50 protein-coding genes and 5 pseudogenes (1 of these 55 cut by a window edge) are annotated in these 56,050 nt (G+C 73.3%); 19 read left to right on the forward strand and 36 right to left on the reverse strand.

Features of this window, described 5'->3' with window-relative positions:
• Positions 1-157: 157 nt before the first annotated feature.
• A pseudogene (locus tag ACZ53K_RS31030) lies at positions 158-1,719 on the reverse strand (3-keto-alpha-glucoside-1,2-lyase-like domain-containing protein).
• Positions 1,716-3,936, reverse strand: a pseudogene (locus ACZ53K_RS31035) (ThuA domain-containing protein). The pseudogenes ACZ53K_RS31030 and ACZ53K_RS31035 overlap by 4 nt, the downstream one beginning before the upstream one ends.
• Positions 3,937-4,301: 365 nt before the next feature.
• On the opposite strand from ACZ53K_RS31035, the pseudogene ACZ53K_RS31040 reads away from it, so the two are divergent.
• The 4 genes and pseudogenes from ACZ53K_RS31040 (at position 4,302) to ACZ53K_RS31055 (ending at position 7,445) form a co-directional block, all read left to right on the forward strand.
• A pseudogene (locus tag ACZ53K_RS31040) lies at positions 4,302-5,308 on the forward strand (multicopper oxidase domain-containing protein).
• Positions 5,309-5,313: 5 nt separating this feature from the next.
• Entirely contained in the window at positions 5,314-6,117 is an 804-nt protein-coding gene (locus tag ACZ53K_RS31045; RefSeq protein WP_468843046.1) for an SDR family NAD(P)-dependent oxidoreductase, read from the forward strand.
• An 11-nt stretch (positions 6,118-6,128) separates the two neighbouring features.
• A complete protein-coding gene (locus ACZ53K_RS31050) occupies positions 6,129-7,019 on the forward strand; it encodes a LysR family transcriptional regulator (protein WP_468843049.1) in 891 nt (296 codons plus the stop codon).
• A gap of 51 nt (positions 7,020-7,070) precedes the next feature.
• Complete coding sequence (locus ACZ53K_RS31055) at positions 7,071-7,445, forward strand: VOC family protein (RefSeq protein WP_468843052.1); 375 nt, start codon at positions 7,071-7,073, stop codon at positions 7,443-7,445.
• Between the two features lie 10 nt (positions 7,446-7,455).
• Here the strand turns inward: ACZ53K_RS31055 and meaB are convergent, their stop codons facing one another.
• Genes meaB through ACZ53K_RS31070 form a run of 3 tightly spaced genes read right to left on the reverse strand, consistent with a single transcriptional unit; the run spans position 7,456 to position 12,617 of the window.
• Positions 7,456-8,487, reverse strand: coding sequence for a methylmalonyl Co-A mutase-associated GTPase MeaB (gene meaB, locus ACZ53K_RS31060; RefSeq protein ID WP_468843054.1), 1,032 nt, complete (start codon positions 8,485-8,487; stop codon positions 7,456-7,458).
• 12 nt (positions 8,488-8,499) lie between these two features.
• Complete coding sequence (gene scpA / locus ACZ53K_RS31065; RefSeq protein ID WP_468843057.1) at positions 8,500-10,725, reverse strand: methylmalonyl-CoA mutase; 2,226 nt, start codon at positions 10,723-10,725, stop codon at positions 8,500-8,502.
• Positions 10,725-12,617 (reverse strand): methylmalonyl-CoA mutase family protein, encoded by a 1,893-nt coding sequence (locus ACZ53K_RS31070; protein ID WP_468843059.1) that lies wholly within the window; start codon positions 12,615-12,617, stop codon positions 10,725-10,727. The genes scpA and ACZ53K_RS31070 overlap by 1 nt, the downstream gene beginning before the upstream one ends.
• Positions 12,618-12,859: 242 nt before the next feature.
• Between ACZ53K_RS31070 and ACZ53K_RS31075 the strand changes: the two genes are divergently transcribed.
• A complete protein-coding gene (locus tag ACZ53K_RS31075; RefSeq protein WP_468843062.1) occupies positions 12,860-14,119 on the forward strand; it encodes a DUF4185 domain-containing protein in 1,260 nt (419 codons plus the stop codon).
• Positions 14,120-14,162: 43 nt separating this feature from the next.
• On the opposite strand, the gene ACZ53K_RS31080 is transcribed toward ACZ53K_RS31075, so the two are convergent.
• From ACZ53K_RS31080 to ACZ53K_RS31100, 5 genes are all read right to left on the reverse strand, one after another.
• On the reverse strand, positions 14,163-14,561 hold the full coding sequence (locus tag ACZ53K_RS31080) for a VOC family protein (protein WP_468843065.1): 399 nt from the start codon (positions 14,559-14,561) through the stop codon (positions 14,163-14,165).
• An 89-nt stretch (positions 14,562-14,650) separates the two neighbouring features.
• Complete coding sequence (locus ACZ53K_RS31085; protein ID WP_468843068.1) at positions 14,651-16,351, reverse strand: CocE/NonD family hydrolase; 1,701 nt, start codon at positions 16,349-16,351, stop codon at positions 14,651-14,653.
• A gap of 212 nt (positions 16,352-16,563) precedes the next feature.
• Entirely contained in the window at positions 16,564-17,151 is a 588-nt protein-coding gene (locus tag ACZ53K_RS31090) for a hypothetical protein (protein ID WP_468843070.1), read from the reverse strand.
• The gene (locus ACZ53K_RS31095) at positions 17,148-18,845 is read right to left on the reverse strand and encodes an ATP-binding protein (RefSeq protein ID WP_468843073.1); all 1,698 of its coding nucleotides are present in this window, start codon (positions 18,843-18,845) and stop codon (positions 17,148-17,150) included. The genes ACZ53K_RS31090 and ACZ53K_RS31095 overlap by 4 nt, the downstream gene beginning before the upstream one ends.
• A complete protein-coding gene (locus ACZ53K_RS31100) occupies positions 18,842-19,552 on the reverse strand; it encodes a response regulator (protein WP_468843076.1) in 711 nt (236 codons plus the stop codon). Before ACZ53K_RS31100 ends, ACZ53K_RS31095 begins: the two co-directional genes overlap by 4 nt.
• 190 nt (positions 19,553-19,742) lie before the next feature.
• On the opposite strand from ACZ53K_RS31100, the gene ACZ53K_RS31105 reads away from it, so the two are divergent.
• The gene (locus ACZ53K_RS31105) at positions 19,743-20,495 is read left to right on the forward strand and encodes a polysaccharide deacetylase family protein (RefSeq protein WP_468843079.1); all 753 of its coding nucleotides are present in this window, start codon (positions 19,743-19,745) and stop codon (positions 20,493-20,495) included.
• Between the two features lie 60 nt (positions 20,496-20,555).
• On the opposite strand, the gene ssgD (ACZ53K_RS31110) is transcribed toward ACZ53K_RS31105, so the two are convergent.
• The 3 genes from ssgD (ACZ53K_RS31110) to ACZ53K_RS31120 all read right to left on the reverse strand — a co-directional run bounded on the left by ssgD (ACZ53K_RS31110) (position 20,556) and on the right by ACZ53K_RS31120 (position 23,173).
• Complete coding sequence (gene ssgD / locus ACZ53K_RS31110) at positions 20,556-20,963, reverse strand: spore wall synthesis regulator SsgD (RefSeq protein ID WP_468843299.1); 408 nt, start codon at positions 20,961-20,963, stop codon at positions 20,556-20,558.
• A gap of 156 nt (positions 20,964-21,119) precedes the next feature.
• A complete protein-coding gene (locus tag ACZ53K_RS31115; protein WP_468843082.1) occupies positions 21,120-22,658 on the reverse strand; it encodes a PH domain-containing protein in 1,539 nt (512 codons plus the stop codon).
• Positions 22,655-23,173, reverse strand: coding sequence for a PH domain-containing protein (locus ACZ53K_RS31120; protein WP_468843085.1), 519 nt, complete (start codon positions 23,171-23,173; stop codon positions 22,655-22,657). Before ACZ53K_RS31120 ends, ACZ53K_RS31115 begins: the two co-directional genes overlap by 4 nt.
• Before the next feature lie 95 nt (positions 23,174-23,268).
• On the opposite strand from ACZ53K_RS31120, the gene ACZ53K_RS31125 reads away from it, so the two are divergent.
• Positions 23,269-23,880 (forward strand): TetR/AcrR family transcriptional regulator, encoded by a 612-nt coding sequence (locus ACZ53K_RS31125; RefSeq protein ID WP_468843087.1) that lies wholly within the window; start codon positions 23,269-23,271, stop codon positions 23,878-23,880.
• A gap of 27 nt (positions 23,881-23,907) precedes the next feature.
• On the opposite strand, the gene ACZ53K_RS31130 is transcribed toward ACZ53K_RS31125, so the two are convergent.
• Both ACZ53K_RS31130 and ssgD (ACZ53K_RS31135) read right to left on the reverse strand, forming a co-directional pair.
• Positions 23,908-24,876 (reverse strand): aldo/keto reductase, encoded by a 969-nt coding sequence (locus tag ACZ53K_RS31130; protein ID WP_468843090.1) that lies wholly within the window; start codon positions 24,874-24,876, stop codon positions 23,908-23,910.
• 116 nt (positions 24,877-24,992) lie between these two features.
• Positions 24,993-25,406: a spore wall synthesis regulator SsgD gene (ssgD, locus tag ACZ53K_RS31135; RefSeq protein WP_468843092.1), complete on the reverse strand. Its 414-nt coding sequence runs from the start codon at positions 25,404-25,406 to the stop codon at positions 24,993-24,995.
• 278 nt (positions 25,407-25,684) lie between these two features.
• On the opposite strand from ssgD (ACZ53K_RS31135), the gene ACZ53K_RS31140 reads away from it, so the two are divergent.
• Positions 25,685-27,178, forward strand: a complete 1,494-nt coding sequence (locus tag ACZ53K_RS31140; RefSeq protein ID WP_468843094.1) for a sigma factor — start codon at positions 25,685-25,687, stop codon at positions 27,176-27,178.
• Here ACZ53K_RS31140 and ACZ53K_RS31145 read toward each other — a convergent pair.
• Positions 27,168-27,482, reverse strand: a complete 315-nt coding sequence (locus ACZ53K_RS31145) for a GNAT family N-acetyltransferase (protein WP_468843096.1) — start codon at positions 27,480-27,482, stop codon at positions 27,168-27,170. The two genes, ACZ53K_RS31140 and ACZ53K_RS31145, sit on opposite strands and share 11 nt — an antisense overlap.
• 183 nt (positions 27,483-27,665) lie before the next feature.
• Between ACZ53K_RS31145 and ACZ53K_RS31150 the strand changes: the two genes are divergently transcribed.
• Positions 27,666-28,808: a WD40/YVTN/BNR-like repeat-containing protein gene (locus tag ACZ53K_RS31150; RefSeq protein WP_468843099.1), complete on the forward strand. Its 1,143-nt coding sequence runs from the start codon at positions 27,666-27,668 to the stop codon at positions 28,806-28,808.
• Positions 28,809-28,863: 55 nt separating this feature from the next.
• On the opposite strand, the gene ACZ53K_RS31155 is transcribed toward ACZ53K_RS31150, so the two are convergent.
• From ACZ53K_RS31155 to ACZ53K_RS31175, 5 genes are all read right to left on the reverse strand, one after another.
• Positions 28,864-29,598 (reverse strand): class I SAM-dependent methyltransferase, encoded by a 735-nt coding sequence (locus tag ACZ53K_RS31155; protein ID WP_468843101.1) that lies wholly within the window; start codon positions 29,596-29,598, stop codon positions 28,864-28,866.
• A gap of 357 nt (positions 29,599-29,955) precedes the next feature.
• Positions 29,956-30,462 (reverse strand): MarR family winged helix-turn-helix transcriptional regulator, encoded by a 507-nt coding sequence (locus tag ACZ53K_RS31160; protein ID WP_468843104.1) that lies wholly within the window; start codon positions 30,460-30,462, stop codon positions 29,956-29,958.
• A 183-nt stretch (positions 30,463-30,645) separates the two neighbouring features.
• Positions 30,646-32,418: an FUSC family protein gene (locus ACZ53K_RS31165; protein WP_468843107.1), complete on the reverse strand. Its 1,773-nt coding sequence runs from the start codon at positions 32,416-32,418 to the stop codon at positions 30,646-30,648.
• Between the two features lie 51 nt (positions 32,419-32,469).
• Positions 32,470-33,504, reverse strand: coding sequence for an acyl-CoA dehydrogenase family protein (locus ACZ53K_RS31170; protein ID WP_468843109.1), 1,035 nt, complete (start codon positions 33,502-33,504; stop codon positions 32,470-32,472).
• 29 nt (positions 33,505-33,533) lie between these two features.
• A complete protein-coding gene (locus ACZ53K_RS31175; RefSeq protein WP_468843112.1) occupies positions 33,534-34,703 on the reverse strand; it encodes an acyl-CoA dehydrogenase family protein in 1,170 nt (389 codons plus the stop codon).
• Positions 34,704-34,781: 78 nt separating this feature from the next.
• Between ACZ53K_RS31175 and ACZ53K_RS31180 the strand changes: the two genes are divergently transcribed.
• From ACZ53K_RS31180 to ACZ53K_RS31190, 3 genes are all read left to right on the forward strand, one after another.
• Positions 34,782-35,591, forward strand: coding sequence for an SDR family oxidoreductase (locus ACZ53K_RS31180; RefSeq protein ID WP_468843115.1), 810 nt, complete (start codon positions 34,782-34,784; stop codon positions 35,589-35,591).
• A gap of 21 nt (positions 35,592-35,612) precedes the next feature.
• Positions 35,613-36,239 (forward strand): TetR/AcrR family transcriptional regulator, encoded by a 627-nt coding sequence (locus ACZ53K_RS31185; protein ID WP_468843118.1) that lies wholly within the window; start codon positions 35,613-35,615, stop codon positions 36,237-36,239.
• Between the two features lie 77 nt (positions 36,240-36,316).
• The gene (locus ACZ53K_RS31190) at positions 36,317-37,474 is read left to right on the forward strand and encodes an acetyl-CoA C-acetyltransferase (protein WP_468843120.1); all 1,158 of its coding nucleotides are present in this window, start codon (positions 36,317-36,319) and stop codon (positions 37,472-37,474) included.
• A 16-nt stretch (positions 37,475-37,490) separates the two neighbouring features.
• Here ACZ53K_RS31190 and ACZ53K_RS31195 read toward each other — a convergent pair whose 3' ends face one another.
• From ACZ53K_RS31195 to ACZ53K_RS31215, 5 genes are all read right to left on the reverse strand, one after another.
• Positions 37,491-37,802: a hypothetical protein gene (locus tag ACZ53K_RS31195; protein WP_468843122.1), complete on the reverse strand. Its 312-nt coding sequence runs from the start codon at positions 37,800-37,802 to the stop codon at positions 37,491-37,493.
• 161 nt (positions 37,803-37,963) lie between these two features.
• Complete coding sequence (locus ACZ53K_RS31200) at positions 37,964-39,019, reverse strand: NAD(P)H-dependent flavin oxidoreductase (RefSeq protein WP_468843301.1); 1,056 nt, start codon at positions 39,017-39,019, stop codon at positions 37,964-37,966.
• Positions 39,016-39,819 carry a CoA-transferase subunit beta gene (locus ACZ53K_RS31205; RefSeq protein ID WP_468843125.1) on the reverse strand — a complete coding sequence of 268 codons (804 nt, stop codon included), beginning with the start codon at positions 39,817-39,819 and terminating at the stop codon, positions 39,016-39,018. The genes ACZ53K_RS31200 and ACZ53K_RS31205 overlap by 4 nt, the downstream gene beginning before the upstream one ends.
• Positions 39,816-40,691: a CoA transferase subunit A gene (locus ACZ53K_RS31210; RefSeq protein WP_468843128.1), complete on the reverse strand. Its 876-nt coding sequence runs from the start codon at positions 40,689-40,691 to the stop codon at positions 39,816-39,818. The genes ACZ53K_RS31205 and ACZ53K_RS31210 overlap by 4 nt, the downstream gene beginning before the upstream one ends.
• Positions 40,688-41,506, reverse strand: coding sequence for an enoyl-CoA hydratase family protein (locus ACZ53K_RS31215; RefSeq protein ID WP_468843130.1), 819 nt, complete (start codon positions 41,504-41,506; stop codon positions 40,688-40,690). The genes ACZ53K_RS31210 and ACZ53K_RS31215 overlap by 4 nt, the downstream gene beginning before the upstream one ends.
• 98 nt (positions 41,507-41,604) lie before the next feature.
• Here ACZ53K_RS31215 and ACZ53K_RS31220 point away from each other — a divergent pair, with 98 nt between their 5' ends.
• From ACZ53K_RS31220 to ACZ53K_RS31230, 3 genes are read left to right on the forward strand one after another with little or no spacing between them, the layout of a single operon-like run.
• Positions 41,605-42,549, forward strand: coding sequence for an SDR family oxidoreductase (locus tag ACZ53K_RS31220; RefSeq protein ID WP_468843133.1), 945 nt, complete (start codon positions 41,605-41,607; stop codon positions 42,547-42,549).
• The gene (locus ACZ53K_RS31225; protein WP_468843135.1) at positions 42,542-43,528 is read left to right on the forward strand and encodes an SDR family oxidoreductase; all 987 of its coding nucleotides are present in this window, start codon (positions 42,542-42,544) and stop codon (positions 43,526-43,528) included. The genes ACZ53K_RS31220 and ACZ53K_RS31225 overlap by 8 nt, the downstream gene beginning before the upstream one ends.
• 51 nt (positions 43,529-43,579) lie before the next feature.
• Positions 43,580-44,359: an SDR family oxidoreductase gene (locus tag ACZ53K_RS31230; protein ID WP_468843138.1), complete on the forward strand. Its 780-nt coding sequence runs from the start codon at positions 43,580-43,582 to the stop codon at positions 44,357-44,359.
• A gap of 250 nt (positions 44,360-44,609) precedes the next feature.
• Here the strand turns inward: ACZ53K_RS31230 and ACZ53K_RS31235 are convergent.
• From ACZ53K_RS31235 to ACZ53K_RS31255, 5 genes and pseudogenes are all read right to left on the reverse strand, one after another.
• Positions 44,610-44,870: pseudogene (locus ACZ53K_RS31235) on the reverse strand (N-acyl homoserine lactonase family protein); the annotation flags it as partial.
• 195 nt (positions 44,871-45,065) lie between these two features.
• Positions 45,066-45,413, reverse strand: a pseudogene (locus tag ACZ53K_RS31240) (MBL fold metallo-hydrolase); the annotation flags it as partial.
• 179 nt (positions 45,414-45,592) lie between these two features.
• The gene (locus tag ACZ53K_RS31245; RefSeq protein WP_468843141.1) at positions 45,593-46,396 is read right to left on the reverse strand and encodes a DeoR/GlpR family DNA-binding transcription regulator; all 804 of its coding nucleotides are present in this window, start codon (positions 46,394-46,396) and stop codon (positions 45,593-45,595) included.
• 96 nt (positions 46,397-46,492) lie between these two features.
• Positions 46,493-47,377, reverse strand: a complete 885-nt coding sequence (locus ACZ53K_RS31250; protein ID WP_468843144.1) for a class II fructose-bisphosphate aldolase — start codon at positions 47,375-47,377, stop codon at positions 46,493-46,495.
• A 138-nt stretch (positions 47,378-47,515) separates the two neighbouring features.
• Entirely contained in the window at positions 47,516-48,433 is a 918-nt protein-coding gene (locus tag ACZ53K_RS31255) for an SIS domain-containing protein (RefSeq protein ID WP_468843147.1), read from the reverse strand.
• Between the two features lie 377 nt (positions 48,434-48,810).
• Between ACZ53K_RS31255 and ACZ53K_RS31260 the strand changes: the two genes are divergently transcribed.
• Both ACZ53K_RS31260 and ACZ53K_RS31265 read left to right on the forward strand, forming a co-directional pair.
• The gene (locus tag ACZ53K_RS31260; protein WP_468843150.1) at positions 48,811-50,229 is read left to right on the forward strand and encodes a sugar porter family MFS transporter; all 1,419 of its coding nucleotides are present in this window, start codon (positions 48,811-48,813) and stop codon (positions 50,227-50,229) included.
• Between the two features lie 195 nt (positions 50,230-50,424).
• Positions 50,425-51,276, forward strand: coding sequence for a nucleotidyltransferase domain-containing protein (locus ACZ53K_RS31265; RefSeq protein ID WP_468843153.1), 852 nt, complete (start codon positions 50,425-50,427; stop codon positions 51,274-51,276).
• Here the strand turns inward: ACZ53K_RS31265 and ACZ53K_RS31270 are convergent.
• From ACZ53K_RS31270 to ACZ53K_RS31285, 4 genes are all read right to left on the reverse strand, one after another.
• Positions 51,249-51,551, reverse strand: a complete 303-nt coding sequence (locus ACZ53K_RS31270; protein WP_468843156.1) for a YciI family protein — start codon at positions 51,549-51,551, stop codon at positions 51,249-51,251. The genes ACZ53K_RS31265 and ACZ53K_RS31270 overlap by 28 nt on opposite strands.
• Positions 51,552-51,713: 162 nt before the next feature.
• Positions 51,714-52,235, reverse strand: coding sequence for a hypothetical protein (locus ACZ53K_RS31275; protein ID WP_468843159.1), 522 nt, complete (start codon positions 52,233-52,235; stop codon positions 51,714-51,716).
• A 420-nt stretch (positions 52,236-52,655) separates the two neighbouring features.
• Positions 52,656-52,871: a ferredoxin gene (locus ACZ53K_RS31280; protein ID WP_468843162.1), complete on the reverse strand. Its 216-nt coding sequence runs from the start codon at positions 52,869-52,871 to the stop codon at positions 52,656-52,658.
• Positions 52,872-52,876: 5 nt separating this feature from the next.
• On the reverse strand, positions 52,877-54,067 hold the full coding sequence (locus ACZ53K_RS31285) for a cytochrome P450 (protein ID WP_468843164.1): 1,191 nt from the start codon (positions 54,065-54,067) through the stop codon (positions 52,877-52,879).
• A gap of 135 nt (positions 54,068-54,202) precedes the next feature.
• Between ACZ53K_RS31285 and ACZ53K_RS31290 the strand changes: the two genes are divergently transcribed.
• The gene (locus ACZ53K_RS31290; protein WP_468843167.1) at positions 54,203-54,868 is read left to right on the forward strand and encodes a TetR/AcrR family transcriptional regulator; all 666 of its coding nucleotides are present in this window, start codon (positions 54,203-54,205) and stop codon (positions 54,866-54,868) included.
• A gap of 39 nt (positions 54,869-54,907) precedes the next feature.
• Here the strand turns inward: ACZ53K_RS31290 and ACZ53K_RS31295 are convergent, their stop codons facing one another.
• Complete coding sequence (locus tag ACZ53K_RS31295) at positions 54,908-55,471, reverse strand: GNAT family N-acetyltransferase (protein WP_468843170.1); 564 nt, start codon at positions 55,469-55,471, stop codon at positions 54,908-54,910.
• Positions 55,472-55,630: 159 nt separating this feature from the next.
• Between ACZ53K_RS31295 and ACZ53K_RS31300 the strand changes: the two genes are divergently transcribed.
• Positions 55,631-56,050, forward strand: the 5' portion of a protein-coding gene (locus ACZ53K_RS31300) for an endonuclease V (RefSeq protein WP_468843173.1). It continues 309 nt past the right edge of the window; only the first 420 of its 729 coding nucleotides appear in the window; it begins with the start codon at positions 55,631-55,633; the stop codon falls past the right edge of the window.

Here is a 56,050-nt window from a genome sequence, read left to right on the forward strand (position 1 = left end):
GGGGGGGGGGGGGGGGGGGGGGGGGTGGGGGGGGGGGGGGGGGGGGGGGGGGTTGGGGGGGGGGGGGAGGGGGGGGGGGGGAGGGGGGGGGGGGGGGGGGGGGGGGGGCCCCCCCCCCCCCCCCCCCCCCCCCGCCCCGCAGGCCGCCCCCGCGGCCCTACAGCTCCTTGATCCGCACGTCGCGGTACGAGATGACGTCGGCCGTCCCGTGCACCTGGAGACCGATATAGCCCGCGGCGAACCGGCGGCCGTCGGTCCCCGGATCAACCGCCCGCGGCGGGAAGAACTCCCGCCGGTGTTGTCGAACTCGTTGATCAGCACACCGTTGCGGAAGACCGAGTAGTGCTGGCCCACCACCCGGATCTCGTAATCGTTCCAGGTGCCCTTCGGTGTGACACCGGCGCCGCCGAGCCCGACCCGGTCGAAGCCGTAGACCGACCCCGTCTTGTAGAGGTCGCCGTCCGGCCGGTCCAGGATCTGGATCTCGTGGCCGTACTTGACGGCCACCCACTCCGGCCGGGGCTCCTCGGGATGGTCGTACACGTACGGGAAGCGGACGAAGACGCCGCCGTTGGCGTTGCCGGTGCCCGGCGCGTCGTCGCGGAACCGCAGCCGCAGCGAGAAGTCGTCGTACGTACGCCGTGGGAACCACAGCATCCCCATGCCCGACACCGTGGAACTGCTGGTCATCGCGCCGTCGGCGGTCGGCCCGAAGGCGCCGCCGCCGACCTGCCGCCAGCGGTCGAAGGACGCCTGCGTACCGTCGAACAGAGCGCGGTATCCGGCGTGGTGGCCGGGCGCGCCGATCCCGGAGGTGTCGGCGGCCGCGTTGACGGCCCGGCTCTCGCGCTCGTCGAGCACCCCGTCCGCGAGCAGCTTGGCGGTGACCGTCCTGACGTGCTTGAGGAACAGGGCGCGCGAGGACCAGTCCTTCTCGTCCTCGATCAGTTCATTGACGGTGCAGCGGTTGCGGGTGACGCGATTGGGCACGCCCGTGTCGACCGTGCCGACGACGATGGTGCGCCGCTCGTCCCACTCTGGGCAGTTCGGTGCGGGCAGCCCGCCGCCCGGGGCGATGGTGAAGGACACCCGTACCGCTTCGGACGTGTTGCCCGCCCGGTCGGTGGCGCGGTAGCGGACCTGGTACGTGCCGGGCTCGCGGACCAGCACCGGCGCGGTGTACGGCTGGAACGCCGCGCTGCCCACCGCGTATTCGATGGTGCCCACCCCCGACCCGGTGTCGGAGGCGGTGACCGTCACCGTCGCCCCGCCGCCGTCCGTGACGACCAGGAGGCCCTGCATCTGCTCGTGCCCCGGGATCGTGCAGTGGTAGCGGTACGTACCGGGGGTCAGGGTGACCTCGGTGGTGTACTTGCCGCCCTGTGCGTCGCCCGGGTTGGCCATGATGTTGAGCTGTACGTCGTGGTTGTACCGCGGGTCGGAGACGTCGAAGGTCAGGGTGTGCGGCATCCCCATGGTGTTGCCGGTGGCCGTGCTGTTCTCGAAGACGATGGTGGTCCGCCCGGCCACTGCGGTGGCGGGCGCGGTCGTGTACTTGGTGATGTCGTCGCCCGCGGTCCAGGTCAGGGTCTGCTGCGCGGCCGGGGGCTCGGGTGCCGTCGGCTGTCCGGGCGGCCGTCCGTGTGCTGTCGTGGCGGTCAGGCCGACGAGCATCAGCAGGGCGGTCAGCAGCACCGCCCACCTGCGCCGTTTGATCATCGCCCGGCCTCCCGTCCCGTACGGGCCAGCTTCGCTGGGCGCGGGGTGGGCCCGCCGCCCGTGTACGTCACCCGCCACAGCGCGGACTTGGCGTCCGAGGTGAAGAAGCCGCGCCCGTAGTCGAGGACGTACAGCGCGCCGTCCGGGCCGAACGTCCAGCCCATGAGGTTGCGGATGCCGTCCGCGCCGACCGGCACGATCTTGTCCAGGCTCTCCGCGTGCGCCGGCAGGCCGCCCGAGCCCGCCGTCCGCGGGTCCGTCACCAGCGCGTGGCATGGCTGGTCACCGTCGTAAAAGTCACCGACGAACCACTTGCCGCCCCAGTAGGCGGGCCAGGCGCCCTTGCCGGTGGCGGCCGCGTCGTGGCGGTGGACCGGGCCGTCCATCGCGGCCTGGCCGCCGCCCTTGAGCCAGGGCAGCAGCAGCTTCTGCTCGGACAGCTTGTAGCTGGGGACGCCCTGGGCGTCGCGCGGGAAGTCGGGGCCGCCGCCCTGCGGTGCGTACCAGACGTTGTTCGGCTCGGCGGGCGGGATGGCGACCAGGCCGTCGTTGTGTGGGGACTCGTTCTTGAGGTGCTTGCAGTCGTACCAGCCCAGCGGCTTCGACGGGTCGGGCAGATTGCGGTCGCGGTACGGCTGGTTGTTGCCCATGCAGTACGGCCAGCCGCGGTTGCCCGCGTGGGTGATCGCGGCGAAGGTGTCGTACTTGGCCGGGCCCCAGGTGGTGCTGGGCTCGGTCGCGTCCGGTCCGACCCAGCCCGCGTACAGCGTGTCGGTCTTCTGGTCGACGGAGATGCGCGAAGGGTTGCGCACGCCCATCACATAGATCTCGCCGCGGGTCTTGCCGCCGCCCTCGTCCGGCTCCTTGCCCGCGAAGAGATTGCCTTCCGGCAGTGTGTACGTGCCGTCCGGCTCGGGGTGGATGCGCAGGATCTTGCCGTTGAGGTTGTTGGTGTTGCCCGCGGTGCGCCGCGCGTCGGCGAAGGCGACGCCCTTGTACGTCGGCTGCGGGTTGTTGCCCGAGTAACCGCCGCTGAACCGCGAGGAGTTGTTGTCCCCGGTGGCGATGTACAGGTTGTTCTCGGAATCCCAGGCCAGGCCGCCGCCCGCGTGGCAGCAGCTGTGCACCTGCACCGGCCACTTCAGCAGCACCTTCTCGGAGGCCGGGTCCAGTCCGATGCCCAGCAGCCTTCCTCGTTCTTGACGAGTTCGTCGCCGCCGCCCTTGTTGCCGAAGACGCTTACCGTGCCCACGAGCGAGACCTTGCCGGTCTTCGGGTCCCAGACGTGGACGGTGCCCTCGCCCCTGCCGACGGCCGGATCGTTCCAGTCGGTGACGACCGGGGTGCTCGCGTCACCACCGCCGCGGCCGATGAAGAAGACCCGGCCGTCCTTGGCGGTCACCAGTCCGTGCGGTTCGCTGATCTGGTCCTACCTGCCCGGCTGATTGGGAGCGGTCAGCCGCTCGGCCTTTTAGTGCGAGGCGATGGCGGCCTGGCAGTCGGCGCGGGCCAGCCGGGTGGTCCACAGCAGCGCGCGCCGCGCAGATGCGTACGGAAGTCGGCCTCGCGGAAGCTGTCGGGCGTGCCGCCCATACCGGTGTAGAACGACCGGCCGCCGTCGTAGTCGCGGCACCAGGAGACGGGGTGGTCCCAGCCGTTGGCGCCGGGTCCCGGCCGGTAGGTGTTCTCCCGTACCCGCGCCACCGTGTGCACCGAACCACTGGGAGTGGTGGCCCAGTTGAGCCACTTGTCCGGGCGTTTCCACTGGACGGGCAGATCCTTCGTGGCCGGGTGGCCGCGGTCGCCGATCTCCACGACGGCCCGCTGCGCCGCGCCCGGTACGGTGGCCGTGGGGCGGGCGCCGAACAGGCCGGTGAACCAGTCCGAGTACGGCTCGGCGCGCGCCGCGTCGTGGATGCCGACGAATCCGCCCCCGGCCTCCAGGTAGCTCTCCAGACCCGCTTCCTGCTCGGGGTCGAGCAGGTCGCCGCCGCCGGTCAGGAAGACGACCGCGTTGTACGTGCCCAGGCGCGCGTCGGTGAAGACCGACGCGTCATCGGTCGCCTCCACCGCGAAGTGCTCGGCGGGCGGTCCCTGGCGGCCGATCCGCTCGACGGCCTCGATCCCCGCGTCGACCGTGGGCGGCTCCGCGCCCGCCGACGCGTGGAAGACCAGGACGCGTACGTTCGCACCGCCCGGCGGGCTCGGCAGCCGCAGTCCGGCGTCCGGTCCGGAGGCGTTCGCCGGCGCGCCGCCGAGCAGGGCGGCCGACACGGCCAGCACCAGCGCGGGAAGGCCGACAGCGCGTCCGGCCGGCGGGCGTTTCGGCGGTCTGCGTCTGCCGGTGCGCGCCAACGCGCGCAGCGGCCGTGGTAATTGGTGCCGGTTTCGTCGCACGGGTGCACCCGCCCCTTTGTGGCCACGGACGGCAGCAGCCGTTGAAGCTAGACCCCTTTCGGTGACTCGCCAAGAGCTATGGCCGTAACACACCCGACTTTGTCCTGAGTGCGGATAAACGCAGCTGGTGCGGCTACCGTCCCAGACGCCCCCTCCGACCCGTCCCCTCCTCCCGTGGGAGCACGATGACCGAGGAACGCGACGTCCCCAGACGCAGTTTCAACCGCCGCCTCCTCGCCGGAGGCGCCGCCGTCGCGGCACTCGGCACGGCGGCGGCCCCGGCCGTGGCAGCCGGGCACCAGGCGGGGGCGGGCCGCTCCGCCGTCGCCGCGGGCACGGTCAAGCACCTCAAGCTGTACATCGAGGAGCTGCCGGGCGGGCAGCTCGGATACGGCCTGGAGAAGGGCAAGGCGACCATCCCGGGCCCGCCGATCGAGCTGGTCGAGGGCGACACACTGCACATCGAGTGCGAGAACACCCTGAATATCGCGGCGAGTCTGCACGTCCACGGCCTGGACTACGACGTGGCCGGCGACGGCACCCGGATGAACCGCAGTCACCTGGAACCAGGCGCCACCCGTACGTACACCTGGCGCACCCACGCCCCCGGCCGGCGCGCGGACGGCACCTGGCGGTCGGGCAGCGCGGGCTACTGGCACTACCACGACCACGTCGTGGGCAGCGAGCACGGCACCGGGGGCATCCGCCGGGGTCTGTACGGGCCGGTGACCCGCTGCCCGACCGGCAGTTCACCATCGTCTTCAACGACATGACGATCAACAACCTGCCGAAGGGGTTGGACTTCACCGCCACGGTGGGGGAGCGCGTGGAGATCATCTCGATCACGCACGGCGAGTACTACCACACCTTCCATGTGCACGGTCACCGCTGGGCCGACAACCGCACCGGGCTCCTGACCGGCCCGGACGACCCGAGCCGCGTCATCGACAACAAGATCACCGGGCCCGCCGACTCCTTCGGCTTCCAGTTCCTCGCGGGCGAGGGCGTGGGCGCCGGCGCGTGGATGTACCACTGCCACGTCCAGAGCCACTCCGACATGGGCATGGCCGGACTGCTCCTGATCGCCAAGCCGGACGGCACGATCCCGGGCCACGACGGGCACGGTGGCCACGGCGGGCACGGAGGTCATGGAGGTCATGGAGAGGTGCCGCCGTGGTCTCCTGCACAATGATCGACATGACGGAGACGACAGGCATGGATGCGGGACGCGGCGCGGCCGCCGGCGGGCTGCTGGACGGCAAGGTCCTGCTGATCACCGGCGCGGGACGCGGCATCGGCGCCGCCGCGGCGCGGCTGTTCGCGCGGGAGGGGGCCGCCGTCGTGCTGACCGCGCGGACCGGCCCGGAACTGGCTGCGGTGACCGAGGAGGTACGGGCCGCGGGCGGCACCGCCGATCACGTCGTCGCCGACCTGGCGGACCCGGCCGCCGTACAGCGCGCGGTGGACACGGCCGTGGAGCGGCACGGCCGTCTGGACGGCGCTTTCAACAACGCGGGCATGGGCATCGGGCACGCCCCGCTCGCCGAGATCCCCGTCGAGGAGTTCGACCGGATCACCGCCGTCAACCACCGGGGCGTCTGGCTGGCGATGGCCGCCGAGATACGCGCGATGCTCGCCACCGCGGGCACCGGCGCCATCGTCAACAACAGCAGCGTCGGCAGCCTGAAGCCGTCCGCCGGAATGAGCCTGTACGGCGCTTCCAAGCGGGCCGTGAACAGCCTCACCCAGACCGCCGCCGTCGAGTACGGTCCCCAGGGCATCCGGGTGAACGCCGTCGCCCCGGGCACGACCATGACCGCCATGATCGAGGACTGGGCCGCCCGCGAACCGGACGTCGTCGACCGGCTCATGGCCCGTACCCCGCTGCGCCGTGCGGCCGCCCCCGAAGAGGTGGCCCAGGCCGCCGCGTGGCTGCTCAGTGACCGGGCCTCGTTCGTGACGGGCGCGATCCTGCCCGTCGACGGCGGCCTGACCGTCTGAGCGGGAACGTCGTGGACCTGACGTCCCTGCAGACGTTCCGGGTGGTGGCCCGGCACGAGCACATCAGCAGGGCCGCCGCCGAACTGCGGATCGCGCAGCCCGCGGTGAGCCGGACGATCGCCCGGCTGGAGGCCGGCCTCGGGGTGCTGCTCTTCGACCGGCAGGGGCGCTCGATCCGCCTCAACCGGTACGGCGTGACCTTCCTGCGCCGCGTCGAGCGGGCGCTCGGCGAACTGGACGACGCGCGGCGCGAGCTGGCGGACGCTGCCGGACCGGACCGGGGGCGGGTCGTGGTCGCCGCCGAGACGCTGCTGACGCTCTCCTCGCTGCTCTCGGCCTTCCGGACCGCGCACCCCGGTGTCGAGATCCGGCTCCATCAGTCGACCGCGGCCTTGATGCGGCGGCAGCTGGCGGCACGTGAGGTGGACGTCTGCGTCGCCTCACAGCCGCTGGGCGGCGCCGGGCTGCGGTCGGTGGTGCTGATGGAGGAGGATGTGCTGCTCGCCGTACCGGTCGGGCATCCGCTGGCCGACCGGGAGCGGGCCGGTCTGGAGGACGTCGTGGACGAGCCGTTCGTGACCACCCGCCCCGGCCACTGGCAGCGCGAGCTGCTCGACCGGCTGTTCGCCGCGGCAGGCCGTGCCCCGGTCATCACTTGCGAGGGTGACGAGCCGGCCGCGACCCAGTTCCTGATCGGCGCCGGGCTCGGCATCGGACTCATCCCGGCCATCGCCCGCAACGAGACGCCGGAGGCGCCGGTGCGCTGGCTGCGCCTGGACGTGCCGGACTGCCGCCGCACTCTGTGCCTGGTGCGACGCGCGGACCGGTATGTCTCCCTGGCGGAACGGCACTTCGAGGAGGCGGCCGTCGCGCACTTCGCGGCCGGGGCTCCAGCGGAGTGAGTTCGCGCCTCGTATACGGTGGTGCGTCTCACCGACCTCTGGGGAGGGTTCGTGCCCGTCACGCTCAACCACACCATCGTGCCCGCCGCCGATCACCGCGCGGCGGCCCGGTTCTTCGCCTCCGTCATGGGCCTGGAAGAGCTGCCGCCGGCCGGGCGCCACGGGCATTTCGCCCCCGTACGCGTCAACGACCAGCTGACCCTCGACTTCATGACGGTGCCGGAACCCGAGGGGCACCATCTCGCCTTCGACGTGGACCCGGACACCTTCGACGCGATCCTCGCGCGCATCCGGGCGGCCGGGGTGGCGTTCGGCAGCGAACCCGCCCACCCGGACAACGGCCGCACCGACCACCCGCTGTGCCCACGCGGCCTGTTCTTCCAGGACGACGCCGGGAACCTGTTCGAGGTGATGTCCCCGGCGTGAGGCCCGGCCGCTACAGCTCGCCGTCCGGCATCCCGAACGCCTTGAGGATCCGCTCCGCCGCGAGTGTCGCGGTCAGCGTGCCGGACCGTACCTCCCGCTCCACCTCCGGCGCCACGTCCCGGACGCCGGGATGGTCCTGAAGCCGGTTCAGCAACTGCTCGCGGACCATCGACCAGGTCCAGTCGACCTGCTGGTCGCGCCGCTTCTCCGCCAGGGCCCCGGTGGACTCCAGCAGCTTGCGGTGCTGTTCGACGCGGTCCCACACCGTGTCCAGGCCGGTGCCCTCGCGGGCACTGCACGTCAGCACCGGCGGGGTCCAGGCGGCGTCCGGGGGCTGGAGCAGGCGCAGCGCGCCGGACAGTTCCCGGGCCGCCGACTTCGCGTCGCGCTCGTGCGGGCCGTCCGCCTTGTTGACCGAGACCAGGTCGGCCAGCTCCAGGACGCCCTTCTTGATGCCCTGGAGCTGGTCGCCGGTACGGGCGAGGGTGAGCAGCAGGAACGTGTCGACCATGTTGGCGACGGCGGTCTCGGACTGGCCGACGCCGACCGTCTCGACGAGCACCACGTCGTAGCCCGCCGCCTCCATGACGACGATGGACTCCCGCGTCGCCCGCGCCACCCCGCCGAGGGTGCCCGAGGTGGGGGAGGGCCGTACGAACGCCGCCGGGTCGGCGGCCAGCCGCTCCATCCGTGTCTTGTCGCCCAGGATGGAGCCGCCGGTCCGGCTGGACGACGGGTCGACGGCCAGCACGGCGACCCGGTGCCCGGCCCCCGTCAGCTGGGTGCCCAGGGCGTCGATGAAGGTCGACTTGCCGACTCCGGGCACTCCGCTGATGCCCACCCGCCGGGCCGTGCCGGAGTGTGGCAGCAGCTCGACCAGCAGCCGCTGCGCCAGCGCCCGGTGGTCGGCGCGGGTGGACTCCACCAGCGTGATGGCGCGCGCGATCCAGGCCCGGGAGCCGTCGCGCACGCCCGCCGCGTACTGGTCGATGTCGATCGTCGGTCGCTTGCGGGCCGCTCGGGGCCGGGGTGTCTCAGGCATCGACGTCGTGGCTCACAGGTCGTGGCCGAGGGCCTCGGCGAGGTCCTTGACCAGGTCGTACGCGGCATCGGGGATGACCGTGCCGGGTGGGAAGACGGCCGCGGCACCCGCCTCGTGCAGCGCCGGGATGTCGCCGGGCGGGATCACCCCGCCCACCACGATCATGATGTCCTCCCGGTCCTGCGCCGCCAGTTCCTCGCGCAGCGCGGGCACCAGCGTCAGGTGTCCGGCGGCCAGCGAGGAGACGCCCACGACGTGCACGTCCGCCTCCACCGCCTGCCGGGCGACCTCCGCCGGCGTCTGGAACAGCGGGCCGACGTCCACGTCGAAGCCCAGGTCGGCGAAGGCCGTGGCGATCACCTTCTGGCCGCGGTCGTGGCCGTCCTGGCCCATCTTGGCGACCAGGATGCGCGGCCGGCGCCCCTCGGCCCGCTCGAACTCCGCCACCAGGTCCCGGGTCCGGTCCACGCCGGAGGACGGTCCCGCTTCGTCTCGGTACACACCGGAGATCGTACGGATCTGGCCGGAGTGGCGCCCGTAGACCTTCTCCAGTGCGTCGGAGATCTCACCCACGGTCGCCATCGCACGGGCCGCGTTCACCGCCAGCGCCAGCAGGTTGCCCTCCAGGCCCTGGCCGGGACCGGCCTCGGCGGCGGCGGTCAGCGCCCGCAGCGCGTCCTGGCAGGCCGCCTCGTCGCGCTCCTCGCGCAGCCGCCGCAGCTTGTCGATCTGCTGCGTGCGCACCGCGGAGTTGTCGACCTTCAGCACGTCGATCTGCTCGTCGGTGTCCACCCGGTACTTGTTGACGCCGATCAGCGCCTGCCGCCCCGAGTCGATCCGCGCCTGCGTACGGGCCGCGGCTTCCTCCACGCGCAGCTTCGGGATGCCCGCGTCGATGGCCTTGGCCATGCCGCCGGCCGCCTCGACCTCCTCGATGTGCTGCCAGGCCCGGCGCGCCAGGTCGTGGGTGAGCTTCTCGACGTACGCGCTGCCGCCCCACGGGTCGATGACCCGGCAGGTGCCCGACTCCTGCTGGAGGAAGAGCTGGGTGTTGCGGGCGATGCGGGCGGAGAAGTCGGTGGGCAGCGCGAGGGCCTCGTCCAGCGCGTTGGTGTGCAGCGACTGGGTGTGGCCCTGCGTCGCGGCCATCGCCTCCACGCACGTACGCGTGACGTTGTTGAACACGTCCTGCGCGGTCAGCGACCAGCCGGAGGTCTGCGAATGGGTGCGCAGCGACAGCGACTTGGGGTTCTTCGGCTCGAACCGCTGGACCAGCTTGGCCCACAGCAGCCGGGCGGCCCGCAGCTTGGCGATCTCCATGAAGAAGTTCATGCCGATCGCCCAGAAGAAGGACAGCCGCGGCGCGAAGGCGTCCACGTCCATCCCCGCCTCGATGCCCGCCTTCAGGTACTCCACGCCGTCCGCGAGGGTGTACGCCAGCTCCAGGTCGGCCGTCGCGCCCGCTTCCTGGATGTGGTAGCCGGAGATGGAGATGGAGTTGTAGCGCGGCATCTTCTGCGAGGTGTACGCGAAGATGTCGGAGATGATCCGCATCGAGGGGCGCGGCGGATAGATGTAGGTGTTGCGGACCATGAACTCCTTGAGGATGTCGTTCTGGATGGTCCCGGCCAGCTTCTCGGGCGGTACGCCCTGCTCCTCGGCGGCCACGATGTAGAGGGCGAGGACGGGCAGCACCGCGCCGTTCATCGTCATCGACACGGTCATCTTGTCCAGCGGGATGCCGGCGAAGAGCTGCCGCATATCGTAGATCGAGTCGATGGCCACGCCCGCCATGCCGACGTCACCGGTCACCCGCGGGTGGTCGCTGTCGTAGCCGCGGTGGGTCGGCAGGTCGAAGGCGACGGACAGGCCCTTCTGACCGGCCGCCAGGTTGCGCCGGTAGAACGCGTTGGACTCCTCGGCGGTGGAGAAGCCCGCGTACTGCCGGATCGTCCAGGGCTGGTTGACGTACATGGTCGGGTACGGGCCGCGCAGGTACGGCGTGATGCCCGGGTACGTGCGCAGGAAGTCCAGCCCGGCCAGGTCCTCGCCGGTGTACAGCGGCTTGACCTCGATGCCCTCGGGCGTCTCCCACACCAGGTCGTCGACGCCCTTGCCGGTGGCCTCCTGCACGGCGGCCGTCCACTGTGCCGCGTCGCCCTCGGGAGCCTCCGGATCGCCCAGGTCGACCGTGCTGAAGTCCGGGATGGCGCCCGCCCGTCCTGTCGCGCGCTCCATCACGCCACCTCCATGACATCCAGGGCCGAGGACAGCACCCCGACCGCGTCGCAGCCCGCGAAGACGAAGGCGTCCACTCCGGCTCGTTCATATGCTTCCCGCTGTCCGCCCGGTTTCCCGGCCAGCAGCACCTGCCGCGCGCCCGCCGCCTTGAGCGCCGCCGCGACCTCGGCGGCCTGCTCGGCGTACAGCGCGTCACTCGAACACAGACAGGCGATACCCGCGCCGCTCGCCGCGAACGCCTCGGCCGCCGACTCCGCGTCCACCGAGGCGGGCTCGTGCACCGGCTCGATACCGCCCGCCTGGAAGAGGTTGGCGGCGAAGCCGGCGCGCGCGGTGTGCACCGCGGCCGGGCCGAGCGCCGCGAGGAACGCCTTCGGGCGGTCGCCGGTCGTTGCCAGGTGCGCGTCCGAGCGGGCGCGCAGCGTCTCGTACGCCTCGTCCCGGCGCACCCGGGGGAGGCCGCCGCCGGCCGGTACGGGCGCGGGCTCGCGCTCCACCGCCGGCTCCGCCAGGAACGGGAACTCGCTGACACCGGTGACCGGTTCGCGGCGGTGTGCCAGGGCCTCGGACCGCTTGCGCCAGGTCGACGCCAGCCGCTCGCGGACCATCCCGGAGCCGAGCGCCGCGGCCTGCCCGCCCGCGGCCTCGATCTCCTGGAACCAGCCCCAGGCAGCGCGGGCCAGCTCGTCGGTGAGCCGCTCCACGTACCAGGAACCGCCCGCCGGGTCGATCACCTTCGACAGGTGCGACTCCTCCAGCAGGATCGACTGGGTGTTGCGCGCGATACGGCGGGCGAACGCGTCCGGCAGCCCGAGCGCCGCGTCGAAGGGCAGGACGGTGACGGCGTCCGCGCCGCCCACCCCAGCGGACAGGCCCGCCACGGTGGTGCGCAGCATGTTCACCCACGGGTCCCGACGGGTCATCATGACCGTGGAGGTCACCGCGTGCTGGCGCTGCGCCCGCGCGGCGGGGGAGGCGCCGCACACCTCGGCGACCCGCGACCACAGCCGACGGGCGGCCCGCAGCTTGGCGATCGTCAGGAACTGGTCGGCGGTGGCCGCGTAGCGGAACTCCAGCTGCGCACAGGCGGCGTCCACATCGAGGCCCGCCGCGGTCAGCTCCCGCAGGTAGGCCACGCCGGTGGCCAGCGAGCAGCCCAGCTCCTCGGCGGTCGAGCCGCCCGCCTCGTGGTACGGCAGCGCGTCCACGGCCAGCGCCCGCATCCGCGGCGCCTCGTCGGCGCAGCGGCGGGCCAGTCCGGCCGCCGCCTCCAGCTGCCCGGCCAGGCCGTCCGCGCGGCCGGTGCGGGCCACCACGCCCAGCGGGTCGGCGCCCAGCGTGCCCGCCGTCTCGGACGGCGCCACGCCCTTCGCGTCGCAGAGCCGGAACCACGCGTCGCCCGCCGCGGCGAAGTCCGCGCCCGGGTCCAGGGCGACGGCCGCGAGGTCGAGGTAGACCCCGTCGAGCGCGGTGGCCAGGTCCGCCGCCGGCACCCCGCCGCCCCCGACGGTCAGCCACAGCGAGGTGACGCCGTTCTCCAGGTCGGCGAGGACCGCCTCGTTGGCGCGCCGCGGATCGGTGTCCGCGTGCCGCTGCCGTACGTCCCAGCCCGCGACGGTGCTGCCGGTGGCGCGGCCGGCCCGTACGAACGGCGGGAACCCGGGGCGGCCGGTGGCGTCGGCGGCGGCGGGCGCGTCCTCGGCGGTATAGAGGGGGCGGACCTGGATGCCGTCTTCGAGCGCGGTGGCGAGCGCGTCCTCGGCAGCGGTGCCGGTCGCCTCCACGGCGCCCGACTTGCGCAGGACGCCTTCGACCAGGCGCTGCCACTGCTCGCGGTCCGCGTCCGCGAACGCGGCGGCCAGAGGGAGTTCGGGGGGCTGGGCGGTCATGGCAGCAGGCTAGGCGAACGGTCGTTAGCCGCAGCAGGGCCACGGGCTGTGACCTTGCACTCGTTGACCTGGGATTGCTCCATTGGGAAGCTCGACGATCGCCCTTCCGGCGCCCTGTCTACCTGTGAGTAGCCGCCCAGGGGCGGACAGACCGCTACATTTTCGGCAGGTCGGGGTGTTCCACGGCCGTCGTACGTCCGGTTCTGTACGGTGGGCGGCCCGCCACCGTGCCGAGGAGGGACATGCGCGTGCCGCCGGTCAGGCGAACCGCCGCCGTGGCGGCGGTGCTCGCCCTGATCGCCGGCCTGGCCGTACTGCTCACGCTTCCCGGCGATGAAGGCCCGGCGTGCACCGGACGGAAGATCGGCTCCTGGGCCGCCGAGTCCCGCTTCACCGGCGAGTTCACCCGGTACGGCAACGACAACGCCCGCGTCGACGACTGGACCGGCGGTGACGGCACCCACTCCGTCCGGCTGCCCGACGGCCGGACCCTGTGGCTCTTCTCCGACACTTTCCTCGACCGGGTGCAGCCCCCGCCCAACCCGGCCGGACAGCCGTACGCCTGGCGCTCCTCCGACACCGGCCGCGCCCCCGCCCTGACCCACAACTCCCTCGTCGTCATGGACCGGTCCGGCCGCCTGGAACGCACCCTGACCGGCGCCGCCGGCCCGGGCCCGTTCTTCCCCGACACGCCGGACGGCTGGCGCTGGCCGGTGCAGGCGCACGTGGAACCCCGTACACCCGGTTCACCCGAACAGGTCGTCCGCGTCCTGCTGTGGAACCGCGCGCCGGGACAGGCACCGTGGATCTTCGGCATCCCCCGCGCCACCGAGGTCGCCACCCTCTCCCTGCCTGACCTGCGGCTGGAAGGCATCACCCCGGTCGTCGACCAGACCTCCGTACCCGACCCCGCGCGACGCGTGCTGTACGGCACCGCTTCCGTACAGGACGGCGCGTGGACATACGTCTACGGCGGCGACGACGGGCCGGCCCGCCCCACCTCCAACGCCTACCTGGCACGGGTGCCCACCGGCCTGCTCGGCCAGGCCGGAGCCTGGCAGTACTGGGACGGCCGGGACTGGCAGCCACACGCCGACCGGGCGGCCCCGGTGATCCGCGCGGGCCGGGGACGCGGCGTCGGCAGCTCCTTCACCGTCGTACGGGACGGCACCACCTGGGTGCTGCTGTCGATGGACACGCCCGGGGAGCCCGGCAACGCCCTGTCGGCCATCACCACCTACTGGTCGTGCTCGGCCCAGGGCCCGTGGCACGGCCCGACCGCACGCATCACCCCGCCCCGCCCGGCCGACCCCACCGGACAGCACCGCGTCGCCGCGTACAACCCGCAGGCACACCCCGAACTCGGCACCCCCGGGCAGCTTCTGCTCAGCTACGACATCAACTGGCTCGGCCCGCCGGGCGTTCCCTCCGACGACCGGATCAACGGGGATGTCGAGCTGTACCGGCCGCGCTTTCTGCGGCTGCGGCTGGGAGCCGGGTGAACCGGCTGTGTTGTCAGTGCCGGATGCGGCGATCGCCGCGCGCTCAGTCGGTCTTCGGCCCCGACTGCAGTGAGCAGCGCAGCGAGAACGGGTGCCCGGCCGGGTCGGAGTAGACCCGTACCTCGCGGGGGCCGGTGTCGTCCTTGGTGTCGAGCGGGCGGGCGCCGAGGCCGACCGCCTTGCGCTCGGCCTCGTCCATGTCCTCTTCGGCGACCAGCAGATCCAGATGGGCCTGGAGTGAGCTGTCGGGGCGCGGCCAGGTCGGCGGCGTCATGTTCAGGTCGCGCCGGAAGGACAGCAGGGTGCCCTCCGCGACGACCTCCACCCGGTCGGGCAGGTGCTCCCTGCGGACCTCGCCCTCCAGGAACCCGGCGTAGAAGTCCGCGAGTTTCTCCGGGTCGGCGCAGTCGAGCACGAGCACGGCGGCTTTGACCAGTCCCATGGCATCTCCTCGGCCCCGTGGGCCCTCGGCAGGGCACCGTCACCGGTGCCGGCCGCGCGGCGCGCGGGCCGGGACGACGAGTACCGCGGTCAGGCCGGTTCACTCCCGCTGTCCGGGGCCGGTGCGGTCATCAGCGGCAGCACCACGGCGGAGGGGCGGCCCGGTTCGTGGAAGATCTCGAACCGGATGGGCCGGCAGGCGACGGCCGAAGCGACCGGCTCGCCGGTCCCGTGGTGGCGCGCGAACCGGGGGAACGCGCCGCCCGCCACCTGGATCCGCAGGCTGTGCCCGCGCAGGAACCGGTAGCCGGTCGGATGCAGTTCCACCCGGGCCGCCACCACGCCGTCCGCGTCCGCCTCCGGCGAGCCGGGGCGCAGCCGCAGGATGCCGTCGGTGACGTTGCGCGAGACACCCGCCCGGTCCACGTCGCACAGCCGTACGAAGACATCGCCGTGCCCGGAATCCGTACGGACGTGCACCACGGCCGACACCGGGCCGATCAGGTCGAGGTCGCGGGGCAGCGGCCGGCCGGTGAAGAGCAGGATGTCGGGCCGCCGTTCGACCGTCGTGTTGTCCTGTTGCCGTATCTCGCCCGGCAGCAGCAGCGGGCCGCCGGTCGACGGGGTCGGGTCGGCGCCGTGGTAGGTGAATTGGTCGGGCGTGCTGTCCGGCGGTTCCGGCCAGTCGAGCCCGCCGGACGGCTGGAGGTGCAGCGGCGTCGGGGCGGACTGCGGCGGCGGCCACCGGTCGAAGTCCAGCCAGCGGCCCGCCCGCTGGAGGTAGAGCCGGACCGGCGACTGGTGCAGCTGGGTGGTGTCCCCGGCCAGCTGGGCGCTCAGCCAGGACACATGGTCGGTGAGGGTGGCCTTCAGCGCGTTCCGGTCGTGGGCCCACGGTCCGATCGTGATCCGTGAGCGGTGCCCGGCGGCGGTCAGCCCGGTGAAGTCCCGCAACTGGTACGGCAGGAACAGGTCCCACCAGCCCGTCACCATGCTGGTCGGCGTGGTCATCCGCAGTGCCGCCGTACGGTGGTCGATCGGCGCCCAGAAGTCGTCTCCGGGCCCGGCGTGCGCGCTGACCTCGCGCAGGAAGCGTTCGGGCCGCCCGATGGCCGCGAGGTCGGACTCGCCGACGGGCAGCGTCCGCATCGCGCGCTGCACCCTGCGGGTCTGGAGCGGGTTGGGCAGCAGGCCGCCGAGCGGTGCCTCCTCCTGGGTGCCCGTGGCGGAGGACCACACCAGCATGTTGTGCAGCGCCAGCACACCGCCCGGGTAGAAGGCGGCGGGGAAGTCGGAGGTGGTGATGCCCAGGCACATCGCCTCCAGCGGCGGGTCGAGGTAGGGGCCGACCGCCCACTCCGTGTGCCCGAGGTAGCTGGCGCCGGCGGTGGCCAGCCGGCCGTCGCACCAGGCGCGTTCGCGCAGCCATGCCACGGTCGCCAGTCCGTCGTCCTTCTCGTGGACGAAGGCGCGGAACTCGCCGCCGGAGCCGAAGACGCCGCGGACGTTCTGCGCCACCACCTGGAAGCCCCGCCGCGCCAGTACGCCCGCGAACAGTTTGATGTCGGGCTTGTGCTTGCCGTACGGCGTACGCAGCAGCACTACCGGCAGTGGCCCGGCGCCGCGCGGCCGGTAGCGGTCGGCGAGCAGCACGGTGCCGTCCCGCATGGGAATCCGCAGGTCACGTACGCATTCGACGTCGGGGGTGACCGGTTCGGGCATATCCAGATACCGGTCCACCAGGCGGCCGAATGCCCGCCCGGTCCTGTCCCGCAGCAGGGATTCCGCCATCGGACCCTCCCATCGTCCGTTCCGGCCTGTCGCCTCCGTGTGCTGTGTCACGCAGGGTTCACGGGCGTCACTCCTGGTGTGGCTTCGGGAGGCGCCCCGGGTGATCCAGTGTCCGGCTTTTCCCGGGATCGTGCACGTACGCGCTCGCCGTCGCCGGGCGGCACGGCCCCGGCACACCGCACACTCCGCGGGGCGCGGCGGCCGGAACGGTGTCAGCCGGACGGGGCGGCCGAGGGGCTGGGCTGGATGAACGGGAAGGCGTTGGTGCCGCCGCACACCATCGGGCCGACCCGCACGTTGTCGCCCACCAGCGTCACCAGGACGTCCGAGGGGCTGCGACCGCCGGGTACGGAGGCGTTCGCGGCGGTGCACACCAGCTGGCTCATGGACGGGGTGTCGAGCCGCTTGGCGTTCAGGGGCACGTGGACGGTGACCCTGCCGTTCTCCGCCTCCGCGGTGACCCGGCCCGGGAGCACCGGCAGCACGTTGGTGAGGCCGCGCTGCCGCTCGGCGTCGTTGGGGCCCTTCAGCAGCAGGTTGATCGCCTCCTCGGGGCCGACCGGCGCGTTCGCCGGGCGGCTGGCGGGGCGCAGGCCGGTCGGGCCGAGGAAGTAGAGCTGGACGTCGGGCACGGGCTTGCCCGGCGCCTTGAGGCCGTGGGCGGGCTCGCCCGCGTCGATCACCCCGGTCGGCGCGATGCCGCAGCCGGTGACGGTGCTCACCGACAGGGCGCCCAGTACGCCGGCCAGCAGGGCGCCCAGGGCGATCCGCCGGGCCCGTACGGAGTTCGGCACGCTCACGTCTGGTCCGCCTTCCCGGCCGGCCCGGCCGCCGGGCGCTGCGCCGGGCGGTCACCGCCGCCCGCCGTGTCCTGGCCGCCGTCCGTGCCGGCAGGGTCGTGCTCCGCGTCGGCAGGGTCGTGCTCCGCGTCGGCGGGGCCGCTGTCCGTACGGTCCGCGGACGCCGGCGCCGGTGTGTCGCCCGCCGCCGGGGCGTCGGCGGCGGTGCCCGTCTGCTGCCCGGGCAGTGGCAGTTCCACGGTGAATACCGCGCCGCCGTCGGGACAGTTGGCGGCCTGCATGGTCCCGCCGTGCAGCCGTACGTTCTCCATGGCGATCGCCAGGCCCAGCCCGCTGCCCTCGGAACGGGCACGCGCCGAGTCCGCCTTGTAGAAGCGGTCGAAGACGTGCGGGAGCACCTCGGGGTCGATGCCGGGACCGCTGTCCACGATCCGGATCACCAGCCGCTCGTCGCCCGGTTCCGGCGCGCGCAGCAGTACCCGTACCGGCTCTCCGCCGTGGTGCAGCGCGTTGCCGACCAGGTTGGCCACCACGACGTCCAGCCGCCGCGGGTCCAGGCGCGCCCGTACGCCGTCCGGCAGTTCGGTGCCCACCCGGCCCTGCCAGGCCCTGGCCTGCAGCGTCTTATGGATCGTCTCGGCGACGTCCACCTCGTCCAGGTGCAGCGCGGCGGCTCCGGCGTCGAAGCGCGAGACCTCCATGAGGTCTTCGACCATCCGGGCCAGCTTGCCGGTCTCCTGGCTGATCAGCCGGACCGCGGAGGCGGTGTCGGGGTCGAGCGCGTCGGCGTCCTCGTCGAGTACGTCGGTGACGGCGGTCATCGCGGCGAGCGGTGTGCGCAGCTCGTGCGAGACGTCGGCCGCGAACCGCCGTGCGTTGGCCTCCATGCGGCGCAGGTCGGCGACGCTCTCCTCCAGCTTGGCGGCCATGTCGTTGAACGTCCTGGACAGGTCGGCCAGCTCGTCGGCGCCCTTGACCTCCAGCCGGGTCTCCAGCTTGCCCTCGGCGATCCGCCCGGCGGCCTGCCGCAGCCCGCGCACCGGCCGCAGCACCCCGCGCGCCGCGAGCAGCGCCGGGACCACGGCCAGCGCGAGCACCGGCAGGGCGCCCCGCTGCGCCGCGCTCACCAGCGCCTCGACGTTGTCCTCCTCGGCGTACAGCGGGAGCTGCGCGTACACGGACAGCGGTGACGCCTTGCGGGCCTCGGTCTGCGACTGCATCACCGGCATGCCGATCAGCAGCCAGGGGTCGCCGTCCCGGTCCACCCGCTGGAACGCCGTCACATGCCGTTTCTCGACGGATTCCCGCAGCTCCCCGGGGACGATGACGCGGCGGCGCAGCCGGCTGCGGTCGTCCTCCGCGACGCCCTTGTACTGGACGTAGACGTCCCAGTCCCGGGCCTTGCCGGAGCGGTCGAGCTGCCGGGTGAACTCGTCGACGTCCTCCCGGGTCGGCGGCACGGCGAGATCGGGCGCCAGCGAGTTGACCTGCCCCCGCAGATCTTTGATGGCGGTGTCCTGCGAGCGCTGGAGGATGGCGTTACGGGCCTCGCGGTAGGTCAGCGCCGCGGTGGTGAGCGCGCTGACCGCGGCGACCAGCAGGAACGCGACGACGAGCCGGGCCCGCAGGCCGCGCGGCAGGGAGCGGGTCAGGGCGAAGCGGCGCGGGCGGCCGGCGGGCCGGGGTCGCTTCACAGGGGGCCGAAGCGGTAACCGAAGCCGCGTACGGTCTGTACGTACCGGGGGCTGCGCGGGGTGTCCTCGATCTTCGTACGGAGCCGCATCACACACGCGTCCACCAGCCGCGCGTCACCGTGGTAGCTGTGCTCCCAGACGTGCTCCAGCAGCTGCTGGCGGCTGAAGACCTGCCCGGGGGTCGCGGACAGGAACAGCAGCAGTTTCATCTCGGAGGGGGCCAGCGGGAGGTCGGCGCCGCTCTTGGAGACGACCAGTCCGGCACGGTCCACGGTGAGTTCGCCGTAGGTCTCCACGGGCGCGGGCCCCGGCTCGGCGGGTCCGGCGGCGTCCCCGTCGGCGGGCAGCGCGGTGCGGCGCAGCACCGCGCGGATACGGGCCTCCAGAACTTCGCCGCGTGCGGGTTTGACGATGTAATCGTCGGCGCCCGCCTCCAGGCCGAGCACCACGTCGAGGTCGTCGCCGCGGGCGGTGAGCATGATGATCGGCAGCTGGCGGTCGGCGCGGATGTGGCGGCAGACCTCGAAGCCGTCCTTGCCCGGGAGCATCAGGTCCAGCAGCACGATGTCGGGGCGGAAGGCGGGGAGGAGGTCCAGGCCGTCCTCGCCGCTGGCCGCGGCCGCCACTTCGTGGCCGCGCCGGCGGAGCGCGAGGCTGACTCCGTCGCGTACGGCGGCGTCGTCCTCGATCAGAAGTACTCGGGGCATGGCACCAGTATCAATAATTTTCATGATGGATCGGTAACAGGTGGATCCTGCCCTCAATTCTTCGCATCTGTCGTGATGCAAGGCAGTAAACGCGCGAGCACATCGCAGGGGGAATCGTACGGCGTCGACGGAGGCGCCCGTACAGAGGTCCGCGGTGGCCCGCGCACGGCAATGAGGGACGGGATACGCAATGGCACGGCACGTCAGGCGGAGCGGCATCATCGGGGTGGCCGCGGTGGCGGCGGCGTCGCTCGGGGTGGCCGGATATCTGACCTTCGGGCAGTCCGGAGCCACCTCCGAGGCGCGCGCGGACACCACCGAACAGGCGCGGCCCGCCCCGGTCGACCCGAGCATCGTGCACGCCTCCGACCGGCCCGGCAAGAGCCTGAACATCACCATCGACGACGGCCCGGACCCGGTCTGGACCCCGAAGGTGCTGGCCACGCTCAAGAAGTACGACGTCAAGGCCACCTTCTGCATGATCGGCCCGTCGGCGAAGGCGCACCCGGACCTGGTCAAGAAGGTGGCGGCGGCCGGCCACAAGCTCTGCGACCACACCATCAGCCACAACACCGGCATGGACCACCAGGCCGAGAGCTACCAGTCGAAGCAGATACTCGACGCGCAGCAGATGATCGAGAAGGCGGCGGACGGGCAGCGGGTCGACTATTACCGGGCGCCGGGCGGCGCGTTCACCCCGTACAGCAGGAAGCTGGCCGCAGAGCGGGGGATGCGCCCGCTGGGCTGGAACGTGGACAGCAAGGACTTCGAGCGGCCGGGCACCGACGCGATCGTGCGCACGGTGCGCCGGGAGCTGCACAACGGACCGACCGTCCTCTTCCACGACGGCGGCGGCGACCGCAGCCAGACGGTCGCGGCGCTGGACCGGCTGCTGCCGTGGATGAAGCAGCAGGGGTACGGATTCGGGTTCCCGCAGCGCTGACGCGGGCGGGGGAAGCGGCGTCCGGCCCCCGGGATGCGCCCGGGGCCCGGACGCCGCTTCTCACGCGTCGCCGAGCAGCTCCGCGAGGCCGCGGTCCAGGTCGAGGAGTTCGCCGCCCGCGGGCACCGCCTCGTACGTACGGTCCAGGAAGCGCCGCAGGTCCGCGGTGTCGACCTGGACCATCGCGACGCCGTCCTCGACGTGGAACTCCAGCACCGTCCGGCCCCGGCCCACCGGGCGCACCCGGACGTCGCCGCTGCCCGACGGGGACCCCAGTCCGTCGGCGAGCAGTTCGCGGGCGAACGCCCAGTCGACCGCGGCGCCGTCCAGCGAGATCTCCGGGGGGAAGGAGATCCGCACCGCGAGCGGGTCGGCCGGGTGGTAGTGCAGGACCGCGGGCACGCTGTGCGAGCCGGGCGCGGTCGCGATGAGACGTACCTGGACGGCTTGGTCGATGACACTGGGCACCGCGGCTGCTCCCTTACGGCTGTCGGGTCGGGACATGGCTTACACCATGTAGGACGGTGTGCCCGCCCTCGCCGTGCACGTGACAGGGGTGTGATCTATGTCATGTCCAGGTCGTCATGGTTGGTGGACAACGCGTGGGTTGACAAGGGTTTCGGGTCATGCCCGGTGCCGGGCCGCCGGTGTCTTCGCCGGGCCGTACTCCAGGAACTCCTCCAGGATTCCGGGCGCCGCGGCCGCCGCCAGGGCCGGAGCGCCGTCCGCCGCGATGTCGCGTACGTGGTACCCGTCCTCGCCGGCGGCGACCGCGGCGGTGAGGGTGACCAGGCCGGCCCGCCGGGTGAACGGCGTACTGGAGAACGTCCAGGCCGCGACCGCCTCGCGTTGGAGCGCCACGGTGTCCCGGCTGAACGTGCCGGAGCGCGTGACCAGGTACCGCTCGTCGAGCCCGTGCCCCAGATTGCGGTACGCGTCCCGGGCCAGCCACAGCACCACCGGCACCGACACCAGCGCGAAGGCCCAGGCGCAGTGCAGCAGCACGGGAGTCAGCAGGACGCCCAGGGCCGCGAGAGCCAGGGTGCCCGGGAGCGTGACGAAGAGCAGTCCGCGTGTGCGGCGGCGGCGCAGGGCGGCCTTCGGGTGCCCGCGCAGTCCGGCATCGGGGAAGGCGGCGCGAAGCGTCCCCGACGCCGTGCGCGTCGCCTCGGTGCGCGGCGCGGGCGGCAGGATCACGCTGCGCTTGCGGTTCTCCTCCTTGCTGCCCAGGCCGCCCGCGACCGCGCGCACGGTGGCGCCGCCGCCCGCCCGCAGCAGCAGCGGCTCCCGCAGCACCACACCGCGCAGCCGGGCCCGCTCGATGGTCACCGAACGGGTGGTGAGCAGGCCGCGGTGCACCCGCAGCGTGTGCGCGTCGGTCCATTCGAGCCGGAACTTCCACCAGCCCTCGACGTAGAGCGCGAGCGCGCCGATCGTGCCCAGGATGACGATGGCCAGCAGCGCGAGCGGGATCGTCACCCATAGCGCGCCGGCGCCGAACTCGTCGAACGCGTTGCGGACGATGCCCAGCTTCCACGGCTCGATACCGGCGCCGTCCAGGATGCGGTACGCGCCGCCGGCCGCGGCGAAGACACCGCCGATCACCCAGAACGTGAGCGGCGCGTAGCGCAGCCAGCGCCAGTTGATGCGGGAGACGACCGGGTCCTCGTCCGCCGCCCGGACGTCGGCGCGGGCGAGCAGCGCGCTCCGCAGCCGCTCCGCGTCGGCCGTCGTCAGCGCCTCCAGCGAAAGCTCGCCGCCGCCGTCCGACGAGCCCGCGGTGCCGGCCCGCAGGACGGTGACACCGAGCAGCCGGTGCAGCGGAGAGGCCGTCAGGTCGACCGTACGGATGCGGTGCAGCGGTACGGACCGCAGCCGCCTGGTCAGCACCCCGCTGCGCACCTCGAAGGAATCGTGCGTGATGCGGTAGTCCGTACGGGCCCAGCGGACCGACCCGATCACGGTGAGGACCGCGAAGCTGACCGCGATGGACGCCAGCGTGATCCATGCGCCGGTCCCGATGCGGCCGCCGGTGGCCAGCGCGGTCAGGGCGAGCGAGCCGAGGGGGGCGGCCATCCAGCCGCAGTGCACGAGGAGGGTGCGCCGGTCCAGCCGGTGCCACCGGGGCGGGGCGCCGGTGACGGAGGGGGTGGCGGTGGTCATGCGGCATCACCCGGTACGGCCTGCGCGGCCTCGCCGATCCGCCGCGACAGCTCCTCGGCGTCCGCGTCGGACAGCCCGGCTATCTTCACGTCGCCGGCGGTGGAGGCGGTGGTGACGGTGACCGTGGCGAGCCCGAACCGCTGCTGTACGGGGCCGCGTACGGTGTCGACGGTCTGCACCCGTGACAGCGGCGCGATCCGCCGCTTCTGCCAGAACCAGCCGCCCGCCGCGTACACCGCGCGGTCGCCCAGCTCCCAGGCGTGCACCGCGTACCGCCACCGCGGCATGACCAGCAGGTAGCCGAGTGCCGGCAGGACCAGCGCGACCAGCAGGAGCGGGCCGAGCCAGGGCAGGGCGCCGGGGAAGAACAGCACCGAGCAGACCGCCAGGGCGAGTGCGGTGAGCAGCATCGGCCCGCTGACCGCGAGCAGCGCCTGGACGGTCCACCAGCGGCGGGCGCGCGGATCGACCCGGTTGCGGGGTGGTCGCAGCAGGGGAGTGGCGGGTGCGGGCATGAGGGTCCCCGTTCTTTGGCAAGTCGCTTGTATTGAGTAGCGGTACGTTATAACGGTACGAGCGACTTGTAAAAAGAAGGCGAGGCCACGGTTACGTGCCGAAGAAGGTGGACCACGAGGCGCGGCGCCGGGAGATCTCCCAGGCGCTGTGGCGGATCGCGAGCACCCGGGGCCTGGAAGGCGCGAGCCTGCGGGACATCGCCGCCGAGGCGGGCATCTCCCTGGGCCGGCTCCAGCACTACTTCCGCACCAAGGACGAGCTGCTCGTCTTCGCGCTGCGCCACATCGAGACCCTCGCCCAGCAGCGCATCCGCGCCCGTATCGAGGCATTGGAAGGAGAACCCACACCCCGCGACATCCTGCGCGCCTGCCTGACGGGAATGCTGCCCCTGGACGAACAGAGCCGCATCGGCTTCCTGGTGGGCGTGGCCCACTTCCACCGGGCCGTCCATGACGCCGCCCTGCGCACCGACATCCGCGACGGCATCCCCAAACTGCGGGGCCTCTTCGCCGACCAGCTGCGGCAGGCGATGGAACGCGGCGAGGTACACCCGGACCGGAACGCCGACGACGAGGCGATGCTGCTGATCAGCCTCGTCGACGGGCTCTCGACCTACATCCTGCTGGAGGTCCACACCCCGGAGAAGGCCGTCCAGCTCCTCGACATGCGGCTGGCGCAGCTGTTCGACGGGGCGGGGGCGGGCTGACGCCGGGGTGCGGACGAAGGGGTGTCCTCAGTAGCGGGTGCCCTCGGCCGCCGGCAGCGCGTCCAGTTCGGCCAGGGCGGCGGGCGGCAGGGTGACGTCCGCCGCGTCCGTGTTGTCCACCAGGTACTTCGGGGTCTTGGTGCCGGGGATCGGGATGACGTACTGCCCCTGGGCGACCACCCACGCGAGGGCGACCTGCGCGGCGGAGACGCCCAGCTGCCCGGCGATGGCGCGGACCTTGCCCACCAGCTCCAGGTTGGCCTTCAGCGCGTCCTGCTGGAAGCGCGGCAGCCGGCGGCGGAAGTCGTCCTGCGGCAACTCGTCGAAGGAGGCGATACTGCCGGTCAGGAAGCCGCGGCCGAGCGGCGAGAACGGCAGGAAGGCGATGCCCTGCTCCTCGCAGTACGGCACGACCTCATCGAGCGCCTCGCGGGTCCACAGCGACAGTTCGGACTGTACGGAGGCGACCGGGTGCACCGCCTGCGCGCGCCGGATCTCCTCGACGGTCGGCTCCGACAGGCCGATCTGCCGGGCCTTGCCCGCCTGCACGGCCTCGGCCAGCGCGCCCCAGCTCTCCTCGACCGGCACCTCGGGGTCCACCCGGTGCAGCTGGTAGAGGTCCACGTAATCGGTGCCCAGGCGGCGCAGGCTCTCGTCTATGGAGCGGCGGATGTGCTCGGGACGGCCGTTGCGCACCAGCGCTGTGTGGTCACCGGGCTTGTCCGCGGCGGACTCCAGCCCGACCTTGGTGGCCAGGACCGCCCGCTCCCGGTGGCCGCCCGCCAGCGCCCGGCCCACCAGCTCCTCGTTGGTGTACGGGCCGTAGACGTCGGCCGTGTCGATCAGCGTCACACCGAGGTCGATCGCCTGCCGGAGCACGGCGATCGAGGTGGCCTCGTCCCGGCCTGCCGGGTCGTAGGCGTGGGTCATGCCCATGCAGCCGAGACCGATGACGCCGACCTCGGGGCCGTTGCTGCCGAGCGTGGTGGTACGCATGATGATGCTCCTCGAAGAGAGTGCCGGACCGATTCGCTGGTCACTCTCGCTGCTGGAGCGCACTCGAAGTCAAACCCTCTGGGCGCGGCCGAGGCAGAACCACCGCACCCGGGAGCTCACGCCTCGCGCAGCAGGGCCGCGAGGTCGCCCTCGACGTCCAGGTAACGGCCCTCGCTGCCCAGGGCCACCACGCCGTACGCCCGCATCAGGAACCTGCGCAGGTCACGAGCCTGGAACTGCACCATCGCCAGACCGTCGGCGGTGTGGAACTCCAGCATCGTGTGGTCCGGGCCGCACGGCCAGATGTGCACGTCACCCTTGCCGGACGGCTCCCGCAGGCCCTCCGCCAGCAGGTCGCGGGCGAACGTCCAGACGACCTCCTCCCCGTCCAGCGACGCGACCGGCGGGAAGACGACCTGCACCGCGAGCGGGTCGCCGCTGTCGTAGCGCAGCCGGGCGGGGACCTTCCGCGACCGGGGTACGGTCGCGATCAGTCGGGCGTGGACGGCTTGGTCGATGACGTGGCTCATCGCCGGCTCCCTGGGTGCTCGTGTGGACGGGTCTCTGCCTCTACGACCCGTAAGACGCGCCGTGTATTACGCCAGTGCACCGAACGGCTGCGTGAGGTGCGTCACGAACTTTTGATTGCGGGGATATGTGCTCCCTACGCTTGCGAAATCCATGCAAGACCGTCAGAACCGGATTGGGCCTGTCCGCAAGTGAGAGCCTGTGACCGGACCCCGGCTGCCCGGCCGGGACGGGGCACGGCTCCGGATGCCGGCGGTGACACGTCAGGGGTTGTCCGTTCATGACCGAAGCATCCGCAGGGTCCCCGGCGTCGGCGGCGGACGATTACGCCCGGCTCTTCGAACGCGAGCACCCGCGCCTGGTCGCCTACGCGCGGTCGCTGACGACCAGCGCCTGGCTCGCGGAAGACCTCGTCGCCGAGGCGCACTTCCGGGTCTGGCGCCGCATCCGGTCCGGTCACCACATCGACAACGTCCCGGCCTACCTCCGCACCACCATCCGCCACTTCGCCTCGGCCGTCGGCGCGACCGCCGCCCGCGAGATACCGCGGGACCCCGAGGACGGCCAGGCGTGGCCCGGCACCGGCCCGGCGGCCGAGCACGCCGACCCGGCACAGCGCGTCTCCCATGTCGATCTGCTCGCCCGGGTTCTGGAGCGGCTCCCGCAGCGCTGGGTGACGGCGCTGTGGCTGGCGGAGGCCGAGGACCAGCCGCTGGAAGCGGTGGGCAGGGTGATCGGGGCGGGCAAGGGCGCGACGGCCGTGCTGCTGCACCGGGCCAGGGAGGGGATGCGGCAGGCGTTCCTCGGCTCGGTGCCCGGCACGCCGGACGACCCGGCGTGCGAAGTGCACTGGCAGCGGATGCCCGCGTTCGTACGGGGCGAGGCCACCGCGAAACAGGCCGACGGAGTGACCGGCCACCTCGCGGACTGCCCCGACTGCCGGGCCCGAATGGTGCTGCTGACCCGCGCCAACGACCGGCTCCCCGCGCTCACCGGACCCGCGCTGCTGGTGCTCCTGGCGGGCGGTTCGGCGAAGTTCCTGCTGCCGCTCGCGGGGGCCGGGGCCGCCGCGGCCGGTGGCGGTCACGCGGCCGGAGGCGGTGCGGCCACGTCCGTACAGAAAGCGCTCATTTCCACACAGAAAGCTCTACGGCAGCTGCTGCGCGGTCAGATAGGGCAGGCCGGACCGGTGGCCGCCACCGTCGCGGGCGTCGGTGTCGCGGTGGTCGCGGGCGTGGCGGTCGCCGCGGGTGTCGCGCTGACCGGTGCGGACACGGCGCCCAGGGCTGAGCGGACGGCGGCGGCACCGGGGGAGTCCGGCAGCGGCGCGGGCCGGGCGGTGCCCGACGCCACGGCGGAGCGTTCGGCGACCTCCGTGCCCACCGGTGCTCCGGCCGCTCCGTCGGCACCACCGGCCCCCGGCGGCGCGGCGAGTACGCCGTCGCCTTCGCGGGCGCCCGCGCCGTCCGCGACCGGACGGCCGGGCCCCACCCCGGAACCGACCGGACCAGCGACGGATCCCGGTTCCGGCCCGACGGCGTCCGCACCCACCGGCGGGCCCACCCGGCCCACCGCCACCCCCACACCCGCACCGACCGGCAGCCCGACGACACGGCCCACCCCCACCCCCACCCCCACCCCGACGATCACGCCCACGCCCACGCCCACTCCCACACCCTTGCCCACCATGTCCCCACCCCCGACCCCGCGCTGCCACTGGCTCTGGTGGCGCTGGGCCCGCGACTGGATCTGCCGGACCGGCGTCAGTCCGTGACCGTGCTGCGGTTCTCGTAGGCGAGATCCCGGTATTCGGGGTGCCGCTCCATCCAGCCCGCCACGAACGGGCACACGGCCAGCACGCGCAGCCCGTCCGCCCGCGCCGCGTCCAGCGCGTGCCGCGTCAGCGCCGAACCGACACCGTTGCCCTCGTACACCGGATCGACCTCGGTGTGCACGAGGGCGATGAGCCCCTCGGCACGCAGATAGGCCGCCACGCCCGCCACTTCACCGCCGAGCCGGGCCTCGTAGCGGTTCGCGTCGCGGTCGTCGGTCACCGTCACCGGGGCCGGCGCGTTCATGAGCAGATCTCCTGCCGGACCATCGCCGTCTCCTCCTGCGTCGCCCCCGGCTGCTTCCAGCCCCCGTTCAGCACAGTAGGAGCGGCACCGGGCCGGCGCGAGGCGAGACGCCGTACGGAGGGCGGTACGGGAACGTCTGGACGGGGCGTCCCGGCTGGGCTAGCTTCCAGCGTCATGAGGGTCATGGGGAAGCCGGGACAGCCAGGACAGCCGGGACGCGCGAGACGCGGACGCGGGGCGTGGGCGGTGGCCTGTGCCGCGGCGCTCAGTGTCGCGGGCGCGGCCCCCGCGTCGGCGCAGCCGTCCGCTGCCGCACGGTCCGCCGCCGCGCAGCCGTCCGCCGCCGGGCTGCTGGACGGCGGCTGGGACCTGAAGGACAGCGACACCGACGCGCGTTTCCGCGGTCTGGCCGCCGTCAGCCGCAGCACCGCCTGGGTCGCCGGCACCGGCGGGACCGTGCTGCGCACCCGTGACGGCGGCGACCACTGGCGCGATGTCTCGCCGCCGGGCGCCGGGGCCCTGGAGTTCCGCGACATCGAGGCGTTCGACGCACGGCACGCCGTGGTCCTGGCGGCAGGCGAGGGCGAGGCGTCCCGTGTCTTTCGTACGGACGACGGCGGCGCCACCTGGAGCGAGAGCTTCCGCAACACCGATCCGCGCGCCTTCTACGACTGCATGACGTTCTTCGACAGCAGCCACGGCATCGCGCTCGCCGACCCCGTCGACGGGACGTACCGCATCCTGTCTACCGTCGACGGCGGCCGTAACTGGCGGGTGCTGCCCACCCGCGGGATGCCGCCGGCCCAGCCCGGCGAGGCGTCCTTCGCGGCCAGTGGCCAGTGCCTGGTCAGCTCCGGCGCGTACGACGCGTGGTTCGCCACCGGCGGCGCGGCGAAGAGCCGCGTCCTGTACTCCCCGGACCGCGGCCGGAGCTGGACCGTGGCCGAGACGCCGGTTCCGGCGGGCGACCCGGCGCGCGGCGTCTTCGGGCTGGCCTTCCGGGACCGTACGCACGGACTCGTGGTCGGCGGTGACCACCGGACCGGCAAGCCTTCGCCGAAGGCCGCCGCGGTGAGCGCGGACGGCGGCGCTTCCTGGCAGGCGTCCGCCCGGCCGCCGAAGCGCTACCGGTCCGGTGTGGCGTGGTTCCCCCGCACCACGCGGGTCGCCCTGGCCGTCGGCCCGACGGGCAGCGATGTGACGCTCGACGGCGGCCGCACCTGGCACACCTTCGACGACGGCTCGTACGACACCGTGGACTGTGCCGCGGACTTCGGCTGCTGGGCGGCGGGGGAGGACGGGCGCGTCGCCCGCCTGGAGCCGTGACGGGCCGGCCCCTCGGGCCGGTCCTGGGGCCGGTCCGAGGGTGCCGCCACCGGTCTCATCGGACGCGCGCCGACACCGCCAAGACGTGCGGCGCCGCCAGGTAGCGCGCGAACAGGGACGCGCTGCCGTCGGCGGCGGTGCGCGGCGGCTGCCAGGCGATGCCGGTGAATCCGGCCTCCGTCAGGGCCCGTTCGTGCGCCTCGCGGGACCAGTAGTAGGCCGTCACCTGGAACGTTTCCTCGCCGGCCCGGCCGTGCAGGCCGACGGGGTCGCCGTCCCGCAGATGGGGGTCGGCGACGGTGAGGTCGAAGCCGTAGGGCCGGTAGTAGTGGGGAACGGTGGCGAGGTCGGGGTTGAGCGTGGCGACCACGAAACGGCCGCCCGGGGCGAGCGTGTCGCGGGCGGCGGCGCACAGCCGGGTGAGCGCCGCGGGCGTGGCGGCGTACGACAGGGCGTAGACGGCCACGGCCACGTCGAAGGCGCCTTTGAGCGCTCCGGTGGCCGCCTCGTCGAGGACGCGGTAGGACACGCCGAGGGGTTCCACCTCCTCCCGGTGCCGGGCATGCGCGATCAGCCCGGGGGACCGGTCGACGCCGAGCACGACGGCCGCCCCGTTGCGGGCGAAGAAGCGGACGTAGTGGCCCGACCCGCAGCCGAGGTCCAGGACGCGCCGCCCCTCGACGCCGTCCGCCGCGGCGAGCACGGAGGGCATCTCGATGTGCCGTCTGAAGGGCAGCTCGTCGATGCTGCGCTCGTGCAGCGCGGCCATACCGTCGAATTGCGAAGTCATGACGCTGCCTCAGGGATGCGGGTCGCCGGGCGACGGGGCGGGCGGGGCGGACGGGCGGAGCGGGGTACGCGCCCGGGGGGCCGCGGCCGTCGGGGGCGGGGAGGCGTTCCCGGGCCCGGCGGTTTCCGGTGGGGCGAAGCGTGCGGCCAGGCAATCCGGCGTTCCTCCCTCCGCCCGCGCGTCACCGGCGCCGCCGCTGTGTCCGCCGGCCGGGCACCTGGGAAGCAGCCGTCTACGGAACGCATCATTCCGCAGCCCGCGCGCGTTGCCGGGGAGGCGCCGGGCGGCGCGCCGCCCGGCCCCTTGCCTCCTGCCGGGCCCCTCGCCCCTGCCTGTCCCCCGTCCCTCCGCGGCCCGTCAGTCCAGCAGGCTCCCGAGCCGCCCCTCCAGCACCACCAGCAACTCGCTCAGGCCCTTGGACAGTTCGTCCCGCCGCTTGCCGTCGATGCCCTCCAGCAGACCGGCCTCGTAGCGCAGTTGCTCGGGCAGCAGCCGGTCGATGACCGCCCGGCCCTCGTCGGTGAGCGAGAGGTGCGAGACCCGCCGGTCCCGCTCGTCGGGGCGCCGCGCCACCAGTCCCCGCGTCTCCAACTGCCGTACCCGCTTGGTGACCGCGGCCCCGGACGCGAACGTCTCACGCGCGATGCGGCCGGGCGTCAGCTCACGGTCCATCCGCCGCAGCGTGCCGAGGATGTCGAACTCCGGGCGGGTCAGACCCTCCCGCCGCAGCGGCGCGTCGGCGGCCTGCTGCAGCAGCGCGGAACAGCGGTTCAGCCGCCCGATCACCGCCATCGGACCGGTGTCCAGCCCCGGATGGACCTGCTGCCACTGCCGCAGCACCCCCGCGACGATGTCCTCGGTCACGCGCACCCCTTCTTCCCGGGCTCTCCCGGCCCCCGTCGGCATCCTGATCCGCGCACGGCGTGCCACGGGCCGCCGTAGGGCCCCCGCGCCGCGCTGCGCCCGGCCAATTCTGCCTGCTGCCGCTTCCGGGAGCAGGGCGGGGCGGTACGGGTACGGGCCGGGCGGCGGCGGGCCGGCCCGCGGTTACGCGGCCAGCGCCGGTGCGGACAGCCGGCGCACGAGCCGGGCCAGGGTGCGGTGTCCCTGCCGCTCGGCCAGGGCGACACGTTCCTCGGGGACGGCGCGCTGCCACCACTCGCCCGCCGACACCTCCACCGCCTCCCGGAGTTCCACCAGGCTCCCGGCGAGCCGGTCGCGCGCCCAGCCCGTCTCGCGCGCGTCGTCGCCGTCCAGCAGCCGCAGGGCCGCGGCCTCTGCCGCGGCCACCCGGTCCAGGGCCCCTTCGATGCGGTCGGCGGCGCGGCGGTTGGTGACCAGGACGCAGCAGGCCAGGCCCACGGCCGCGCCCACGACCGTGTCGGTCCAGCGGTCGGTGACCAGTGTGCGCGCGGGCAGATGGCTGCCGAACTCGGTCAGCAGCAGGGCCATCGGGGTGACCCAGACCGACCCGAGCCAGTAGTTGCGGGTGATGCTCGCCTCCGCGCAGAACTGGAAGGTGAGCGCCAGCAGGATCATCGCGAGATGGCCGGTGTGGATGACCGGCAGCAGGGCGGTGAAGAGCAGCAGCCCGAGGAGGTTGCCGATGGTGCGCTGCAGGGCCCGTTGCCACGAGAGGGTGGTGTTGGCCTGGTAGATGGAGGCCGCGGTGACCACGGCCCAGTACGGGTGGCCGACGCCGGCCGCCATTGAGCCCCAGCCCGCCAGCGCGCAGCCCGTGGCCACCCGCGCGCCGATGGGCAGCAGCGGTGAGCCGGGTGCGAGGCGGTGGAGCACGGCCCGGATGCCGTACGGACGGCCGGGCGCGGGGTGGCGCGGCTCCGGGCCCGCGGTGCCGGCACGGTCCGTGCCCGCCTTGCGGTCCGCGTGTTCCGCGGTGATCCCGGCCAGCTCTCCGGCCTGTGCGCCGGTGAGTGCGATGTCCGGCAGCGCCCGGCCCCGGCGCAGGTCACGGGCCCATGCCGTGCAGCGCTCGGCCTCTTCAGGGTCGGCTTCCCGGACCGCGAGGGCCGACTCGGCCCGGACGAGCAGCCGCTCCAGCCCCGAGCGTGCCGCCGCCGCGGCGGGCGTCCGGGCCGGGACCTGGAACAGGGTGTGCCAGGCGGCGTTCACCGCGGCAGCGGTGGCGTGCCGGGCGCCGGCGGCCTCGTCCACCGGGTCGCTGCGCAGCAGTGCCGCGGCCGCCTCCAGCGCCCGGGCCGTCGCGATCCGCTCCGGTCCGCGTGGCCGGACGAGCGCGGGTGCCATGCACACCAGCCAGGCGAGCGCACCGGCGCCCAGGGCCAGCGAGAGATGGAAGGGCACCTGCCCGATCCGCTGCGGTACGAAGAAGGCCGACGCCGAGATGAAGGTGAAGATCAGGTTGCCCGGCGGCCCGACCCGCGTCGCGTCGCAGACCGTCTTGTGCACGGCCGCGACCAGCGAGGCGAGGAGGACGAGGAGCGGGACCGAAGCGGTCAGGGAGGCCGCGGTCAGGGCGGTGCCGAGGCTCGCGACCATGCCGAGGACGACCCATGCCAGGGTGCGGGCGCGGGCGGCGTACGGCAGGCCGTGCGCGTACAGGGCGCACATCGCTCCGGCCGAGGTGTAGAGGACCAGGTCCAGGCGGCCCAGCGCGAGCAGCAGGAATTCGGGGATGCCGAGGGCGACGACGGCGCTCAGCGCGGGCTTGTGCCAGATGTCGACGGGACGGCGCAGCAGGACCGTGCTCCGGACGGGCAGGGGGCGGGCGCGCACCGCGCTGGTGCTTCCGGTCGCGGCCGTCGCTCTCTTTCCCGTGGGTCTGGCGTGTTTCCCCATACCCAAAAGCTTAACAGGTGTTTTACTTGTAAAAGATTTGCGCCCGTGCGATCACCTGTCCGGCGCGGGGGAGGGGAGCACCCGGGCCCGGCACTCCGCCGGCGTGCCCCAGGCGCCGCGCAGTGCTCGCGCCTTACGGATCCACAAGGAAAGGTCCAGCTCATCGGTGTACCCCAGGGCGCCGTGCAACTGGAGCGCGGCCCGCGCCGCCGCGTAGGCGGCCTCGCTCGCGGCCACCTTAGCCATCGCGATGCCGACGCCCGCCTCCCCGTCGCCCGCCTCCCCGCCACTCGTCTCCGTCGGCCCCGCGAGTTCCACCGCGGCGCCGTACACCAGCGGCTCGGCGAACTCCAGCTCCAGCAGCACATCCGCCAGCCGGTGCTTCACCGCCTGGAACGAGCCGACGGCGACACCGAACTGGGTGCGCTGTTTCACATACGCCACCGTGTCGTCGAGCAGCCTGCGCCCGACGCCGAGCGCCTGCGCTGCGGTCAGCAGCCGCGCGACGTCCGCGGCGTACGCGGCGGCGGCCCGCACGGCCGGGCCGCTCGCCAGGACGGTTCCGCCGCCTTCTTCACACCGGACCAGCCGCCGGGCCGGATCGACCGAGGGCTGGACCGGCCCGTACCCGCCGGCCTGCCGCAGTGTGTCACCGTCGGCGACGAAGGTGACATCGGTGGCCGTCGCGTCGAGCGCGTACGGCCCGCACGCCAGGTCCGCGTACGACACCACCGCGTCCCCGGCCGCGATCGAGGCCAGCCGGCGCTCGGCCAGGTCCGCGTCGCCGAGCCGGTCCAGCAGTACGGCCGCGGCGGCGGTCTCCACCACGGGGCCCGGCACGGCGTGCCGCCCCGCCTCCGCCAGGCCCACGACCAGCTCCACCGGCAGGAACCCGGCACCGCCGTACTTCTCCGGCACGGCCAGCCCGAACACCCCGGCTTCGGCGAGCCGCCGCCACATCGCGCGCCCGGGGCCGTGGTCCCCGGCACCCCACGCCCGTACGGCGGCCGGGGTGTCCGCCGCTGCCAGCATCCGGCCGAGCGTCCGCCCGAACTCCGCCTGCTCCGTGTCCAGCAGGAATCGCATCCCTCAACTCCCTCACCGGGCCGGACGCCTCAGCGCCGGCCCTTCGGCAGGCCCAGCAGCCGCTCGGCGATGATGTCGCGCTGGATCTCGTTGGTGCCCGCGTAGACCGGGCCGGCCAGCGCGAAGACCCAGCCGTCGGCCCAGCTGCCGTGTGCCGGTGCCTCACCGGCGCGGTCGGCGAGTTCGCCGCGCGGACCGAGGAGGTCGAGTGCGGTCTCGTGCAGGGCGAGGTCGAGTTCGGACCAGAAGACCTTGTTCAGGCTGGCCTCGGCGCCCGGGGTGCCGCCCGCCGCGAGCCGTGCGGCGCCGGCGTAGGCGGACAGCCGGTAGGCGCGGGCGCCGATGAGCGCGTCGGCGACCCGGTCGCGCAGCGCGGTGTCCGCCGGGTCGGCGGTGTCCCGCCACAGGGCGGCGAGCCGGTCGGCGGCGGCCGTGAAGCGCCCGGGGCTGCGCAGTGTCAGTCCGCGCTCGTTGCCCGCCGTGCTCATGGCGACCCGCCAGCCCTGCCCCGGCTCGCCGATCACGTCCTCGTCCGGTACGAAGACGTCGTCGAGGACGAGTTCGGCGAAGGCCGGCTTGCCGTCGAGGCGGCCGATCGGCCGTACCGTCACCCCCGGCGCGGTCAGGTCGAACATCAGGTACGTGAGACCGCGGTGCGGACGGTCCGCGCCGGGATGGCTGCGGAACAGCCCGAAGGCACGGTCCGCGAAGGCCGCCCTGGAGGACCAGGTCTTGTGCCCGCGCAGCAGCCAGCCGCCCTCGGTTCGTACGGCGGACGACCGCAGCGCGGCGAGGTCGGAACCGGCGCCGGGCTCGGACCACGCCTGCGCCCAGATGACCGCGCCGCTCGCCATCGCGGGCAGGACGCGCGCCAGCTGCTCGCCCGTACCGTGCTCGAAGAGGGTGGGGGCGAGCAGGCTGATGCCGTTCTGGGAGACCCGGCCGGGGGCCTGTGCCGCGTGGTACTCCTCCTCGAAGAGCAGCCGGCGGACCGGCGACGCGCCCCGCCCGCCGTACGCCTCCGGCCAGGACACCACCGACCAGCGTCCTGCGTGGAGTTCGCGCTCCCACTCCCGGTGGGCGGCGAAACCGTCCGCCGTCTCCAGGGAGGGCAGCGGTACGGCGGGCACATGGGCGGCCAGCCAGTCCCGCGCTTCCCGCCGGAACTCCGCGTCGTCCGCGGTGAGTCGGAGATCCATCGAGCGGCCTCCCTGCGGTGGCGGCGGGCTCCTGCGGGACCGTTCCCTAACAAGTGTTTGGTAGGTTAGCGTACGGCCATGACGCCCGAGAAGCCTCCGGCGACGCACCCGGCGCCCCCGTACGTCCCCGGACACGGTCTGCTCGCCGGCCGCACGGCCGTCGTCACCGCCGCCGCGGGCACCGGCATCGGCGGCGCCACCGCGCGCAGACTCCTGGAGGAGGGCGCGGACGTGTTCCTCTCCGACGCGCACGCCCGGCGCCTGAAGGAGTCCGAGACGGCGCTCGCCGCCGAGTTCGGCGCCCGCCGGGTCGCCGCACAGCCCTGCGACGTCACCGACGAAGCGCAGGTCACCGCCCTCTTCGAACGCGCCGAACAGCGGCATGGGCGACTGGACGTGGTCGTCAACAACGCCGGACTCGGCGGCAGCGCCGACCTGGTGGAGATGACCGACGCGCAGTGGTCCGCCGTCCTGGACGTCACCCTGAACGGGACCTTCCGCTGCACCCGCGCCGCGCTGCGCCGGATGCGCGCGAGCGGCCGGGGCGGCGTCATCGTCAACAACGCGTCGGTCGTGGGCTGGCGGGCCCAGCGCGGCCAGGCACACTACGCCGCCGCCAAGGCCGGGGTCATGGCACTGACCCGCTGCGCCGCGGTCGAGGCAGCCGCGTACGGGGTCCGGGTCAACGCCGTCTCGCCCAGCCTGGCCGTCCACCCGCACCTGGCGAAGGTCACCGGCGAGGAGCTGCTGACCGAGCTGACCGCCCGGGAGGCGTTCGGACGCTCCGCCGAGCCGTGGGAGGTCGCCAACGTCATCGTCTTCCTGGCCAGCGACTACGCCTCGTACATGACCGGCGAGACGGTCCCGGTCAGCAGCCAGCGCGCGTGAGCGGGGAGGGACAATGATCCGGTGTCCACCGCAAAGAAGACCGCGAAACCGGCCGCCGTGACCCCGCCCTCGCCCGCCCGCCGCCGTGAACTCCTCGCCACCGCTGCCGAAGTGTTCGCCGCCCACGGCTACGACGCGACGACCGTACGCCGGATCGCGGACGAGGCCGGGCTGCTCGCGGGCAGCCTCTACTACCACTTCGACTCCAAGGAATCGATGCTGGACGAGATCCTGAGCACCTTCCTGGACGAGCTGTGGGCCGGTTACGACGCGGTGCTCGCCGCCGGACTCGGCCCCCGGGAAACCATCGAAGCCCTGGTCACCGAGTCCTTCCGGGAGATCGACCGGCACCGCGCCGCCGTCGCGATCTACCAGAAGGAGTCCGGGCAGCTCGCCGGACGGCCGCGCTTCGGCTACCTCGCCGACTCCCGGCAGAAGTTCGAGAAGGCGTGGCTCGGCACCCTGGAACGCGGTGTCGCCGACGGCGTCTTCCGCCCCGACCTCGACGTCCGGCTCACCTACCGGTTCGTCCGCGACACCGTCTGGGTCGCCGCGAGCTGGTACCGGCCGGGCGGCCACCACGGCCCGGAGGAGATCGCCCGCCAGTACCTGTCGATGGTGCTGGACGGCATCGCCGTACGGAACTGACCCCGCCACCGCACCACCACGCGACCCCAGCTCCGCACCACGCACGCTCCGCACGCCCCGACGACCGAGGAGCCGGCATGGCAGAGGCCTACATCATCGACGCGCTGCGCACCCCCGTCGGCCGGCGCGGCGGCGGACTCGCCGCCGCACACCCGGCCGACCTCGGCGCGCACGTCCTGACCGCGCTGATGGAGCGTACGGGCGTGGACCCGGCCGCCGTGGACGACGTCGTCTTCGGCTGCCTGGACGCCGTCGGCCCGCAGGCCGGCGACATCGCCCGGACCAGCTGGCTGGCGGCCGGACTCCCCGAGGAGGTGCCGGGCGTCACCGTCGACCGGCAGTGCGGCTCCTCCCAGCAGGCCGTCCACTTCGCCGCGCAAGGCGTGCTCTCCGGCACCCAGGACCTCGTCGTCGCGGGCGGCACCCAGAACATGTCGATGATCCCCATCGCCTTCGCGAGCCGCCGCGCCGCCGAACCGCTCGGACTGGCCGAGGGGCCGTTCGCGGGCAGCGCGGGCTGGCGCGCACGCTACGGCGACCGGCCGGTGGACCAGTTCCACGGCGCCGAACTGATCGCCGACAAGTGGGACATCTCCCGTACGGACATGGAGGAGTACGCGCTGCGCTCACACCGGCGGGCCGTACGCGCTGCCGACGAAGGGCGCTTCGCCCGCGAACTGGTCCCGTACGGAGACGTGACGGCCGACGAGGGACCGCGGCGCGACACCTCGGCGGCGAAGATGGCGGCCCTCGCGCCGGTGGTACCCGGCGGCCGGCTCACGGCTGCCGTCTCCTCACAGGTGTCCGACGGCGCTGCGGCCCTGCTACTGGCCGGTGAGCAGGCCGTACGAGACCACGGCCTGACGCCGCGCGCCCGCGTCCACCACCTGTCCGTACGCGGCGAGGACCCGATCCGGATGCTGTCCGCGCCGATCCCGGCCACCGCCCACGCACTGAAGAAGACCGGGCTGGACATCGACGCCATCGACCTCGTCGAGATCAACGAGGCGTTCGCGCCGGTGGTCCTGGCCTGGCTGAAAGAGACCGGCGCCGACCCCGCCCGGGTCAACGTCAACGGCGGCGCCATCGCCCTGGGCCACCCGCTCGGCGCGACCGGCTGCAAGCTCATGACCACACTGCTGCACGAGCTGGAGCGCACCGGCGGGCGCTACGGGCTCCAGACGATGTGCGAGGGTGGCGGCCAGGCCAATGTGACGGTGATCGAACGGCTGTGACGCGGGCCGGCGGGCGTCAGCAGGCCCGGTTCCGCACATACAGGGCACGCGGGCCCCGGTCCGTCCCGTACCGGACGTCCTTCGTCACGGCCTTGGCGAGGCGGCCGTTCACGGCGGGCCGGGCCGGGACGACGATGGTGTAACAGGCCGTGCGCTGCGAGCAGAGGTTCTTCAGGCGGACGAACCGCTGGTGGTCCTTGGTGAAGTACTTCATCACCTTGGCGCACTGCGGCACCCGCGGAGCCGCCGCGGCCTGCGAGGCCGTGGCCAGACCCAGCGTCGTGCTGAGCGCCGTCACCGCGACGGCCGTGGCGAGAAACTTACGCATCTGATCTCCCCCGATGGAAACCTCCGCCCGCGGCAGGACCACGGGCGGCCTTCAGTGGTCATTCTCCACCGTAGTCCGACGAAATCCAGACCAGTGTTCGGGTCGGCCTCAGGGGCTGTCGGGGCCCCGGCCCGAGCCATCCGGTCCGGTCGCCCCCCCGCTCAGCCCGAGCCGCCCGGCCCCAGCCGGTCCAGTGTCGCCGTCGCCTCGGCCATGATCCGGCCGACCAGCTCCGCACACGACGGCAGGTCGTCGATGACCCCCGCCACCTGCCCGGACGCCATCACCCCGGCATCCGTACGGCCCTCCACCAGCGCGGCCCGCAGCATCATCGGCGTGTTCGCGGCCAGCAGCACCTGGCTCCACGTCAGCCCGGCGCCGCGCCGCATGGCCAGCCCGTCGCGCACCATCCGGGCCCGGCCCGTCCCCGCCTGCTTCCGGAACGCCGCCGCGTGCCGCGCGGCCCGCAGCAGCGCCGCCGGGCGCCCGGACCGTTCCAGGGCGGCCACCAGTTCCGTCCGCAGCATCCGGTGCGGCAGCCCGTCCACCGCGCGGGTCACGGTGACATCCTGGACCGAGGCCGCCAGATAGCGTGCCTTGACCGCGGCCGGGACGGTGCTGTCGGACGTGAGCAGAAAACGCGTCCCCATGGCCACACCGGCCGCCCCGAAGGCAAGGGCGGCCACCAGGCCGCGCCCGTCGTGGAAGCCGCCCGCCGCCACGACCGGGATGTCCACCGCGTCCACGACCTGCGGCAGCAGGACGGTGGTCGCCACGTCACCGGTGTGTCCGCCGCCCTCCGAGCCCTGGACGACCACCGCGTCCGCGCCCCACGCGGCGACCTTCTCCGCGTGCCGCCGCGCCCCCACCGTCGGGATGACGACGACCCCGGCGTCCTTCAGACGGGCGATCAGCTCCCGGGAAGGCGCCAGGGCGAACGAGGCGACCCGTACGCCCTCCTCGACGATGATGCGCACCCGCTCGGCGGCGTCCCCGGCGTCCGCCCGCAGATTGACACCGAAGGGCCGGTCCGTACGGGAGGCGACCTCGCGGACCGCGGCACGCAGTTCCCCGGGGGACATGGTGGCGGAGGCCAGGATGCCGAGCGCCCCTGCCTCGGCGGTGGCGGAGACCAGGCGGGGCCCGGCGACCCACCCCATGCCGGTCTGGACGACGGGGTGGCGGACGCCGGTCAGCTCGGTGAGCGCGGTGGTCAGGGTCCGCACGGCGGCACCTCGCGGTCGCGCAGCCCGCCCGGGTCGACGACCTCACGGATCAGCCGCAGCTCGGCGGCGGCCGGCGCGCGCGTGCACGGCACACCGACGTCCGCTACGGACAGCTCGAACCCGGTGGCCGCGCGGACCTCGTCCAGCCGTACGCCGGGATGCAGCGACCGGATCCGCATGGTGTGGCCGGGCGTGTCGAAGTCGAACACGCCGAGGTTGCTGACGACCTCCGGGACGCGGTGGTAACGGGTCGCGGACGGCCCGGCCGCCGCGGCCCGGTCGTACCCGACGCCGCAGACCATGTCGACCCGCTCGACGAAGGTCCGCGGCGAGTGTTTCGGCACCCAGTAGCTGGTCGGGTTGTTGAGGGTGTTGACCGGAGCGCCCCGCACCCCGAGCAACTGCCGGGACGGGCGCGCCCAGTCCCCGATGCAGGAGATGTTCTGGTTGCCGTACCGGTCGATCTGGCTCGCGCCCATCATGACGTGCCGGCGGCCGGTGGCGACCAGTGCCAGATGGCGGCGGTAGGGCAGCCAGCCCTCCGGCACCGCCGGCCCGGAAGTCGCCTCCGGCGTCGGCCCCGGCTCCGGCGCGTCGCCGACGAGCAGGGCCTCGCCGTCCGTCAGCAGGAGATCGGGGGAGAAGGTCAGCCGCGCCAGCCGCGCCCCGAGGGCGGGGACGGTGCCCATGGGAGAGGCGAGCACCTCGCCCGCGCCGCGCCAGACCTCGGCGCATGCCAGGACGCAGTACTCGGCGCGGGTGACGGTCGTGGTTCCGGCCCCGGGAGTCACCGGTGCTCCCTCGCGGTCTCGTCGGTGAAGGCCGCCACCGCGGCCCGGTAGTCGTTCTCGTCCCCCGACAGGAAGCGCTTGACGAACGCGGCCCACGCGTCCGGATCCGCCGCGGCACGCACATACGCCCGCTGGAACGCCTCGTCCCGGCCGTAGTCCGGCACACAGGACGTGAAGTGCGCACCGTACGGCGCCTCGACGACCCCGCTGACGAACATCCGGCTGACCAGCAGCGTCTGCGGGCCGCCCGCCCGGGACAGGTCCGCGGGGTCCACGATCCGCTCGCACGAGAGGTACGCCGCGTCCGCCGCCTCGCAGAAGAGATCGTCGAAGTACGGATCGGGCCCCAGGTACTGCCCGTTGCCCCGCGCGTCCGCCCGGTTGAGGTGCACCAGCGCCGCGTCCAGCCGCAGTGCCGGGGCGGCGGCCAGCACCTCACCGTCCGCGTACGGCGAGGTGACCGTACGGATCTGCGGATTGACCCGCAGCACATCGGACCCGAGCCCGGCCCGCACCGGCATGAAGGGCAGCCGCTGCCCCGCCGCGGTCAGCCCCCACAGGAACATCGCCTCGTCCAGCTCGGTCAGCTCCAGCGCGCCGCGCTCCCGGGCGGCGCGGAAGTGCGGTTCCAGGGGGACCGAGTCCAGCGTGACGAAGGGGACCACCAGCCGGCGGATCATCCCGGCGGCCGCCAGCAGGCCCACGTCCGGGCCGCCGCAGGAGACGACGGTGAGATCCGTCAGCCCGGACCGCAGCAGGGCCCGTACGAGCGCCATCGGCTTGCGGCGCGAGCCCCAGCCGCCGATGCCGATCGTCATACCGCTCTCCAGCCGGGCCGCCACGTCGTCGGCGGTCATGGTCTTGTCGCTCAACTCGGCCCACCTCCGGGCGTGTCGGCGCCGGGCCGGCGCTCCGGGCTGCCGGGGGCGTCGGGTGTCCGCCGGGTGAAGGCCTCCCGATGCCGGTCGGCGACACCGCTGAGGTTGGCCTCGAAGGTGAAGCCCTGCTCGAAGCGGTAGCTGCGGTGTACGTCGACCGGGTCGATGCCGTTGATGGCGGCCTTGGCCAGCCGCAGCAGATACCCGTCCTTCGCGGCGATCTCCCCGGCCAGCGCGAGCGCCACGGCGAGCACCTTCGCGCGCGGCACCACGTCCCACACCGAGCCGTGCCGGTGGAGTTCGGCGGCGGTCACGGTGCGCGAGGTGTAGTAGAGGGTGCGCATCAGGTGCGGCGGGACGAGCCGGGCCAGGTGGGTGGCCGCGCCGAGCGCGCCGCGATCCAGTTCGGGCAGGCCGAACGTGGCGTCGTCGCTCGCCACGATCGCGTCCGCGTTGCCCACCAGCCCGATGCCGCCGCCCAGGCAGTGGCCCTGCACGGCGGCGACGACCGGTACCTCGCAGTCGTACACGGCCGCGAACGCCGCGTAACAGCCGCGGTTGGCGCCGAGCAGCGCCGCGTGCCCCGGCGTTCGCTGCATCTCCTTGATGTCCACGCCCGCGTTGAACCCGCGGCCGGTGGCGGCGAGCACCACACAGCGGACTCCGGGGTCGCGGCCGGCCGCGCGTACCGCGTCGGCCAGGTCGAACCACCCCTGTACGGGCAGGGCGTTGACCGGGGGCCGGTCGACGGTGACGAGCGCGATGCCGTCCTCGGGACGGGTCGCGGTGACGGTGGTGGAGACACCCATGGGCGGATCAGCTACCTTTCCACCAAACGTTTGTTAGGTGCAGGCTGCTGGAGAAGGTAGCAGCGCGGCGCCCGCAACGGGAGGGCGGAGGTGGCCATTTGGCGCTCGACATCGACCTGTCCGGACGCGTCGCGGTCGTCACGGGCGGCACCCGGGGCGTCGGCGCCGGCATCAGCCGGGCCCTGCTGGCGGCGGGCGCCGAGGTCGTCGCCTGCGCCCGGCGCCCACCGGAACGGCCGGTCGCGGTGGCGGACGGGCGCGCCGCCGCCTTCGAGCCGGTGGACGTCACCGACCCGGAGGCGGTCGCGGCGTGCTTCGACCGGGTACGGGCCCGCTACGGACGCCTCGACACCCTCGTCAACAACGCGGGTGGCACACCGTACCGGCCCCTCGACGCCACCTCGCCGCGACAGGCCGCCCGCATCATCGAACTGAACCTCACCGCGCCGCTGACCGTCTCCCTCGCCGCACGGGCCGTCATGGCGGAGCAGCGGACCGGCGGTTCGATCATCATGATCGGCAGTGTCAGCGGCACCCGCCCCTCACCCGGCACCGCCGCCTACGGAGCCGCGAAGGCGGGCCTGGAAAACCTCGCCCGCACCATGGCCGTCGAATGGGCCCCGCACATCCGCGTCAACACCCTCGTCATCGGCATGGTGCACACCGAACTCTCCCACCTGCACTACGGCGACGCGGCGGGTCTCGCGGCCGTCGGCCACACCGTCCCGCTCGGCCGGCTCGCGACACCGGACGAGGTCGGCGAGCTGTGCGCCTTCCTCGCCTGCGACCGGTGCGGATACGTGACGGGCGCCGCCCTCGCCGTACACGGCGGGGGCGAACGGCCGGCGTTCCTGGAGGCGGCTGGGCGGCCGTCCGGTGCGGCGCAGCGAGGCCCGACGGGTTCGCGGTCTGCCGTTGCCGATGCGACGACTGGGGCAACTGGGGCAACTAGGGCAGCTGGGTCAGCTGCTGACCTGGTCACCGAGCTGACGACCGAGCAGACGACCGGCCCGACTCCCGGTCCGGAGGGTAATGATGACTGATGACCACCTGTCCGACGGCACTCCCGTCGGCATCCCCGTGGACGCCTCCACCGGCACGTCCGACGGCCTCTGTGCCGGGCGCGTGGTCGCCGTCACCGGCGCGGGCCGCGGACTGGGCCGGGCCCACGCGCTGGCCTTCGCCGCCGAGGGAGCCCGCGTCGTCGTCAACGACCTCGGCGTACGGCCGGACGGTACGGAGGGCGAGGGCGCGGGCGGTCCCGCCGAGGAGGTCGTCGCGGAGATCCGCGCGGCGGGCGGCGAAGCCGTCGCCCACAGCGGGGACATCGCCACGGAACCCGGCGCGGCCTCGCTGGTCGCCACCGCGCTGGGCACGTACGGACGCCTCGACACCCTGGTCAACAACGCGGGCTTCGTACGCGACCGGATGCTGGTGAACCTGACGGAGGACGAGTGGGACGCCGTCGTACGCGTCCACCTCAAGGGCCACTTCCTGCCGCTCAAGCACGCCGCGGCCCACTGGCGCGCCGAGGCGAAAGCGGGCCGCACGCCGCAGGCCCGCGTCGTCAACACCAGTTCCGGGGCGGGCCTGCTGGGCAGCGTCGGCCAGGGCAACTACTCCGCCGCCAAGGCAGGCGTCCTCGGCCTCACCCTCGTGGCCGCCGCCGAACTGGGCCGGTACGGCGTCCAGGTCAACGCCGTCGCGCCGGCCGCCCGCACCCGGATGACCGAGCGGACCTTCGCCGAGACCATGGCGGCACCGGCGGACGGCGCCTTCGACACCATGGCCCCCGAGAACGTCTCGCCCCTCGTCGTCTGGCTCGGCTCGGCCGCCTCACAAGGCGTCACCGGCCGGGTCTTCGAGGCCGAAGGAGGCCGCATCACGGTCATGGACGGATGGCGCCCGGGCCCCACCGCCGACAAACAGGCCCGTTGGCAGCCGGCCGAAGCAGGAGAGACGGCGCGCAGACTGCTCGCCGAGGCGACCGCGCCGGAACCGGTGTACGGGACACAGGGGTAGGTTGGCGAGCCGTACCGCCCGCTGACCAGCACACCCGCCGAGGAGCACCCCATGCCGTCCCGTACCTGTCTCGTCACCGGAGCAGCCTCCGGCATAGGCGAGGCCACCGCTGCCCGCCTCCGCGCACAGGGACACACCGTGATCGGCGCGGACCTCGCGGACGCCGACATCCGCGCGGACCTCGCCACCGCCGAAGGCCGCACTGAACTGGTGGCACGGGCCCGGGAACTGACCGGCGGGCGGCTCGACGCGGTGATCGCCTGCGCCGGCGTCGCCGGCTTCGACCCGCTGACCGTCAAGGTGAACCACTTCGGGGCGGTGGCCACCCTGGAGGGCCTGCGTCCGCTGCTCGCCGCGGGCGCCGACCCGCGCGCGGTCGTGGTCTCCTCGGTGGCATCCGTGCACCCCGGCGACACCGCCATCGTGGACGCCGCGCTGGCCGGTGACGAGCCCGCGGCGGTCGCCGCGGCACAGGCGGCCGTCGACCGCGGCGAAGGATACCTCCTCTACGGCTCCTCCAAGGCCGCCATCGCGCGCTGGGTCCGCCGTACCGCCACCACCGGCGACTGGGCGGGCGCCGGCATCCCGCTCAACGCCGTGGCGCCGGGCACCGTCGTCACCCCCATGACCGCGCCCATGCTCGCCGACCCGGGCATGCGCCAAGTCGTGGACAGCAGCGTGCCGATGCCGCTGCACGGACACGCCCGCCCGGAACAGGCCGCCGCGCTGCTCACCTGGCTGACGTCGGCCGAGAACACGCACGTCACCGGGCAGGTCGTCTTCCTCGACGGGGGCGCGGACGCCGTGCTGCGGGGAGACAGCACCTGGTGATGGCCGGTCAGTGCCTGGTGGTGGCGGGACCGTGCCTGGGGGAGGGGCCGTGGGGCGCCGGGCCGGTCGGATCGGCGAGCCCGGGCGGCTGGGGCGGGGCGGAAGGTTCGGGTGGTACGGGTGGCGCGGGTGGTGCGGACAGCTCGGCCGACTCGGGTGACCGGGACGGCTCCCACACCGAACAGTCATGGGCGAACAGCACCCGCCGCGGATCGAACGCGTTGAGCCGCTCCAGCCACGGCGGATGACCGGGAAGCGGGGCGCCGACCCCGCCGAGGGCGGCCTGCCGGGTGAGCTGGTCCGACGCGAACTCCGACGCGAACTCCGAGGCGAAATCACGGGCCTGCCCGGCAAGGATCACCGTGCCGTCCCGCTGCTCCACCACCAGGGACTGGTGCCCCGCGGTGTGCCCCGGCGTGGGGACGATACGCACGCCGGGCCACACCTCCGCCTCGCCGCGCAGCTCCTCGTACACGACGCCGGGGAAGTCGACCAGCGCGTCGACCGTGTAAGAGCCTGTGTCATAACCCCGGCCGGGCGCCCGTCGCCTGGCACGCACTCCCCCAGCTACCGCTGGGAGGTGCCCCCACGCGGCGTTGCCGAAATGCCCTAGTAGCTCCGCTACGAGACCACTCCGGCGCCTTGCGATCGCACGCACCAGACGACGCGCGCTGATCCGACCAGGGTTATGACACAGGCTCTAATCGCCGGCGCGGGCCAGCGCCAGCTCCGTCGCCTGCACCAGGACCGGCCGGCCGCCCAGCATCGGGTTGCCGCCGCAGTGGTCGAAGTGCAGATGGCAGTTGACCACCAGGGAGACGTCCGCGAGCCGGTGCCCCGCCGCGGCCAGCGCGGCTTCCAGGGACCGGCGCCGCGGACGGTAGTGCGCCTCGGTATCCGGGTCGGCGGCGCCGATCCCCGTGTCGAACAGCAGCAGCCCGGCGTCGTGCCGCACCAGGTAGGCCAGCACGGGCTCCACCCGCGGCTCCGGCCCGCCGGTCTCCGACGCGGGGCGGACGAGGTAGCCGAGATCGAGCCTGCGTACGCCCCGCACCGGGAAGTCGTGTCCCGCGGAGCTGCGCGCCGTACGCCTGGGCGCCGTCACCTCGTGGTCCCTGCGATCCCTGCGATCCCTGCGAGTCATCCGGCCATCGTGGCAGCGGCGGGCGGGCCCGGCGAGGGGCCGGACGTGGCGAAACCGCGGCGATGTCCCCCCGCTCGCGCCGCCGGTGGTCAGTCGTCCGCGGCGGGCCGGGCGGCGATCACGCGCAGCCCCCGTTCGCCGAACTCCCGGCGGGTGGTCTCCTTGGCGCCGCTGTCCGTGATGAGGGTGTCGAAGACGTCCGCGCCGCCGACCCGCGCGAAGCAGCGTGCGCCGATCTTCGAGGAGTCCGCGACGACCACCGCGCGCCGGGCCCGCTCGGCCATCAGCCGGTTGATCCGGGCCTCCGCCTCGTCGTGCACGGTCGCGCCCATCACCGGGTCCACGCCGTTGGCGCCGATGAAGGCGATGTCCACGGAGATCTGCTGGAGTACCAGCTCGCTGAACGGGCCGACCAGCTCGAACGACCGGGAGTGCGCCACCCCGCCGGTCAGCACGATCTTGATCTGCGGGCGGACGGCGAGTTCGTTGGCGATGTTCAGCGAGTTGGTGACGATGGTCAGATGCGGCTGCGGGCCCGCCTCGGCGAAGTCCGGCCGGGTCGCCAGCACCCGCGCGATCTCCGTGGTCGTGGTGCCGCCGCTCAGGCCGACCACGTCACCGCGCTCGACCATCCTCGCCGCGGCCTGCGCCACCGCCTCCTTCTCGTCGGCGTGGTGCGCCCGCTTGTAACGGATGGGCAGGTCGTACGCCACCGAGCTGAGCACCGCGCCGCCGCGGGTACGGGTCAGCAACTGCTGGTCGGCCAGGGTGTCCATGTCGCGGCGCATCGTCGCGGCCGAGACCTCCAGCTTGGTCGCGGCCTCCTCGACCTCCACCCGGCCGCGTTCGCCGAGCAGCTCAAGGAGGGCGTTCATCCGTTCATGGCGGTTCATGGCGCGAGCCTAAATCCTTACCGCCGGCCTGCGTGATATCGGGGAGCCCGCCGCCGGCGGCCCGGGACGCCGGCGGACAGGTCGTAGGGCTTCGCCTCACCCCTGCACGGGCGCCTCCGCGGCGGCCGACTGGCCCGGGACCGCGGCCGGAGCGCCGAGCAGGGCGAGCAGTCGGGCGGCCTCCTGGGCCACGGCCTCGCGTGCCGGTTTCACGTACGTGCGTGAGTCGACGAGGGTCAGGTCCTCGTCCAGGGTGTCCCGGATGCTGCGGGTGAAGACGGAGACCAGGTGGGTGGAGATGTTGATCTTCGTCATGCCGGCGGCGACGGCCCGGCGCAGCTCGTCGTCCGGTACGCCCGAAGAGCCGTGCAGCACCAGCGGCACCGGCAGCTTCCCGGCCAGCGCCGCGATCAGCTCCTTGTCCAGGACGGCGGTGCGTTCGTGCATCGCGTGGGAGGAGCCGACGGCGACGGCCAGCGCGTCCACCCCGGTCGCCCGGACGAACGCCAGCGCCTCGTCGGGATCCGTACGGGCCCCGGGTGCGTGTACACCGTCCTTGCCGCCGACCTCGCCCAGCTCGGCCTCGACGTAGGCGCCGCGCTCGTGGCACCAGGCGGTCAGCTCCGCCGTGGCGGTGACGTTCTCCTCGTACGGGAGGGCCGAGGCGTCCACCATCACCGACCTCACCCCGGCCTCGACGCCCTCGCGCACCAGCGCCGCTTCGGTGATGTGGTCCAGGTGCACGGAGACCCGGGCGGGGGACGCCTCGGCGAGCGCGAGGGTGGCGCGGACGATGGGCAGCAGACTGCCGTGGTAGCGGACGCAGTTCTCGCTGATGCCCAGGATGACCGGGAAACCGCTGCGTTCGGCGGCCGTGACCAGGGCTTCGGCGGTCTCCAGGTGGATGACGTTGAACGCCGCGGCACCGGCTCGCGCCGCACGGGCGGCGGAGACGATCGACGAGGTGGAAACGAGAGGCATGAACCCTGACTCCCTTGCGGACGGAGCCGTTACCGGCAGGTCGTGTACGGACGGGGTGAGGCGGGACGGGGAGGGCCGAGTGGTGCGAGCCGGGCGGGACGGGCCGGTTCCGGCGGGCCGGACCGGGCGGGGCGCCGGCTACCCCGCCGCCGGCTCCGGCTCCCCCTCCGTGAGCATCACCGAGCGGGTCAGGCTGCGCGGGTTGTCGGGGTCCAGGCCACGGGCGCGAGCCCGCTCCAGGGCGATGCGCTGCACCAGCACCAGATCGGCCAGCGGGTCGCGCCCGTGGTGCACGAAACCGGCGCCGGTCCGTGCGACATCCGCCTCCAGGCCTTCCGGCACCGGGCCGAACACCCAGGTGACGCGGCCGGGTGCCGCTATGGAGATGGGGCCGTGGCGGTACTCCATCGCGGGGTAGGACTCCGTCCAGCTCTGTGACGCCTCCCGCATCTTCAGCGCCGCCTCGTTGGCCAGCCCGTACGTCCAGCCCGTGCCGAGGAAGGAGAACTGCTCGGCGTCCACCCACTCCTTCTCCACGGGTGCGGTCAGCGCCTCCTCCGCGTCACGCACCGCGCCGGACAGGTCCTCGCCGAGGTGGGCCCGCAGCAGCGCGAGCGCGGTCGTCGCGAACCGGGTCTGCACCACGGACCGCTCGTCGGCGAACGGCAGGGTGACGGTCGCGTCCGACAGCCCGGTCGCCGGCGTGTCGGGGTCACCGAGCACCGTCACCGTGGGAATGCGCCCCTTCACCTGCTCCAGCAGGCGCAGCACCTCGGTCGTCGTCCCGGAGCGGGTGATCGCCACGACGGCGTCGTAACCGCGGTCGGCGCCGAGGAACGCCTCCGAGGCGGCGAAGGCGTCCGTCCCCCCCAGCCCGGCGCCCTCGCGCAGCGCCGCGTACGCCTGCGCCATGAACCACGAGGTGCCGCAGCCCACCACCGCGACCCGCCGGCCGGCGCCGGGCAGCGGGGTGCCGGCGCCGCCGATCCGCGCCGCCTCCCGCCAGGTCTCCGGCTGGCTGCGCAGCTCCTGCTCCATGTACGAGGTCCCGCTCACGACGCCCTCCAGTTGTGTGCGTGAACTTGCAATAACATGCTCGATTTCAAGCAACTCTACGCACGCCCTGCGGCGTAATCCATCCCTCGTAAGGGTGGGAGTGCTTCCGATGCGGGAAGGGATGATCCATGAACTGGCGCTCTCTGCAGGAGGGATACGGAAGACCTGGTCGCCCGAGGTGACTGTTGACACATGAATGAAAGGAGTCGAATACTCGCAGGATCACTCATGCAGCCGCAGTGGAGCGGCGGCCGGCAGGCAGTGCCGCCGGTGCCGGCGCCGGACGGTGTGCCCGTCACCGGCCGTCCACGGGCAGCTGCCGCGGTGATCGCACGCAGCAAGGCCGTTCCGCCGACAGTCGTCACAAAGGACTCCCCATGTCCGTTGCCACGCGCTCCACGCAGTCACCGTCCTCGCCGCCGGGCCCCGAGGGCCCGCCGCCCCGGCGCGCCGGCCGGCTCTTCGCCCTCACCGGAGCCGTCGTCGGCGTCATCTACGGCTACGACACCGGCAGCATCTCCGGCGCCCTGGTGTTCCTGAGCAAGGACTTCCACCTCACCGACACCGAGCAGGGCCTGGTCAACAGCATCCTGGTGTTCGGTTCGATCCTGGGCGCGCTGATCGGCGGCAAGCTGGCCGACGCGCTGGGCCGCAAGGCCGCCATGCTGATCGTCGCCGGGTCCTACACGGTCTTCGTGGTGCTCTCCGCCCTCGCCCCGAACATCGTCGTCCTGGACGCGGTACGGTTCCTGCTCGGCGTCGCCATCGGCATCTCGATCGTGGCGGCCCCGCTGTACATCGCCGAGTCGACACCGGCGCGCACCCGCGGCGCCTCCGTCGCCGCGTACCAGGTCGCCACGGTCGCCGGTATCGCCCTCACGTACTTCGTGAACTGGGGACTGTCCGACGGCGGCCACTGGCGGCTGATGCTCGGCCTGTCCGCGATCCCCGCCGCCCTCGTGCTGATCCCGCTGTTCCGGCTCCCCGACACGCCCCGCTGGTACGTCCTCAAGGGCCGTACCGAGAAGGCCGTCGAGGTCATGGCGCTGACCGACCCCGACGTCGACGCCCGCGCGGAGACCGAGGCGGTCCGCGCCGCTCTGTCGGAGGAGAGCGGCGGATCGCTGCGCTCGCTGCTGCGCAAGCCGTATGCCCGCGCCACGCTGTTCGTCGTCGGCCTCGGCTTCTTCTGCCAGATCACCGGCATCAATGCGGTGACGTACTACAGCCCGCAGATCTTCGAGGAGATGGGCTTCACCGGCGACGGGCAGAACTTCCTGCTGCCGTCCTTCGTCCAGCTGGCCTCCCTGGCCGCGACGGTCCTCGCCATCCTCATCATCGACCGGCTCGGCCGCCGCGTCGTCCTGCTCTCCGGCATCGCCACGATGACGGCCATGCTCGGCGTCCTGACCGCCGTCTTCGGCTTCGGGGACCTGGAGGGCACCGGTACGTGGATCGGCTTCGGCGCCATCCTGCTCTTCACCGCCGCCTTCAACTTCGGCTTCGGCTCACTGATCTGGGTGTACGCCAGCGAGGCGTTCCCCGCGCAGCTGCGCTCCACCGGCGCGTCGGCGATACTGACCGCCGACCTCGTCGCCAACCTCCTGATCGCGCAGTTCTTCCCGTCCCTGCTGTCCTGGGCGGGCGCCGCCGCGACCTTCGCGGGTCTCGGTTTCCTCGCACTCGGCGCACTGGTCTTCGCCGCGTTCACCGCCCCCGAGACCAAGGGGCGGCAACTGGAGGAGATCCAGGGATTCTGGCTCAACGGGGGCCGCTGGCCCACCCCGGCCCCGTAGCGGCGCGGCCGGCCCACGGCCTTCGTCCGGTGCGCAAAAACCGTTGGTTCCGCGCCGGCCGCGGCCCGTACGATCCGGCCCATGGGCGTTTTCAGCTGAGCAGACGGACGTGGTCCGTGACCACCGGCCCGGCGGGTGCCGCTGGGCCGGCGGCACCCGTCCGTATGCCCTTTCATCTGCTCAGGAGAGATCCCCATGCATCGCACGCCTGTCTCGTCCTGCCCCGCCCTCGACCGCCGTGTCGCACGCCTGCGCGAGCTGGCCGAGGCCGAGCCCCGGCTGGAGGGCGTCCTGCTCTACGGCTCGTGGACCCTCGGCGAGGCCGACGCCCACTCCGACATCGAGGCGTATCTGTACGTCCGGGACGCGGACGCCGGCACCTTCGACGGCCGGGAGTTCGTCGGCCGCATCGCGCCGCTGAAGCTGGCCTACACCAATAGATACGGCATCCTGGCCGTCGTCTTCGACGACCTGATGCGCGGCGAGTTCCACCTCGTGGCCGCCGGGCCGGGCATCGACGAGGTGCCCACCTGGCGCGGCATGGTGCACCTGCCGGCCCCTGGCGCCGCCGTCCTGCTGGACCGCGGCGGACGGCTGACCGCGGCGGCCCGCGGCCTCGCCGACCCGTGCCCGCCCGAGCCGGGCCAGACCGCCCAGCAGCTCACCGACGAGCTGACCAATTGGACGCTGATGCTCGCCCACATCCTGAACCGCGGCGAGACGGCCCGCGCACACAACCTCATGCACGCGGTCGTCGCCCCGCAGCAGCTCCAGCTGTGCCGTCTGCTGCGCGGGTCCACCACACACTGGCTCACCCCCAGCCGCGCTCTGGAGCAGGACCTGCCGGCCGCCGACCGCGACCGTTACACCGCGACCACTGCTCCCGCCGTGCTCCCGGCCGTACGTACGGCAGCACGGGCCGGCTGGCAGTGGAGCCGGGAACTGGCCGGTGAGGCGGCGGCGCGGTGGGGCACCACGGTGCCGGCCGCGCTGCACGAGGAAATCGGCGAACTGCTCGCTCAGGAGGGCGGCAGCTGCTCCCTGTAGGGCTCCAGCTCCGGCGCCGTCGTGGTCGCCACGAACTCGGTGATCCGGTAGTCGCACACGCCCGCGGCCGTGAACGGGTCCTCCGCGACGATCCGCTCGGCCGCCGCCCGGTCGGTGACGGACGCGAGGATGACACCGCCGTCGCGCGGCACCTTGCGTCCGGCGGCGAGGAAGTGCCCGGCCGCGTAGTTTTTCTTGAGCCACTCCACGTGGTCGGGCAGGGCGGCGTCGACGCGATCGAGCGGGGCGGTGTAGGTCAGCTCCAGTATGAACATGAGGGGCATGGTAGGCCGCGGTGATCACCCCGCTGCCACAGCCCGGCGTGGCCGGCGCCCTGGCCTGCGCGTTCTTCGGCCGCTGTGCCCCGCCGGGCCGGGAGGTGGGACCCGGCAGGGGCGCAGCGGCCCGAAGTGCCGCGGGAAACGTGGCCCAGGCCGTCAGGACTGGTTGTTGCTGCGGCGGCGCAGGAAGTAGGTGCCGCCGACCGCGGCGGTCGCCAGCACCGCGGCGCCCGCGACGATCTCGGTGGTGTTGGAGTCCTTACTGGTGCTGCCGACACCGGTGTGCACCTGGCCGTGCGGCCGCTTGGCGTCGGTCTTGAAGCTCGTCATCCACTGCTTGCCGTCGGGGCAGCTGCCGTCCACGCCCCAGTTCGAGTAGCGGCCGAGGTGGTGGGGGCCGCCGCTGAGCTGGCTCGCCACCCGGGCGGTCCCACGGTAGGTCTTGCCGTGCTTGTGGGTGCGGTACAGCCAGATAGTGCCGCTGCGGAAGCCCTGCGAGGAGGCGGCGATCCGGCCGGCCTTGCCGGTGTCGCAGGTGACGGTGACGGTGACGGCCCCGCCGGGGCCGGTGAGCTTCGGGCTGGTGGTGGCCACCGGCTTGGCGAACGCGGCGCCGGCCGACAGGCCCAGGGCGGCGATGGTGAGTCCCGATGCTGCGATGACGCGAGTGGAACGCATGGTTGATCCTCCGGCAGCGCGGCGGCGGCGCGGGTGCGCCGCGGCAGATCGGATGGATCCGCGCTGACGCATTTGAGATAAGCCTCGGCGCGCCGTCCCCGCCCGGTGAGGATCCGTCAGGTAAGGTGCCGCCCTCCGGCGTGTCGGCCCCGGCCGGGCGGCGTTGCGGCAGGTCACTGCGCCGACACGCGGTCGGCGATTTGCCCGTACCGGGCAGGGACAGACGGGTGAGGGGCGGCCGCGCCGGTGTAGGCCGTTCGGTGGCGGGCCCGCACCGCCCGCCACCGGCCCACCGTCCGCGAACCGCCCGTCACCCGCCACCGCCCGCGAAGCGCGCACAGCCCGTCCAGTGCCTACGGGCCGCCCGCCCTCCCGCGACACGCCGTCAGGGCCGTACGGGTGTCCTCATCCGTCTCCCCGTCAGGGCCGCGGCCCGACGACCGTCTCGCCCTCCCGGATCAGGATCGCCATGGCCGGACAGGAGTCGGCCGCGTCCAGCGCGCTCTCGTCCTCGGGGATCTCCTCCTTGAGCGGCCGGGCGTACGGCCCGTCCAGGACGAAGAGATCCGGGGCGATGCCGGCGCACATGCCGGACGCCATGCACTGCTGACCGTCGATCGAGGCCTGCCAGGTCATCCGGCTCACCACCCCACCGGCATCACGCGCGGGCCGCGGACCAGCATCTGGTCCTTCCAGACCATGTCCCCGACGATGTGCAGCCCCGGGAAGCGGGTGATCAGGGCGATCAGCGCCTCCTGGAGCTCCAGCCGGGCCAGTGGCGCGCCGAGGCAGTGGTGCACCCCGTGACCGAAGCCGAGGTGCTGGTTGCCGTCGCGGGCGATGTTGAGGACGCCCGGTTCGTCGAAGCGCAGCGCGTCCCGGTTGGCCGCGCCCACGGCGACCAGGACCGGTTCACCCGCACGGACGAGTGTGCCGCCCACCTCGATGTCCTCGGTGGCGTAGCGGGGGAAGGCCGCGCCGCTGCCCAGCGGTACGAAGCGCAGCAGTTCCTCGACGGCGCTCTTGACTAGCCCGGGCTCCGCGCGCAGCCGCTCCAGCTCGCCGGGGTGGTCCAGGAGCGAGACGACGAAGTTGGGTATCTGGGTGGCCGTGGTCTCGTGCCCGGCGACCAGGATGCCGGTACACAGGTCGATCAGTTCCAGTTCGCTGAGCCGGTCGCCGACGTCGCGCGCCTCGATCAGCCGGGTCATGAGGTCGTCCCGGGGCGTCACCCGGTGATCCTCGATCAACTTCGCCATGTAGGCGCGGAGTTCCTCGCGGTTGGTCTCGAACTCCTCGGCCGTCAGCGAGCTGGTGGACAGCGCCGCGTCGCTCCACGTACGGAACTTGGGCCGGTCCTCCTCGGGCACGCCGAGCATCCGGCAGATGACCGCGACCGGAATGGGCAGGGCGTAGCGGTCCACGAGGTCGACGGGCGGTCCCGCGGCCTCCAGTTCGTCGATCAGCGCGTGCGTCAGCTCGCGCACCCACGGCCGCAGCTTCTCCACCTGGTGGACGGTGAACGCCTTGGCGACGAGCGTGCGCAGCCGGGTGTGGTCGGGCGGGTCCATGCTCAGGATTCCGCTGTCGCGCTGGCCCTCGGACTGCCGCGGTTCGTCGTGGCGGAGTCCTTCCGCGCGGCTGAAGCGGCGGTCGCCGAGGACCAGCCGCGCGTCGGCGTAGCGGGTGGCGAGCCAGGCCGGTTCGCCGTACGTCATCTGTACCCGTAACAGTCCCGCCTGGTCGCGGACCTGTTCGTAGGTGTCGGACAGGGCCAGTCCGTCGGGTTCGTTGAACGGGTAGGCAAGGGGCATCGTGTCGGCTGTGGTCACCGGGGCCTCCCTCGTGTAAGCAACTGCTTACAACGTAGAGGGGTGTTCTTGGTACGGTCAACGGCCCTGCACGATCTCCGGGTTGGCGGGGCGTCGGGCCCGAGGGGCGCGGACAGGGACGAGGGGAGTACGCGGATGGACGGGAACGACCCGGTGGCCGGTCCGGAAACCGGTACGGGACATGTGCCGGACGTGACCGGTCCGGTGCCGGAAGCGGGGGGCGTCACACGGCGCCGCGGGGCGCAGGGCACCCGGCTGCTGCTCCTGGAGGCGGCGGCCGCGCTGTTCGCCGAGCGGGGCTACGAGCGGGCGACCGTACGGGACATCGCGGAGCGCGCCGGAGTCAACCAGGCGCTGCTCTTCCGCTACTTCGGGTCGAAAAAGGCCCTGTTCGGCGAGGCCGTGGCGCTCGGCGGCCAGGAACAGCTGCACAGCACACCGCCCCGCGAGCTGTTCGAGGTGGCGCTGCGCGGCATGCTCGGCCGCCGGGGCGCCGACCCGGAGGACCGCGCCCTGGAGACCTTCCTGCGCTCCATCGGCGACAGCGACGAGATCATCACCGCCGTACGGGAGATGGGCGACGATTACGCGCGGGTGCTCGCCACGCTCAGCACCGCCGACGACCGTGGGCTGCGCGCCGATCTCGCCCTGTCGTGGATGCTCGGCATCGGTCTGATGCGGGTGGTCGTCGGCAAGCAGCCGCTGGCCGACGCCGACCCGGACGCCGTGTGCGCGCTGGTCACCGGCGCGCTCGGCACCCTTCTGGAGGACCTGCCGCGGTCGGCGCCGCCGGCCGTGTGACCGCACGGGTACGGCACGCCCGGTGGGCGCGCCTCCCGGTCACCCGTCGGCCGCCCGCTGCTTGCGCCACTCCGGGGCCAGTACCGACCAGATCTCGATGTCGTGACGTACGCCGCCGCGCGCGTAGTTCTCCCGCAGTACCCCGTCACGCACCAGCCCGAGCCGCTCGGCCGCCTTGATGCTCGCCGAGTTGCCGGCGGCCGCCCGCCACTCCACCCGGTGGATGCCGCGGGCGTCGACCGCCCAGTCGACGAGCACCCGGATCGCCCGCGTCACGAGCCCGCGCCCGATGGCCGTCTCCTCCAGCCAGCAGCCGACCTCGCAGTTCCCGGCGGCGGCGTCGAAGGTACGGAACAGCACGCCGCCGACGAGCGTGCCGTCCACCCGGATTCCGTACAGCCGCCCGGTGTCGGCCGCCGCCTTGTCCGCGTACGACTGCAGGAACGCCCGGGCCGAGGGCAGGTCGGTGCTCAGGTCGGGCAGGCCGATGAAGCGGCCGACGTACTCCCGGCCGCGCTCCATGTGCGCCAGGTACTCCTCGGCGTGGTGCGGCTCCAGGGGCCGCAGTTCGGCACCGTCGTCACCCAGCGATATCGCGAACATTCCCGTTCCCCCGTCACTCGTGGTCCCGCGCCCGCGCGGACCGGGCGCCGCGGCGTGCGAGGCCGTCCGGCCGGACGCGCGCCGCGCGCATCATCACATACGACCGCGGCCGGACCACAACGGCTTTCCCGCCCGCCCGTTCGATACCGTGGCCCCACCATGACGAACGACGCCGCGATCTCCCTCGATGATGAGCTGGCCCACTGGCCCACCGATGAGGCCGGGGCGCTGGCCGTTCAGGACCGGCTGCGCGCGCACGTACGGCGGGAGCAGTCCGGGCCCGAGCCGGGATTCGCCGGGACGGTCGTCGGCGTGGACGTCGCCTATGACGACGAGCACGACCTGGTGGCAGCGGCGGCCGTCGCGCTGGACGGCGTCACCCTCGCGGTCGTCGAGGAGGCCACCGCCGTCGGCCGGATCTCCTTCCCGTACGTGCCGGGACTGCTGGCCTTCCGGGAGATTCCCACGGTGGTGGACGCCCTGAACCGCCTCACCCGCACACCGGACCTGGTCGTCTGCGACGGTTACGGGCTCGCGCACCCGCGCCGCTTCGGCCTCGCCAGCCACCTCGGCGTGCTC

Source organism: Streptomyces sp. NPDC033221 (assembly GCF_055577005.1).

Coding starts and splice junctions, on each gene's coding strand:
- ACZ53K_RS31045 (WP_468843046.1), top strand. CDS start 5,314: ATGACGGAGACGACAGGCATGGATGCGGGACGCGGCGCGGCCGCCGGC.
- meaB (WP_468843054.1), bottom strand. CDS start 8,487: ATGCCTGAGACACCCCGGCCCCGAGCGGCCCGCAAGCGACCGACGATC.
- scpA (WP_468843057.1), bottom strand. CDS start 10,725: ATGGAGCGCGCGACAGGACGGGCGGGCGCCATCCCGGACTTCAGCACG.
- ACZ53K_RS31070 (WP_468843059.1), bottom strand. CDS start 12,617: ATGACCGCCCAGCCCCCCGAACTCCCTCTGGCCGCCGCGTTCGCGGAC.
- ACZ53K_RS31075 (WP_468843062.1), top strand. CDS start 12,860: ATGCGCGTGCCGCCGGTCAGGCGAACCGCCGCCGTGGCGGCGGTGCTC.
- ACZ53K_RS31080 (WP_468843065.1), bottom strand. CDS start 14,561: ATGGGACTGGTCAAAGCCGCCGTGCTCGTGCTCGACTGCGCCGACCCG.
- ACZ53K_RS31085 (WP_468843068.1), bottom strand. CDS start 16,351: ATGGCGGAATCCCTGCTGCGGGACAGGACCGGGCGGGCATTCGGCCGC.
- ACZ53K_RS31100 (WP_468843076.1), bottom strand. CDS start 19,552: ATGCCCCGAGTACTTCTGATCGAGGACGACGCCGCCGTACGCGACGGA.
- ACZ53K_RS31105 (WP_468843079.1), top strand. CDS start 19,743: ATGGCACGGCACGTCAGGCGGAGCGGCATCATCGGGGTGGCCGCGGTG.
- ACZ53K_RS31115 (WP_468843082.1), bottom strand. CDS start 22,658: ATGACCACCGCCACCCCCTCCGTCACCGGCGCCCCGCCCCGGTGGCAC.
- ACZ53K_RS31120 (WP_468843085.1), bottom strand. CDS start 23,173: ATGCCCGCACCCGCCACTCCCCTGCTGCGACCACCCCGCAACCGGGTC.
- ACZ53K_RS31130 (WP_468843090.1), bottom strand. CDS start 24,876: ATGCGTACCACCACGCTCGGCAGCAACGGCCCCGAGGTCGGCGTCATC.
- ssgD (WP_468843092.1), bottom strand. CDS start 25,406: ATGAGCCACGTCATCGACCAAGCCGTCCACGCCCGACTGATCGCGACC.
- ACZ53K_RS31140 (WP_468843094.1), top strand. CDS start 25,685: ATGACCGAAGCATCCGCAGGGTCCCCGGCGTCGGCGGCGGACGATTAC.
- ACZ53K_RS31145 (WP_468843096.1), bottom strand. CDS start 27,482: ATGAACGCGCCGGCCCCGGTGACGGTGACCGACGACCGCGACGCGAAC.
- ACZ53K_RS31150 (WP_468843099.1), top strand. CDS start 27,666: ATGGGGAAGCCGGGACAGCCAGGACAGCCGGGACGCGCGAGACGCGGA.
- ACZ53K_RS31155 (WP_468843101.1), bottom strand. CDS start 29,598: ATGACTTCGCAATTCGACGGTATGGCCGCGCTGCACGAGCGCAGCATC.
- ACZ53K_RS31165 (WP_468843107.1), bottom strand. CDS start 32,418: ATGGGGAAACACGCCAGACCCACGGGAAAGAGAGCGACGGCCGCGACC.
- ACZ53K_RS31170 (WP_468843109.1), bottom strand. CDS start 33,504: ATGCGATTCCTGCTGGACACGGAGCAGGCGGAGTTCGGGCGGACGCTC.
- ACZ53K_RS31175 (WP_468843112.1), bottom strand. CDS start 34,703: ATGGATCTCCGACTCACCGCGGACGACGCGGAGTTCCGGCGGGAAGCG.
- ACZ53K_RS31180 (WP_468843115.1), top strand. CDS start 34,782: ATGACGCCCGAGAAGCCTCCGGCGACGCACCCGGCGCCCCCGTACGTC.
- ACZ53K_RS31190 (WP_468843120.1), top strand. CDS start 36,317: ATGGCAGAGGCCTACATCATCGACGCGCTGCGCACCCCCGTCGGCCGG.
- ACZ53K_RS31195 (WP_468843122.1), bottom strand. CDS start 37,802: ATGCGTAAGTTTCTCGCCACGGCCGTCGCGGTGACGGCGCTCAGCACG.
- ACZ53K_RS31215 (WP_468843130.1), bottom strand. CDS start 41,506: ATGGGTGTCTCCACCACCGTCACCGCGACCCGTCCCGAGGACGGCATC.
- ACZ53K_RS31225 (WP_468843135.1), top strand. CDS start 42,542: ATGACTGATGACCACCTGTCCGACGGCACTCCCGTCGGCATCCCCGTG.
- ACZ53K_RS31230 (WP_468843138.1), top strand. CDS start 43,580: ATGCCGTCCCGTACCTGTCTCGTCACCGGAGCAGCCTCCGGCATAGGC.
- ACZ53K_RS31245 (WP_468843141.1), bottom strand. CDS start 46,396: ATGAACCGCCATGAACGGATGAACGCCCTCCTTGAGCTGCTCGGCGAA.
- ACZ53K_RS31250 (WP_468843144.1), bottom strand. CDS start 47,377: ATGCCTCTCGTTTCCACCTCGTCGATCGTCTCCGCCGCCCGTGCGGCG.
- ACZ53K_RS31260 (WP_468843150.1), top strand. CDS start 48,811: ATGTCCGTTGCCACGCGCTCCACGCAGTCACCGTCCTCGCCGCCGGGC.
- ACZ53K_RS31265 (WP_468843153.1), top strand. CDS start 50,425: ATGCATCGCACGCCTGTCTCGTCCTGCCCCGCCCTCGACCGCCGTGTC.
- ACZ53K_RS31270 (WP_468843156.1), bottom strand. CDS start 51,551: ATGTTCATACTGGAGCTGACCTACACCGCCCCGCTCGATCGCGTCGAC.
- ACZ53K_RS31275 (WP_468843159.1), bottom strand. CDS start 52,235: ATGCGTTCCACTCGCGTCATCGCAGCATCGGGACTCACCATCGCCGCC.
- ACZ53K_RS31280 (WP_468843162.1), bottom strand. CDS start 52,871: ATGACCTGGCAGGCCTCGATCGACGGTCAGCAGTGCATGGCGTCCGGC.
- ACZ53K_RS31290 (WP_468843167.1), top strand. CDS start 54,203: ATGGACGGGAACGACCCGGTGGCCGGTCCGGAAACCGGTACGGGACAT.
- ACZ53K_RS31295 (WP_468843170.1), bottom strand. CDS start 55,471: ATGTTCGCGATATCGCTGGGTGACGACGGTGCCGAACTGCGGCCCCTG.